Annotated in this window: 33 protein-coding genes, 1 tRNA gene and 2 pseudogenes; 25 read left to right on the forward strand and 11 right to left on the reverse strand. The window is 59.0% G+C overall.

Features of this window, described 5'->3' with window-relative positions; translation table 11 throughout:
- Positions 1-1,949: retention module-containing protein (locus tag IQK56_RS04705; RefSeq protein WP_193901567.1), on the reverse strand; the 1,949-nt coding region annotated here is incomplete at its 3' end.
- Between the two features lie 346 nt (positions 1,950-2,295).
- Between IQK56_RS04705 and IQK56_RS04710 the strand changes: the two genes are divergently transcribed.
- The 12 genes from IQK56_RS04710 (at position 2,296) to IQK56_RS04765 (ending at position 18,132) form a co-directional block, all read left to right on the forward strand.
- The gene (locus tag IQK56_RS04710; protein ID WP_122310333.1) at positions 2,296-3,648 is read left to right on the forward strand and encodes a TolC family outer membrane protein; all 1,353 of its coding nucleotides are present in this window, start codon (positions 2,296-2,298) and stop codon (positions 3,646-3,648) included.
- 45 nt (positions 3,649-3,693) lie between these two features.
- Positions 3,694-5,847: a type I secretion system permease/ATPase gene (locus IQK56_RS04715; RefSeq protein WP_150762218.1), complete on the forward strand. Its 2,154-nt coding sequence runs from the start codon at positions 3,694-3,696 to the stop codon at positions 5,845-5,847.
- Positions 5,837-7,213 (forward strand): HlyD family type I secretion periplasmic adaptor subunit, encoded by a 1,377-nt coding sequence (locus IQK56_RS04720; RefSeq protein WP_122310337.1) that lies wholly within the window; start codon positions 5,837-5,839, stop codon positions 7,211-7,213. Before IQK56_RS04715 ends, IQK56_RS04720 begins: the two co-directional genes overlap by 11 nt.
- Before the next feature lie 121 nt (positions 7,214-7,334).
- Positions 7,335-7,410 (forward strand) — tRNA-Thr (locus IQK56_RS04725).
- A 171-nt stretch (positions 7,411-7,581) separates the two neighbouring features.
- Complete coding sequence (locus tag IQK56_RS04730) at positions 7,582-8,904, forward strand: tyrosine-type recombinase/integrase (RefSeq protein ID WP_193901569.1); 1,323 nt, start codon at positions 7,582-7,584, stop codon at positions 8,902-8,904.
- 911 nt (positions 8,905-9,815) lie between these two features.
- Entirely contained in the window at positions 9,816-10,793 is a 978-nt protein-coding gene (locus IQK56_RS04735; protein WP_193901573.1) for an integrase domain-containing protein, read from the forward strand.
- On the forward strand, positions 10,790-11,116 hold the full coding sequence (locus IQK56_RS04740) for a hypothetical protein (protein ID WP_193862942.1): 327 nt from the start codon (positions 10,790-10,792) through the stop codon (positions 11,114-11,116). Before IQK56_RS04735 ends, IQK56_RS04740 begins: the two co-directional genes overlap by 4 nt.
- 160 nt (positions 11,117-11,276) lie before the next feature.
- A complete protein-coding gene (locus IQK56_RS04745) occupies positions 11,277-12,410 on the forward strand; it encodes an N-6 DNA methylase (protein WP_193862944.1) in 1,134 nt (377 codons plus the stop codon).
- Between the two features lie 9 nt (positions 12,411-12,419).
- On the forward strand, positions 12,420-14,135 hold the full coding sequence (locus tag IQK56_RS04750; RefSeq protein WP_193901571.1) for a zinc ribbon domain-containing protein: 1,716 nt from the start codon (positions 12,420-12,422) through the stop codon (positions 14,133-14,135).
- Between the two features lie 2 nt (positions 14,136-14,137).
- On the forward strand, positions 14,138-15,022 hold the full coding sequence (locus tag IQK56_RS04755; RefSeq protein WP_193862949.1) for a hypothetical protein: 885 nt from the start codon (positions 14,138-14,140) through the stop codon (positions 15,020-15,022).
- A gap of 538 nt (positions 15,023-15,560) precedes the next feature.
- A complete protein-coding gene (locus IQK56_RS04760) occupies positions 15,561-15,845 on the forward strand; it encodes a DUF3077 domain-containing protein (RefSeq protein WP_193862951.1) in 285 nt (94 codons plus the stop codon).
- A 157-nt stretch (positions 15,846-16,002) separates the two neighbouring features.
- Positions 16,003-18,132: a M48 family metallopeptidase gene (locus IQK56_RS04765; protein ID WP_193862953.1), complete on the forward strand. Its 2,130-nt coding sequence runs from the start codon at positions 16,003-16,005 to the stop codon at positions 18,130-18,132.
- A 73-nt stretch (positions 18,133-18,205) separates the two neighbouring features.
- Here IQK56_RS04765 and IQK56_RS04770 read toward each other — a convergent pair whose 3' ends face one another.
- The gene (locus IQK56_RS04770; RefSeq protein ID WP_193862955.1) at positions 18,206-19,522 is read right to left on the reverse strand and encodes an OprD family porin; all 1,317 of its coding nucleotides are present in this window, start codon (positions 19,520-19,522) and stop codon (positions 18,206-18,208) included.
- A gap of 411 nt (positions 19,523-19,933) precedes the next feature.
- On the opposite strand from IQK56_RS04770, the gene IQK56_RS04775 reads away from it, so the two are divergent.
- On the forward strand, positions 19,934-22,003 hold the full coding sequence (locus tag IQK56_RS04775) for a TonB-dependent receptor (protein ID WP_193862963.1): 2,070 nt from the start codon (positions 19,934-19,936) through the stop codon (positions 22,001-22,003).
- Positions 22,004-22,035: 32 nt separating this feature from the next.
- Here IQK56_RS04775 and IQK56_RS04780 read toward each other — a convergent pair whose 3' ends face one another.
- The 3 genes from IQK56_RS04780 to IQK56_RS04790 form a co-directional block, all read right to left on the reverse strand.
- Positions 22,036-22,251, reverse strand: coding sequence for a hypothetical protein (locus IQK56_RS04780; RefSeq protein ID WP_122310369.1), 216 nt, complete (start codon positions 22,249-22,251; stop codon positions 22,036-22,038).
- Positions 22,252-22,485: 234 nt separating this feature from the next.
- Positions 22,486-23,592: an agmatine deiminase gene (aguA, locus tag IQK56_RS04785; RefSeq protein ID WP_193862965.1), complete on the reverse strand. Its 1,107-nt coding sequence runs from the start codon at positions 23,590-23,592 to the stop codon at positions 22,486-22,488.
- 124 nt (positions 23,593-23,716) lie between these two features.
- Positions 23,717-26,617: an aminotransferase gene (locus IQK56_RS04790; RefSeq protein WP_193862967.1), complete on the reverse strand. Its 2,901-nt coding sequence runs from the start codon at positions 26,615-26,617 to the stop codon at positions 23,717-23,719.
- 147 nt (positions 26,618-26,764) lie between these two features.
- Between IQK56_RS04790 and rfbB the strand changes: the two genes are divergently transcribed.
- The 7 genes and pseudogenes from rfbB to IQK56_RS04825 all read left to right on the forward strand — a co-directional run bounded on the left by rfbB (position 26,765) and on the right by IQK56_RS04825 (position 33,826).
- Positions 26,765-27,847, forward strand: a complete 1,083-nt coding sequence (rfbB, locus tag IQK56_RS04795) for a dTDP-glucose 4,6-dehydratase (RefSeq protein ID WP_150676268.1) — start codon at positions 26,765-26,767, stop codon at positions 27,845-27,847.
- Positions 27,844-28,719 carry a glucose-1-phosphate thymidylyltransferase RfbA gene (gene rfbA / locus IQK56_RS04800; RefSeq protein ID WP_122310377.1) on the forward strand — a complete coding sequence of 292 codons (876 nt, stop codon included), beginning with the start codon at positions 27,844-27,846 and terminating at the stop codon, positions 28,717-28,719. Before rfbB ends, rfbA begins: the two co-directional genes overlap by 4 nt.
- Positions 28,716-29,261 carry a dTDP-4-dehydrorhamnose 3,5-epimerase gene (gene rfbC / locus IQK56_RS04805; protein WP_193862969.1) on the forward strand — a complete coding sequence of 182 codons (546 nt, stop codon included), beginning with the start codon at positions 28,716-28,718 and terminating at the stop codon, positions 29,259-29,261. The genes rfbA and rfbC overlap by 4 nt, the downstream gene beginning before the upstream one ends.
- Positions 29,258-30,126, forward strand: a pseudogene (gene rfbD / locus IQK56_RS04810) (dTDP-4-dehydrorhamnose reductase). Before rfbC ends, rfbD begins: the two are co-directional and overlap by 4 nt.
- A gap of 36 nt (positions 30,127-30,162) precedes the next feature.
- Positions 30,163-31,971, forward strand: coding sequence for a sensor histidine kinase (locus IQK56_RS04815; protein WP_193862973.1), 1,809 nt, complete (start codon positions 30,163-30,165; stop codon positions 31,969-31,971).
- Positions 31,968-33,344, forward strand: coding sequence for a sigma-54-dependent transcriptional regulator (locus IQK56_RS04820; protein WP_122310385.1), 1,377 nt, complete (start codon positions 31,968-31,970; stop codon positions 33,342-33,344). Before IQK56_RS04815 ends, IQK56_RS04820 begins: the two co-directional genes overlap by 4 nt.
- A gap of 26 nt (positions 33,345-33,370) precedes the next feature.
- Positions 33,371-33,826 carry a YiiD C-terminal domain-containing protein gene (locus IQK56_RS04825; protein WP_122310387.1) on the forward strand — a complete coding sequence of 152 codons (456 nt, stop codon included), beginning with the start codon at positions 33,371-33,373 and terminating at the stop codon, positions 33,824-33,826.
- Between the two features lie 128 nt (positions 33,827-33,954).
- Here the strand turns inward: IQK56_RS04825 and cysQ are convergent, their stop codons facing one another.
- Together cysQ and nudE are read right to left on the reverse strand one after the other, a co-directional pair.
- Positions 33,955-34,791 (reverse strand): 3'(2'),5'-bisphosphate nucleotidase CysQ, encoded by an 837-nt coding sequence (gene cysQ / locus IQK56_RS04830; RefSeq protein WP_122310389.1) that lies wholly within the window; start codon positions 34,789-34,791, stop codon positions 33,955-33,957.
- Entirely contained in the window at positions 34,788-35,354 is a 567-nt protein-coding gene (nudE, locus tag IQK56_RS04835) for an ADP compounds hydrolase NudE (RefSeq protein ID WP_101265489.1), read from the reverse strand. The genes cysQ and nudE overlap by 4 nt, the downstream gene beginning before the upstream one ends.
- A gap of 87 nt (positions 35,355-35,441) precedes the next feature.
- Here nudE and yrfG point away from each other — a divergent pair, with 87 nt between their 5' ends.
- Positions 35,442-36,104: a GMP/IMP nucleotidase gene (gene yrfG / locus IQK56_RS04840; protein WP_193864175.1), complete on the forward strand. Its 663-nt coding sequence runs from the start codon at positions 35,442-35,444 to the stop codon at positions 36,102-36,104.
- Positions 36,105-36,141: 37 nt separating this feature from the next.
- Here yrfG and lysM read toward each other — a convergent pair whose 3' ends face one another.
- Positions 36,142-36,582, reverse strand: a complete 441-nt coding sequence (gene lysM, locus IQK56_RS04845) for a peptidoglycan-binding protein LysM (RefSeq protein ID WP_150762205.1) — start codon at positions 36,580-36,582, stop codon at positions 36,142-36,144.
- 133 nt (positions 36,583-36,715) lie between these two features.
- On the opposite strand from lysM, the gene IQK56_RS04850 reads away from it, so the two are divergent.
- The 4 genes from IQK56_RS04850 to IQK56_RS04865 all read left to right on the forward strand — a co-directional run bounded on the left by IQK56_RS04850 (position 36,716) and on the right by IQK56_RS04865 (position 41,570).
- Positions 36,716-37,603, forward strand: a complete 888-nt coding sequence (locus IQK56_RS04850; RefSeq protein ID WP_193864174.1) for a LysR family transcriptional regulator — start codon at positions 36,716-36,718, stop codon at positions 37,601-37,603.
- A gap of 97 nt (positions 37,604-37,700) precedes the next feature.
- Positions 37,701-38,540, forward strand: a complete 840-nt coding sequence (gene fdhD / locus IQK56_RS04855) for a formate dehydrogenase accessory sulfurtransferase FdhD (protein WP_150676261.1) — start codon at positions 37,701-37,703, stop codon at positions 38,538-38,540.
- Positions 38,537-40,885 carry an FdhF/YdeP family oxidoreductase gene (locus IQK56_RS04860; protein WP_193864173.1) on the forward strand — a complete coding sequence of 783 codons (2,349 nt, stop codon included), beginning with the start codon at positions 38,537-38,539 and terminating at the stop codon, positions 40,883-40,885. The genes fdhD and IQK56_RS04860 overlap by 4 nt, the downstream gene beginning before the upstream one ends.
- Before the next feature lie 205 nt (positions 40,886-41,090).
- Complete coding sequence (locus IQK56_RS04865; RefSeq protein WP_150676259.1) at positions 41,091-41,570, forward strand: glycine zipper domain-containing protein; 480 nt, start codon at positions 41,091-41,093, stop codon at positions 41,568-41,570.
- 143 nt (positions 41,571-41,713) lie between these two features.
- Here the strand turns inward: IQK56_RS04865 and IQK56_RS04870 are convergent, their stop codons facing one another.
- From IQK56_RS04870 to mtgA, 3 genes and pseudogenes are all read right to left on the reverse strand, one after another.
- Entirely contained in the window at positions 41,714-42,151 is a 438-nt protein-coding gene (locus tag IQK56_RS04870) for an acyl-CoA thioesterase (protein WP_122310401.1), read from the reverse strand.
- 23 nt (positions 42,152-42,174) lie between these two features.
- Positions 42,175-44,112, reverse strand: coding sequence for a RecQ family ATP-dependent DNA helicase (locus tag IQK56_RS04875; protein ID WP_193864172.1), 1,938 nt, complete (start codon positions 44,110-44,112; stop codon positions 42,175-42,177).
- Between the two features lie 272 nt (positions 44,113-44,384).
- Positions 44,385-44,490: pseudogene (mtgA, locus tag IQK56_RS04880) on the reverse strand (monofunctional biosynthetic peptidoglycan transglycosylase); the annotation flags it as partial.

The following is a 44,490-nucleotide window of genomic DNA, read 5'->3' on the forward strand; positions in this document are numbered from 1 at the left end:
ATTTTCGGCAGCTGATTACCGGCATTAACAAAGTCGGCACCTTTCTGCGTCAACACCACGTTATTGTCGGACAGGCTGTAATAGCCATCCCCATTGGTCCCGGCAGTGAAGCTGATCGTCAGGCCTTCCCGTGGCGTCTCTTCGTCTTTGGCAACAAAAGTGCCCGCAACAGTACCCGCCGCCGCCGTTTCTTCAACAATGGTGTTAGCCGTGATTTCAATCACCGGCACATCGTTGACCAAGGTCACGGTCGGCTGGCCAGCTGCGTTGGAGTTGAGGCCTTCGGGGTCGGTAACAGTCAGGTCGATTTTCGGCAGTTGATTGCCGGCGTTGACGAAGTCAGCGCCTTTCTGCGTCAGTACAACGGTGTTGTCGACGATGGCGTAGTAGCCATCTTTGTTGTTGTCGCCCGTGAACGTGACCGTCAGTTGGCCAGCCGGCGTTTCTGCATCGCTGATAACAAACGTACCCGCCACGCTGCCTGCGACGGCGGTGTTTTCGACCAGGGTCGTGCCCGTCACGTCGATCACCGGTGCATCGTTGACCGGCGTGATTGTGATCGTCAGCGTGCTGCTCGATCCGGTATTGGTGGTGTAACCGATCTGCGGCACTTCGCCGCTGTAATCCTTGACCGGGGTGAACACGTACGCGCCATCAGCACCGATGGTGATGGAACCGATACCTTCGATGTCAGCCGTCTGGCCCGCGTTGTAGGTCGTGTTGCCCACTTGGAAGGTGGCGACAGCCAGCACGTTATCGATGTCGCTGTCGTTGCTCAGCACGTTGCCGGTAGCTACGTTATCTTCGGCGATGGTGTTGGTATCTGCGACCAAGACGCTTGGATCATCCACGGCAACCACAGTGGAAGTGGCTGGCGCGGGATTGATTGCGAGGTTTTCGTAGTTACCGCCGGTCGCCTCGGTGATCGTGACGCTGACGGCCAGGTCCTTGCCATCTGCCAGGTTGGCAGGTGTGTCGGCTGTGACCGTGCCGGTGGTTTTACCGGCCTCGATGGTGATGCTCAGGTCGTTGGACAGCTTGATCACAACGTCGGTCTGCGCCGCGTTGGTCACGGTCGCGGTGTAGACGATCTGGCCGCCTTCATTCACCGAAGGGGTTGCGGTCAGGGTGACGGTGGTGGTGTCGATGGTGTCCGCAATCTGCGTGACCGCTGGCGCCGGGTCGGTGGTGATGATCAGGTTGCCGCCGCCGGAGGTGCCGGCGATGGTGGCGGAGATCGATGAGGCGTCCAGGTAAGGCGTGTCATTGCCGGCGAAGGTGACGTTCAGCACGCCCGAGGTCTGGCCAGCGGCGATCACAACGGAGAGGCCGTTGGACAAGGTAACGGTCAGGTCGCTGGTCGGTGCCTGGGTGATGAATACGGTGTAAACCACGACGCCACCGGCTTCGGTGATGCTCGGCGTGGCGGTCAGGGTGATGGTGACGTTGCGCGGGTCGACGCCGTTATTGTCGGCGCCGGTTTGGGTAGTGCCTACGGCGTCACCGGCATTCAAGCCGGTCGTGGGGTAGCCGATGGTCGGGTCGACCACGCCTGCGGTGGCTTCCAGCACAACAAAGCTGTGGCCACCCCCTACGGCGCCGTCTGCGCCTGCGGCGGCCGGGCCGGCAGCGGTGGCTTCGAGGTCTTGGGTCGGGTCGGCGCCGGCAGCGATGGCTTGCTGCAGTTCGGCAACGGACGGTGCGGCTTGCGCAGTGGCGGCGCTCAGGTCGGTGACAGAATCAGGAGCGTTTGCGCTCCACTGAGTGTCGCGACCCAAATCGATGGTCCGGCCGTCGGCCAGTTCCAGCGACACAGCGCCCGATGCGCCGGTATCGACTTGCTCACCCGCGAACAGGCGATCCCCTTCTACAAGCAGGCGACGAATCCCTTCCGGGGAAACCGCGAACACTTGACCGACAATGCTTTTGACGACCGCAACGCTGCTCATAAAAGACTCTCCGTGTATTACCGTTCAGGGGGTATCCATCAAGGAGACCGGCCCTCTCGCTGGTGCCGATTCAATAGCTGGAGTACTTAATTGCTTTGATAAAACTTTGGCGTCAATATTTTGTTGTCTCGTCAGGAAAATTACTTTTCCGTCAAGGTATTGACCTATTGGGCGCCATCCTAAACAATCCGCCCGGTAATGTCACATTGATATTTATGCGGCCTCGCGACTTTCTGTTTGCGCCCTCCGGCGCCCTAGAAAAACGGGCATTTCGAGTTGCCACTCCAATGCAATATTCCAAGTTTGTTGCGGTTTTCAGGCAACCAATCCCCGGGGAAACATCAGAATGCGTTTGCACCTTCTTAAAGCTGTGCCTTTTGCTCTAGCCGCCAGTTTCGTCCAGGCTCAGACCCTGCCCGAAGCCATGCAAGATGCTGTGAAAAACCACCCGGAGATCCAGGCCGCAATCAATGCGCGCATTGCCGCTGACTATCAGGTCCGAGAGGCCCAGGGTGGTTACCTGCCTAAAGTCGACCTGCTGGGTGGCTATGGCCGCGAAAGCTCGGACAACACTTCGACCCGTGCCGCCAGCAACAGCCACGACTGGAAAACCCTGAACCGCGGCGAGTCGACCATCCGCCTGCAACAAAATTTGTTCCAGGGTTTTGGCACCATCAATGAAGTCGGCCGCCAACAAGCCACCGCCAATTCCCGCGGGTATGCGCTGCTCAATACTTCCGAGCGCACCGCGCTGACCGTGGCCCAGGTGTATCTGGATGTCTTGACCCGTCGCGAGATGGTGCAACTGGCAGAAGACAACCTGAAGAGCCACGAACGCATTTTTGACCAGATCAAGCTGCGCACCAGCCGTGGCGTCGGAAGAATGGCGGACATGGACCAGGCCGAAGCCCGACTGGCTCAGGCGCAGAACAACCTGATCACCGAGCAGACCAACCTGGCTGACGCCAACACCAACTTCCTCAGCGTTGTCGGCAAAGAGCCTGATCAGCTGGAACGGCCAATGGGCATCGTGACCGCCCTGCCCGCCAGCCTGGATGAAGCACGCCGCGCAATGATTGCCGACAGCCCGGTACTGCGCTCGGCCGAATCGGACATCGCCGCTGCCGAGAAGCAGTACGAAGCCGCCAAGTCGACCTTCTACCCGCGTTTTGATGCGGTGCTGCAACGTTCGGCCAACAACAACATCGGCGGCGAAGAAGGCCATGACAATGGCTACTCCGCGATGCTGAACATGCAGTTCAACCTGTACAACGGCGGCAGCGACAAGGCCAGCCTGCAGTCCAAGGCTTCCCAAGCCACCCAGGCGCTGGATATCCGCAACAACGCCCTGCGTCAGCTGAACGAAGAACTGGGCCTGGCGTGGAACGCTTACAACAATGCCAGCCAGCAAGTGCCCATCGCTCAGCAGTACGTCGACCGCAGCACCAAGGTGCGCACCTCGTACCAGCAGCAGTTCAGCCTCGGTGAGCGTACACTGCTCGACTTGCTCGACAGCGAGAACGAACTGTTCACCGCTCAGCAGCGTCTGGCACAGATCAAAAGCCTCTACGTTTACACCCAGTACCGTATCAAGGCTGACATGGGCCAACTGCTGAGAAGCCAGGGCGTCGTTGCTCCGATGGCATCAGTTGTGCAAAACGATATTAAACCGTCGGTAAACCTGCCAGGGATGAACTGATTCTTGACGGCGTTGGACCACACAACCGTTTAAGAGAGAGTCAGCTTGGATTCTGAAATAGGTTTGGCGCCACTTCACCATGACCCCCGCGCTCAGCATGACGACCCATTGCTAGATGGGTTGTTGGCTCTCTGCTCGCTGCATTACAAGCCTGCCAGCCGGGCCATGCTGACCACCGGCCTGCCCTTGGCGGGGCAGCGCCTGAGCCCCGACTTGCTGCCGCGCGCAGCAGCCCGGGCGGGTTTGCAGGGGCGTTTGCTGCAGCGCAAGCTGGAGCAGATCCCGTCCATCGCATTGCCGGCCTTGCTGCTATTAAAGGAAGGACGCAGTGCGGTGCTGTTGGGATGGGAAGGTGATACCGCCCGCCTGCTGCTCAGCGAAAGCGACGGCGGCGAAGTCCAGGTCACCCGCGAGGCGCTGACTCAGGATTACAGCGGTCGAGTGTTCTTCGCCCAACCCCAGCATAAATTTGACGTCACCAGCGGCACGCTGATCCCCCGCGCACGCTCGTGGTTCAAAGACACCCTCAAACGCTCCCGCTGGCTGTATGCCGATGCCATCGCCGCGAGCCTGGTGATCAACCTGATCGCCCTGGCTGCGCCGTTGTTTGTCATGAACGTGTACGACCGCGTGGTGCCGAACCAGGCCACCGCCACCCTGTGGGTGCTGGCCATCGGTATTTGTGGCGCCTACCTGTTCGATCTGCTGCTCAAGATGATGCGCAGCCTGTGCCTGGACCTTGCGGGCAAGAAAACCGACCTGATCATCTCCGCGACGCTGTTCGAGCGCATCGTGGGCATGTCGATGAAAATGCGCCCGGCACGCGTCGGCAGCTACGCCTCCAACATCCACGAGTTTCAGGGGATGCGCGACTTCCTCACCTCCCTGACCCTCACCAGCCTGATCGATCTGCCCTTTACCCTGATCATCCTCGGCGTGATCGCGTTGCTTGGGGGCCACTTGGTGTGGATTCCCATCGTCGCCTTCCCGCTCGCCCTGGGCATCGGCCACTTCCTGCAAAAACCGCTGACGACCACCCTTGAGCGCACCATGGCCCTGGGTGCCGAGCGTCAGTCGAGCCTGATCGAGACCCTCGCCGGGCTGGACGCGGTGAAGGTCAACAACGCCGAAAGCGAACGCCAGTACCAGTGGGAACAAACCATTGGCACCCTCAGCCGCCTGGAACTGCGGGTCAAAGTGCTGTCCGGCCTGGCGATGAACATCACCTTGCTGATCCAGCAAGTGGCGGGCGTGGCGATGATTATCTTCGGCGTGTACCAGATCATCGACGGCACCCTCAGCATGGGCGGCCTGGTGGCGTGCTACATGCTCAGCGGTCGCGCACTCGGCCCGCTGGCCCAGCTGTCGGGCCTGCTGACGCGCTACCAGCAAGCCAAGGTAACGATGGTCTCGGTGGACCAGATGATGGAGCTGCCGCAAGAGCGCAACTTCGACGAACGCCCGCTCAGCCGCAAAACCCTGCAAGGCGCGATGACGTTCCGCGAGGTCGACTTCACTTACCCGAACCAGCAAAACCTGGCCCTGCGCGGCATCAACCTGACTGTCCGCCCTGGGGAAAAAATCGGCATCATCGGCCGCAGCGGCTCGGGCAAAAGCTCGCTGGCCAAGCTGCTGGTGGGCCTGTATCAACCGGACTCCGGCTCGTTGCTGGTGGACGGTGTCGACATCCGCCAGATCGACGTCAGCGAATTGCGCCACAACATCGGCTACGTCGCCCAGGACATCCAACTGCTGGCCGGCACCTTGCGAGACAACCTGGTCTCGGGCGCCCGCTACGTGGACGACGAGATGGTGCTGCAAGCCGCAGAACTCGCCGGCGTGCATGAATTCGCCAGGCTGCACCCACAAGGATACGAGCTGCAAGTGGGCGAGCGCGGGCAGAACCTCTCCGGCGGTCAACGCCAGAACGTCGCCCTGGCCCGTGCGCTGCTGCTGAACCCGCCAATCCTGTTGCTGGACGAACCGACCAGCGCCATGGACAACACCGGTGAAGAGCGCCTCAAGCAGCGCTTGCAGTCGGTGATCGAAAACAAGACGGTGATTCTCGTCACCCACCGTGCTTCGCTGTTGAGCCTGGTCGATCGCCTGCTGGTGATCGACCGTGGCCAGATCCTCGCAGACGGTCCAAAAGCGGCCGTTATGGAAGCGCTGAAAAAGGGGCAGATCAGTGTTGCTTAAGTCCGGCCCAGGCCGTTGGAAAGACGTCATCTTCCGCTACTTCAAGGGCAGCGCCTCGCTCGACGGTCAGCCACTGCCCGAAGTCGAAAAGGCACTGATCGACGACGCACCCCGCATCGTGCGCCTGACCATTTGGGCCGTGATCGGCTTCTTCGTATTCCTGGTCCTGTGGGCGCACTTCGCGATCATCGACGAAGTGACCAAGGGCGAAGGCAAGGCAATCCCCTCGTCGCGCATCCAGAAGATCCAGAACCTGGAGGGCGGCATCGTCGCCCAGATCTACGTGCACGAAGGCCAGATCGTCGAAGCCGGCGCGCCGCTGATCCGGCTGGATGACACCCGATTTGCCTCCAACGTCGGCGAAACCGAAGCCGACCGCGTGGCCATGGAACTGCGCGTGGAGCGTCTCAGCGCGGAAGTCGACAACCGCCCACTGAACATCACCGATGCCGCACGCAAAGCCGTGCCCAACCAGGCCTCGAACGAAGAATCGCTGTACCTCAGCCGCCGCCAGCAACTGGCAGACGAGATTGGCGGGCTGCAACAACAACTGCTGCAACGCCAGCAAGAGTTGCGCGAGTTCAGCTCCAAGCAGGAGCAGTACCGCAACAGCCTGAACCTGCTGCGCCAGGAGATCGGCATGTCCGAACCCCTGGTACAACAAGGCGCCATCTCACCGGTCGAAGTGTTGCGCCTCAAACGCTCGGAAGTTGAAACCCGCGGCATGCTCGACGGCACCACCCTGGCCATCCCCCGCGCCCAGGCCGCCATCAACGAAGTGCAGCGCAAAGTCGACGAAACCCGCGGCAAATTCCGCAGCGAAGCCCTGGCCCAGCTGAACGAAGCCCGCACCAACCTGAGCAAGGCCCAAGCCACGTCCAAAGGCCTGGAAGACCGCGTCAGCCGCACCATGGTCACCTCCCCCGTGCGCGGCATCGTCAAGCAGATGCTGGTCAACACCGTCGGCGGCGTGATCCAGCCCGGCAGCGACATGGCCGAAGTCGTCCCACTGGACGACACCCTGCTGGTCGAAGCAAAAATCCGCCCACAAGACATCGCCTTCCTGCACCCCGGCCAGGAAGCCATGATCAAATTCACCGCCTACGACTACACCATCTACGGCGGCCTCAAAGGCAAACTCGAAACCATCGGCGCCGACACCGTGATGGATGAAGAGAAGAAAAACACCTTCTACATCATCAAACTGCGCACCGACCGCAGCCACCTGGGCACCGATGAGAAGCCGCTGCTGATCATCCCCGGCATGGTGGCCTCGGTGGACATCATCACCGGCAAGAAGAGCATCCTGAGCTACCTGCTCAAACCCATCATCAAATCCCGTGCAGAAGCGATGCACGAGCGTTGATTCTGGACGGGTGAGGCGGATAAATGAGGGGAGATTTGCGAAAACTTGGGTTTTCGCAAAAATAGTCAGATTTCAGGGGTTTACAGAACCTTTTCAGTCGCTATAATCGTCGCCCTAACACGCCGGTATAGCTCAGTTGGTAGAGCAACTGACTTGTAATCAGTAGGTCCCGGGTTCGACTCCTGGTGCCGGCACCACACAAGGTTCCAGAGAAGGCTTTCAAAATCTCTGGAACCCCCGAAAACCCGCCTTCTGGCGGGTTTTTTCGTTTTGGCGTTCCATCGGTTTCCGTCAGAAACTGGTGGATTCCAACCGTTTTAAGGGTAGAGTTTGGGATACAGGTCACTTCGATAAAAGGGAGTACCCTTATGTCGCGCACCACAGCTCCGCTCTCCGACGCAGCTTGCCGCTTGGCAAAACCTACAGACCGCGCCTACAAGCTTTTCGACGGCGATGGCCTCTACCTCCTAGTCCAACCCAATGGCCGCAAAGGCTGGCGGCTCCGTTACGTCAAACCTGACGGACGGGAAGGACTGACCTCGTTCGGCAACTATCCCGTCATTGGCCTCGCCGATGCGCGCCGCAAGCGCTTGGAGGTAAAGCGAATGCTGGCGGATGGCATTGATCCCATAGAGACCAAGCACCAAGCCAAGGCGGAAGCCGTGATCAAAGGCAGAACCTTTGAAAGCGTTGCGCTGGACTGGCACACGGAAATGTCGGCCAAGTGGGCACCAGGCCACTCCAAGACTGTGATGAGCCGCCTCAAAACCCACGTGTTCCCGCTGATCGGCGCCCGCGCCATTGTTGATCTCGACACCCATGACCTCACGCAGCCCTTGGAAGCGATCAAGAAGCGCGGAACGATCGACGTTGCTTTAAGGGTACAAAACTACCTGCAGAGCATCATGCGCGAGGCAAAGCGCCTCCGGCTTATCACCATAAACCCTGCTTACGACCTCGAAGGCTCGATCAAGGCCCCGCGGGTGGTGCATCGCCCCGCTCTACCCTTATCGCGACTGCCGGAACTGCAGGAGCGGATCGACACCTATAAAGGCCGGGCACTTACCCGTCTGACGGTGATGCTGTCGCTGCATGTGTTTGTACGATCCAGCGAGCTGCGTTTCGCACGCTGGAGCGAGTTCGACCTCAAGCGCGGCACCTGGGAGATACCGGACACTCGACCCGCGCTGGAAGGAGTACCCTTTTCCACAAGGGGTACGAAGATGGCAGGGGATATCCATTTAGTACCCTTATCGCCGCAAGCAGTGGCGCTACTCGAAAAAATCCATGCACTCACAGGCAAATTCGCATTGGTCTTCGCAGGGGATGCCAAACCCTGGAAGCCCATGTCCGAAAATACCGTGAACAACGCGCTTCGGACGATGGGATACGACACCAAAACCGATATCTGCGGGCATGGATTTCGTTCGATGGCCTGTAGCGCACTGATCGAGTCAGGATTGTGGTCGGAGACAGCTATTGAACGGCAGATGAGCCACAAGGAGCGCAACAACGTCCGCGCCGCTTACATCCACAAGGCCGAGTTCATCGAGGAGCGCAGGCTGATCATGAACTGGTGGAGCCGGTACCTGGAGGCCAACCTGCAGGAGCATGTCACTCCACACGAATTCGCGAACCAGACCGGACCGAACGTCACTCGCTTAAAAGCAAAACGTGGCGCAACTGAGTAAGCGCTCGGTCTTTATATCTCAGTGATCCGCTTGTCCACGCGGGTCCATCCAAACAGGGCTGCAAAGCCGCCCTGCTTGGATGGACCTCACTTAAAAAATCTAAAGCCCATACAGCTGTCTGTGGAAAACCACTGATTTCCACCGGTGGATAATTTCATCCACAGCCGCAGAACTCCCGAAAATTGGAGTCTTGACCCGAATTATCCACAGGCGTAGAAAAGATCGGGCAAAGCGCTGTCGCCGACAGCAACCCAGGTAGCCAGAACCTTTAAGGCTACGCCACACGGTGGTGGTTCTCCCAAAGTGCGATTAGCGTCCGGCGGCTCGCACGGTCACAGCGATGTGATGGATGCCTACTTTTACCAGTGTGCCCACTGCGGCAACTCATACCCTTTGATAGCTGCCCTGCAGCAACCTATCCGCTTGGCCATTTCCTTGCGCCAACCTGCGCCCGTCTCTTTCTTCCGGAAAGAGACGGGCGCTCCTACCGCTGCTGCAGCCCAACTCGTACGAGGCTTTGCGGCATTCCCCCTCGTGACAATCGGCGTGACAAACACCGAAGTCACCAGCAACAGCGATGCAGATGATGGTGCCGCAGCCCACGGAATGGACTGCACCTGACTGACAGTCAGGCATGCCCCGGTCATCGCATCCCTGCCTTCACCTGACTCAGGATCTCGCGGCACCGGTTTCGTCAGCCACTGCAGCCTCCACCCGCCCACCTCTTCGGAGGTGCTCAGGAGGCCAGATCATGAGATGCCCAAGCTCCCGGTCGTAAGGAGCCGTCAGTCCCGCGTTAGTGGATAACCCTCACAGGTCGCAGGGGCCTTGATCCCTGATAACACTCAACATTCTTGGCGGGATGACGTGGGGGAAGGTTTCAACGGTTTGGCTTCGAGAGGAGTTTGATGATGGCACTGGTGGGCAAGCGAGATGGCCGCAATTTTGGTTATGGCCGGCAACTGAGCTATGCCGGACCGCAGGCATTGCGGGACATGTTTGGCGGCGGGCATTACGGCACGGCCAAAGCGCACAGTGATCGCTGGCAGGCATTTGTACACTGGTGTCGATCGGAGACTGGACCAGGGTTTAACGATGCGCGGCAGATTGATCGGCAGACCTTGCTGGACTACGCCGGGTATCTCCGGCAGCAAGTTGAACATGGTGAGATTGCCATCGCGACTGCGCAAAACCGGTTGTCCAGCGTCAACCGAACCCTCGCAGCTCTTCGCGGTGATCAGTATGTGAAAGTGCCGAGCCCGAGTAAGGCTTTGAGGATGCAGCGCACCGCCGTTCGCACGACAATTCCCCAAGGCCAAAATCGCAAGCAAGTAATGCGCATTGTCGATGCGCTCCACGAACAGCATCCCCGCGCCGCGGCCATCGCACAGCTGGCACGCGCCACCGGCATGCGCTTACGCGAGGCGATTTTGGCCGACCTTCCTCGGCTGCAACGGGAAGCCGAACAACTCGGGAGGATCAACATCCAGGACGGCACCAAAGGTGGCCGCAGCGGTGCGTCAGCACCTCGTTGGATTTCCGTGGATGACCAGGTTCGCGAAGCACTCAGCTATGCAGAACTGGTCTCCCCAGAGGGTAGCCACAATCTACTTGCACCGAACGAGAGCTACCTGGATTTCCAACAGCGAATCGTCCGCCCTGCTCGGGATTTCCTCCATGCACACAACGTCAAAGGCTTCCATGAGTTAAGGGCGGCCTATGCGTGCGAGCGATATGAACAGATCACCCAACATCTAGCCCCGATCAATGACGGCGGGGCCGGCCGCTTCGATCCACGACTAGACCGAAAGGCACGCACACAAATCAGCTATGAACTCGGACACAGTCGTATAGACGTTGTATCAGCGTACATCGGGGGTCAAAAATGAGCAGGCAGTTCGACTTTGAGGTGTTTCTGATAGCGGTGCTTAAGGGGTCGCATGCCACACGTCAACGCCATCTTCGCCAATCAAAACGTATCCAGAAGGCGATAGAGGATCGCTGGAAGCGAGACAATCCTTGGAGTTGGCGGCAGAAACACCTCGCTTGGTTTATGAACTCTTATCTGCTGAATCATGGTGCACAAACGCGATACTACTATCTGCTGACAATACGCTTGATTGCTCTGCGGCTGGGCAAGGAGTGGCATTTTCCACAAGCGCCAAACGCGGTTCGAACCATCGCAAGCGATTCTCCGCCATCAATCGCATGAAGAGTCAAAAGCTATCTAGAATACGTTCTCAGACACGGTCAAACCCTGTAAAGTCGCTCTCCGAGCGCCCAACGAAGCAGTACCAATGGAATCTAGAACCTCTGACCATCTCGGTCGATACTACACCCGAGAGACAGTCGCCTCGCTTCTGATCAGCTCCATGAAGCTGGCTACACCTGGGACTGTCATTGACTTAGGTGCAGGTGATGGTGCGCTGGTAACTGAAGCCGCGAATCAGTGGGCAGCAGAACGCTATCTCACCGTAGATATTGACGAGCAAGCCGATAGCGGCCGCCTTCCGACGCTTCGCGGACCGTCTTTTGTTCATTTTACAGGTGATGCACTCGACCTGAGATTGGGCGATCGAATAGGGCTCGGCTGGTCGCAAGCCTGTGCTGCCGTGTGTAATCCACCCTATATTCGCCCTATCTGGCAGGAACATTTCGGCAATATTCTTGAAGAAGTCGGCCTTAGCCATGTCCTTCCAGAAGCAAAAAATGCACCCGCTGGAATACTATTTGTGGCACAAAACCTGCGCCTTCTTAAGAGCGGGGGCAAGCTCGGACTAATACTTCCAGACGGTTTAATTACTGGTGAAAGGTTTGAACGGTTTCGGCGCGCGCTAATTGAAAACCATTCACTAGAACAAATTATTGAGCTGCCACGAAATATTTTTCGTAAGACGGAAGCTCAAACACACATTGTTATACTTTCAAAAAACGGGACGCAAAAATCGACTGTAACAAGTAGGAAGCTCGAACTGAGTGGCGTTCTCTCTGAGGCGTTAAATATACCATCTGACGAGGCCATCTCGCGGATCGACTATAGCCATCACGTCCAAAACAAAGCTAAAAAAACAAGAAAGAAGATTAGACGAAAGTTAAGTGAATTAATTTCTTCAGTTTCTAGGGGTAGCCATAGCTCTAGCTCGAGAAAATCAGTAAACCTACCGATCTTTCACATTACAGACTTGGCAGATTACGAGTCCGATATTTCACCTAGGTTTTTAGTATCACAGTCTGATGCGGAAGCTTTGGGCGGTAGCTATGCACGTGAGGGCGATATACTTGTCGCGCGTGTGGGGCGGAATTTAAGCCGAAAGGTAGTTCTTGTAAAAAAAGGCCCAATACTTATCACTGATTGTTTCTTTGCTCTAACTCCCAATGCAGCTTCCGATGAAGTATTACGGCTACTAACGAGCGACTCAGGCCGCGCTCAGCTTGATAAAATCTCTCAGGGAGTAGGCGCCCGATTTATAACTGCTGCCCGACTTCTAGATTTAGAACTGGATTAAGAATTACGGATGACTACTAATAATCTCGAAAGCGTATTACAGCAGCGGGCAGACTACATCCCGATCGAAGACTTGCTCAAAGAGACCTCCCAAACAGGCGATCTTTTCCAGTCCGTGCACAAGGAGCTTACCAATCGCGCGCTGCGTACGATTGTTGGTCCAAGAGGATGCGGAAAAACGCACATGATGCGCTATGCCTGGCTCAGCTGCCGAGATAACATTAAAAATCCTTTTGCCGTTTATGTTACCTTCAACAGGTACTTTAGACTAGAGCCATTACTTTCTACACACTCCAATGCCCTACATCAGTTCCATTCTTGGGTTTTGGCTAGAATTGTTCTAGCTTTATTCGACAGCTTAACTGAGTGGGAAGAGTCTCAAAAAGTTTATTCTACACTATCAAGCGAAGCTCCGATTGACGCAATCAAAACATACGTCAACCGAGTAGAGAGAAATCTACCTCTGGACGAAAAAAACTCTGAGATCGCCGCAAGCCTGACAATAGAAACAGTGCAATCTTTGATTTCTAACGCTCGACGACTTCTCGGAAGAAAGTACACGATCCTTCTTATGGATGACGCGGCGCTTACCTTAGCTCCGGATTTCTTGATTGAGTTCCTTGACATTGTTAGGTCGCTGAAATCTATTGATCTGGCCCCGAAAGCATCCGTATACCCCGGAACTACTGAGGTCAGTTATAAATTCCATGAAGGCCAAGACTCAATATCTATACCAGTGTGGCTCTGTGTCGAAGATCCAAATTACAATGAGATAATGGACGACATTGCACGGGCTCGCGTACCTGATTTCCAAACCATCAATGTGTCACACACAGAAATGCTTCGCTTTGCGGCGTTTGGCATCCCTCGTGCTTACCTAACAATGCTAGAGGAGTATCGACGGGGAGGGTTTCGTTCTAGCCAGCAAGCGGTCAATCAGATTATCCAAGAGCATCTTGACGCGCGAAACGCTGAATTCAGATCTTTGGGCAAAAAAGTGCCAAAAATCGAATCACTCGTAATCGCTGGCGAGCAAGTTTTAAACGGCATCGTGGCGGAGCTTAAATCCTTTAATGCGACCATCGCGCCCAAAAAATTTAAACAGCTTACATACGGTGTCGCCGAGTCAGAAATGACCGCCATTGTAGAGCGCATGTTCAACCTCTTAGTTGAGGCAGGACTGATTTATGACAATGGTACAGTTAAACATGGCACACCCACTAGAATTTATCATCGATTCATTCCTCATACCGCTCACCTATTAACGGTACGGGCATTAGGTGGCAGTGGCGCGGGGGGCACGATTAATCAGACAGTCGAGGCTATCGCGTTTAAATCGGCCAAACACCCCGTACGAAAAAGCTTAAAGAGAGTTGTAAACACTGTCGACCTTGATGGGCTCACGCTATCCCTGCCGAAATGCAGCTCGTGCGGTACTCGTCGCCTAACCGATAACCAGCGCTTCTGCCACAGTTGCGGACAGCAACTGGTTGATGCGTCCACATTCTCATTGTGCCTTGAAACTTTTATCTCCGATGTTCCAGGACTTACAACTTGGCAGCGAGACCAAATCTCCCAGCATTTACCTTTATTGAAAACACTTCGCGACTTTCTGGCAAAGCAAGACCCAGCAGCAGATTTGCTAACGGTAAGGGGCTTCGGTCGTCGTAGAACGGCAAAGATCGTAGACGTTCTTAATGGCTTCGCAGACGACTTTCTATCCTAATTATGACAATTAAAGTTACGGAAAACGATTTTGCAAACTTGGTGGCCGTAAGGCCTCTGATAGGTGCAATCCAAACTGGTACACTTTTTGACGTCTCTCACGACGACTCTGACGTATCACCCATTGATCAGTTCATCGAAAACACCCTAAGACTGAATCGAATGTGGGTGGCCCGGCAAGCAGACGAAGTGATTGAAACAGAGCTAGGTATTCTTTTAATACTTGGATACGTATCTGCCGTCGAAAGTTTTATGCGCGCGCTCCTGCGCAGAGTTGTCTTCATAGACCCTTATTGCCAAAAAGCTTGCGAGAAAGCTGTATTATCTTACGGCGCTGCAAAACATCAAAGGCAAGAAATGCTTCCAGAAGCGCTGCTTGAAGAGTCAGTATTTTCTGGAAAAAAAGGCATAATAGATGGCCTCAAGAAATTTTTGACTTTTGACTTGAAAGACAAAGCTCTAGTTGAACTACTCAACAATTACAATTCCGTCTGTGAAATACGTCATTGCTGCGTACATCGATTTGGAAAGCTGGGAACGAAAAACGCAATCGAACTCGGCCTTTCAAACCATAAGCAATTTATTGAAAAGCCTTTGAAGCTAAAAGTAAGTGACGCCGCCAGCATCGCGGACTTACTGACTACTCTAGCAAAATCATTAAACAATGAAATATTTAGATTTATACTAGAACGCACCGCTACAGGAACTGAGTTGAATATAGGCAACGGGAAAGGTATTGGCTGGACCTGGAACAAAGCAAAAGATCGAAAGATGTACGGCTCCTACTATAAAATATTTGCTTCCCGACTAGATGCTGCACCGACAGTTGAAGCTGGCGAACTGTATGATCGATTTCGGAGTATTTTTTCAAAGGTTAAAATAAAGTAAAAACTAGATAGCCTGCCTGCCCTGCGAGGAAGTTGCGCGCAAGGATAAGGATAGCAATAGAGGTAGGCTTATTTTTTTAGATAAAAAAACCACTCAAAAACAATAAGTTAATAGATTTTTCGACTCTTGTGCCGCACCATATAAGACCAAGCCCCTGCAAAAATGCAGAGGCTTCGTTGTTTCTGGGATATTCATCCTCGATCAGCCCCTTCCGCTTCACCTCCCGACCTGTTGAATCAAACCTTTTCGCGCCAAAACTCCAGATTCCATCCTTTATGCCGAATTATGTATTGCCAATAATTATGGCCTACCCATAAAACAAATAACGGCATCCCGCCATGTCGTAACCCTTCAGGAAACTGAAAAATCACCAATCTATTTTCCCGATTGCTCCTCACCGCTCACCACGCTAACCTCCACCATCGCTGCCAATTCAGCGACCGGGCCTGAGAACCCGACTTGATGCAGGCGCTAACCACGCCGCCCGTTCGCCCTGATAACGAACGTGGTAGCTCTCACTCGATACGGGAGTTCACCAATGACCGCTACACCTCCATCCGCGTTAACCACCCTCGGCGTCACCCCCTTCTCCTTTCACTCCGACCAACCTCTGTTCCGCGTCAACAGCGGTGTTTCCCTGCATGAAGCCTTGCACCATGTTTCCGATTTGCTCCACGTTGCCAAGCTGCTCGCCGAAGATGCGGCGATGACGAAGGAGACGGACCGCTATGCCTGGGCGTCGTATTATTTGCAGGAGATGAGCAAGGCGGTGATTGATGATGTGGTGACGGTGTTGGAGTCGCCTGGCAATACCGGGCTGTAAGTAGGACTGTGGTGAGCGGGCTTGCCTCGCTCACCACAGAGTTGTGGGCCAGTCTTCGAGCGTTGTGTAGCGACACAATCCCACAGAAGCGCGCCTCGGCTTGGGGCGCTTTTTTCGGTATAAACCTGAGCACCCTCTGCGTCGTGAACGGACTCCCATGAACGCCCTGAAACTGATCTGCCTCTTGGTCGTTTTCCCGCTGTTGCTGGCCGCCCTCGGTGGCTGGGAGCGTCAGCGTGCTGACGAAACCACCACAGCAATGATCGATTACAACATCACGGTGGAGATCGCCAAACAGCAACTCCAAGCGCTGGCGGCCACGGACCCGACGGCTAGCGTGGATCTGGTCGATGAAACAATCAGCGTGCAATTGGCCCTGTCCCGCCTGGAAAAAATCGAAACCGAACTGCCCACGGCCCATAAGATCAACCGCGTGCTACGTGCCCTGGCGCCGTGGGTCATCGGCCTGGGCCTGCTGGCGGCATTGATCGGTGTGGCCGCGCTGGCCAGCACTTACTGGGCCGGACGCCGTGCGCTGCAGTCGCGGGAAAGGTTGCTGCACGCGTTCGCCCTGGGCAGCCGTTTGTTGCCTTACGTATTGGTGAGCCATGTGGTGGCAATGGCGGCAGCGGTCGCGTTGGCGTTGAGCTACGAAGGGTTGGCGATGTGGCATATCGGCCGGCTGGGCAGTGGCGAGGTCAAGCTGATGGCGGTGCTGGGGGTGGTTGCGGCGTTTTGCTTGTACTCGATCTGGCAGTTGCTTAAACGGTTGCGTCACATGTTGGGGATGTTCATGCCCGAACCGCTTGAAATGTTTGGGCTGGCGGTGACATCGGAGCAGGCGCCGGGGTTGTGGCATCATGTGAACGAGCTGGCGGGCAAGCTCGGCGCGCTGCCGCCGGATCATATTGTGGCGAGCCTGGCTCAGGGCTTTTATGTGACGTCCAGCGCTGCCACTGTGCAACCGGCGAACACGGCGCTGCACGGGCGCACTTTGCATGTGCCACTGTTGTACCTGGGCCTGTTGAGCCACGAGGAAGTCGGCGCGGTGATCGGCCATGAGTTGGCGCACTTTGCTGGGCAAGACACGGATTACAGCCTGCGCTTTTTGCCGATCTACGATGGGGTCAATCGCAGCCTGGAAGCGCTGTTGAACACGATGCTGGCCAGCGATTTTATCCAGGGACGGCTGATGCGGCCGTCGTTTATGTTCGGTGTGTTTTTCATGCAGCGCTTTGATGACGCGGTGAACCACTGGAGCCGTGAGCGCGAATTGCTGGCGGATGCGGCCGGTGCGCGGCTGGTCGGCAATGCCGCGGCGGCGTCGGCGCTGTTGCGGGTGTCGGTGTTGCAGCCGCACGTTGAAGAGTCATTGCTGGCGTTGTGTGAAGCCGGGTCGGCAAAAGATCTGCCCGACGCCGTGCTCGCGTCCTTGCAAGAGTGCCCATTGCAACTGCCGCCCGAAGCCCTGGCGATTCATCAACCTCATCCAACCGACTCTCACCCGTCCAACGGCGAACGCCTGCAAGCGCTGAACGTGTCGCTGGACGATGCCCTGCGCAGCGCAACCCGCACGGTGGACAGCGACGCGGCGAATGCGCAGATCGATGCCTGCTTCAGCGCACCACGGGCACTGCGCGAGCAGTTGTCTGGCGATGTGATGGAAGTGGCAGTGTCGGAGAACGCCGAGCATACCCACCTGCTGGAAACCTTGGCAGCGTCGGCCGAAGGCGAGCGTGCATTGCATGAGGGCAGCGCATGGCGCGGCGCGTTGATGGCACTGTCGGGGCTGCCTTTTGTGCTGGGTGGGGTGTTTATCCTGAGCCGGGTCTGGCTCGCACCGGAGCGTTTGAAAGGCACGCCGTTGTCGGCGGTCGGCGCAGGTGCGTGCCTGGGTGTTATCGGGCTGGGCCTTTTGTGGCTGGGCATCCGTCGATTCAAACGTGCGCCGCAGACCGCGTTGCGCCTGACGCCTGAGCATTTTGTGTTCAATAACCTGGCGCAGCCGCTGCCCATCGAACATATCGAAGAAATCACGCTGCAATTCGTCCAGGGTATTTGGATTACGCTGCAATTGACGCCTGAGGCGCCCTTGCCTGCGACGCGCAAAGCAGCGTTCGGCGTCCCCGGTGTGCGCATCAACAAGAAGAAACGCCAGGTGCTGTTGCTGATGGCACAGCTTTGTATCGACAATAAAAAGATCGAGCCCTACGAGGGGCTGTCCTTGATGCTCGATTACAAAAACGCGGCGCTGGCCCGCAGGATTTTACAGAGCCGCGAGGACTGATCCGCGCCCATAAAAAAACCCCGAACCAGTCGGGGTTTTTTATCGCCTTGAATCAGGCGCGACGTGCGATCACTTAGAAAACGTTGATCGGGTAGTCGGCGAACAGACGCAGTTCGTTACCGCCAACGTTGTAGTTGCTGGCGTTGTTGGAAACGCGCAGCCACGAGGCACGAGCACGCAGGCTCAGGTCTTTGGCTGGGCCGCTCTGAACGACGTATTTGAACTGGTTGAAGATTTCGCGCTCGGTGCCATTGCCGCGGTTGGACCCGTCGTCAATGTTGGTACCGCGTACGTAGGCCACGTTGTAGGTCAGACCCGGCACGCCGAAGGTGCTGAAGTCCAGACCATAGCCGGCTTGCCAGGAGCGTTCGTCCTTGCCGTTGAAGTCGGACCAGTAGGAGTTGGCCAGCAGGATGGTGTTGCCGCCGTCGCCGATGCCGCCTACGTTGCGGTAGCCGCCGTACAGGTAGCCGGTGTCGCCGGTGCTGCGCTGGTGAGCGACGGTGAAGCTGTGCGGGCCTACAGCCCATGTGGCGCCCAGGCTCCAGATTTTGTTGTCGCGAGCGTCTTCGCTGCCTTGGTTTTCCAGGGCGAAGCTCTTGTCCAGCTTGGTTTTGTAGCCGTTGAAGTCAAAGGTCAGCGACTGTTTTTCTGGCAGGGCCAGTACGTAGTTGACGTTGACGTATTGCTTCTTCAGCACGTCTTGCATGTCGGAGGCGTACAGCGCGGCCGACAGGCTTTCGGTGAATTTGTAGCTGCCACCGATGTAGTCGATGCTTTTCAGACGGCCGCTGTCGGTACCTTCGGCGCTCTTGCGAGCTTCCTTGGTGAAGTGACCGGCGTCGAGTTGCAGACCGGCGATCTCTTTGGAGACGATCGACGTACCCGTGAACGTTTCGGACAGCAGACGGGAGTTGTCGTAGGCCAGGACCGGAACGTTAGGGAACTGATCACCGTACTTGAGCACAGTGTTGGAAACGCGGAACTTGACGGCAGCACCGCCTTTGGCGAGGTCGTGCGGTGCCGAGCCAGGGTTTGCCGTGCCATCAGGGTTGGTGGTGCCATTACCCTGTTTGAAGAAGTCGATACCGCCCGCGCCGGCGCGGCCTTGGCCACCGTCCAGACGAATCGCGTATTGACCGATCACATCCACACCCACACCGACGGTGCCTTGGGTGAAGCCGGACTCGAACTTGCCGATGAAGCCCTGGCCCCATTCGGCTTTGTCTTGCTTGCCGTTCTTGTAGTCACGGCTGATGTAAGCGTTACGTGCTGCGATGTTCAGGTGGCTGTCTTCAACGAAACCCTTGGATTGCTCCTGGTCGTTTGCCATTGCTGCCGATGCGCTCAAAATCCCCAGAGCGATCAGACTCATCCGTTGCTTCAACATTTTCTTGTATTCCTTATTTCTGGTTGAGTACGCGCAGTGACACCAGGCTCCATGTCGCATTTTCTGGTGTCGACTTTCTCCGGAAAAAAGAAGGCCCGCGGACGACTTAACATGCCGCGGGCCTTTTCTTATTGGATGAGTCATGGCGGTTAGCCACAGGCGTTGGACGCAATCCTAGTCGTGCGTTGAACTATGTGTCAATTTCGCGAATCGTCTGTATTTAGGCGAAATAATTCTAAGCAACGGCCTACGGCCTTTCTGAAAACGACAAAAAACCTGTCGCGCATCGCCAAAAAACACATCTCGCAACATATTTCAAAGTCGATACGTTTGGTAATAGATAACGCGCGCAAATGCAAAGCATTACCATTAGCACGCTTTTCCTCCCAAACACTTTGGATACATTTCCCCATGCCTGCCCCTCGCCTGACGCCCATCACCCTTGGGCTCTCTGTTCTGTTGTCTGCCGGTTTTGCCTGTGCGGCTACCACCTTGCCTGAAACCTCGATCAGCGCCGAAGCTGACGAAGACGACCCGCGTGTCAAGGAAACCAGCACCGCGACCCGCACCGCCACGCCCGTGCGTTATGTGCCCCAGGCCATCGATTCGGTGAAGACCGAGAACCTGCGGTCCTACGGCACCAACGACCTGGGCCAGGCATTGAGCGGCATCCCCAACGTGAGCAGTGGCGCCGATACGCGCTTCGACAGTTTGCGCATCCGTGGTTTTGACGCGAGCAATGATTTCTACCTGGACGGCATTCGCGACGACAGCCAGTATGTGCGCGACCTGCATAACATCGAGCGTATCGAAGTGCTCAAAGGGCCTGCGGCCGTGCTTTACGGGCGAGGCGGTCAGGGAGGGATCGTCAACCGCGTGAGCAAGCTGCCAACGGCCGGGCACAAGTCGAGCATCGAGGCTCAGGGCGGCAGCAATGATATGCGCAGCCTGTATGCCGACCTGAGCACTGACCCCACCGATAACATCAGCCTGCGCCTGAACATGGGCAACCAGGACAACAACAGCTTTCGCGACGACGTCAGCGGCAGTCGCCAACTGTTTGCGCCGTCCATGAGCTGGCAGCTCACGCCTGAGCTGAACTGGCTGGTGCAATACGAATACAGCCGCTACAACCGCACGCCGGATCGCGGTGTGCCCGGCGTCAATGGGCGCCCGGCGGATGTGAGCCGCAGCACCACCTACGGCGACGGTCGCGACTACATCGACGACAAGACCCAGTCCCTGCGCTCCAAGCTGGCCTACGAACTCAACGACAACTGGCAACTGCGCCAGACCCTCGGCGTATTCAAGCTCGACAGCGATTTCGACAACACCTACCAAACCGCCTACAACCGTCTGAACAACAGCGTGACGCGCCAACGCTGGCAGCAGGACCTGAACACCCTCAACATTTTCAACAACGTCGAGCTCGAAGGCAGCTTCAGTACCTACGGCCTGGAGCATCGCCTGCTCACCGGCCTTGAGCTGGGCAGTCAACGTCGCGATCCGAAGCTATACAGTGCAGGCCTGACCGTACCGGCGCTTGACCTCAACCAGCCGAATCGTCATCTGAGCCACACCGGGCGCATGAACGTGTCGAGCAACAACCACACCGAAGTCGAAAGCCGCGCCATTTACGTCCAGGACCAACTGCGCCTGAATGATCAGTGGCAAGTGCTGGCCGGCGTGCGTTACGACATGTTTGAAGTGAGCACCAAAAACAAGCTGACCAATATTCAGCAGGAGGTCGACAGCCGCAAGGCCAGCCCACGTTTCGGCCTGGTGTGGACGCCTCTGGAACACCACTCGTTTTATGCGTCATGGAGCAAGACCTTCTCCCCGGCCGGTGGCGGTTTGATCGGCATCACCCCGAACGCCGCCGGCAGCGTCAACGACCTGAGCCCCGAACTGACCAAGCAGAAAGAAATCGGCGTAAAAAGCGACTGGCTCGACGACCGCCTGAGCACCACCCTGGCGGTGTACGAACTGGAACTCTACAACCGCCGCACCAGCGACCCGCTGGACCGTACCATCACCCTGCTCAGCGGCCTGCAACGCTCGCGTGGCGTGGAGCTGACCGCCACCGGCAAGATCGTCGGCAACTGGTCTGTACGCGGCGGTATCGGGGTGCAGGATGCCAAGGTCGAGAAGGACAACAACGGCTTTGAGGGCAAACGCGTCAGCGATGTGGCCAAGCGCAATGCGAGTCTGTTTATCACCTGGAAACCGGAAATGGGCTGGTACGCGGAAACCGGTTTGACGCTGGTGGGCGACCGTTACGCCGACAACCTCAACACTGTAGTCCTACCCGGTTATGGCACTTGGGACGGGTTGGTGGGGTTCCGCCATAAGGAATGGGATGTGCGGGCGGCGCTGAACAACATTGCCGACAAGACTTACTACGAATCGGCGACCAGCGTGGCGCAGATTCAGCCGGGCGAGCCGCGTAACCTGGTGGTAACGGGCACTTACAGTTTCTAAAGCCCGCTCCCACATTTGGCTCTGAGTGTCCTTCAGTTACACATCAACTCACACAACGCGTGCACTTCATCCTCGCTGAACAGCCCCACCGGGTAGCGTTCACTCATCACACTGCGCAGATCCGGCTGCTGCCGGGCCTGCCGCGTGCCGTGTTCCTTCAACCAGTGCCCCAGCGCATGGATCGTGTCGTTGTTAACCCGTGAAGGGTGGAAGGTGCGCGTGTACATCGGGTTGATATCGGCGTTCATTTCAGCGCTCTCTCCTACTGCTTGAGCGGCTAACTTACTCAAGGTTTATGACAGAACTGTGCAGTCATCACCTTGGGCCACTGTGGCAACACCGATACAAGAGCTATGCCAATGTGGCGTGTTTACAGGCAGACAGACACAAAAAAGCCCCCGGCCTTACGGGGCCGGGGGCTTGCTGTGAGCGCGGTAACCGAGTAGCGCCGCACTTGCGCAAAGGCGCTGTTACAACTGCACTCAGTTTTTGTGCGGGGCCGGCTGCTGTTGGGTCAGGCAGTGGATATTGCCGCCGCCCAGTAACAGTTCACGGCCGGGCACCATCACCACTTCGTGTTGCGGGAACAGGTTCTGCAGGATGGCCTTGGCTTCGCTGTCCAGCGGGTCGTCGAAACTTGGCGCGATGATGCCGCCGTTGACGATCAGGAAGTTGACGTAGGAACCGGCCAACCGCACGGTCGGATTGCGTTCCTGGGTGCCATCCACCGGATCGACACCTGCGCATTCTTCCTCAGTGGCGTACAGCGGCCCCGGGATCGGCATTTTATGCACTGTAAACGGGCGTCCCTGGGCGTCGGTGTTGCTTTGCAGCACGTCCATGGCCGCGTGGCAGCGCGCGTAGTTCGGGTCTTGCACATCGTCGGTCCAGGCCAGTAACACTTCGCCAGGGCGCACGTAGCAGCAGAAGTTATCCACATGGCCGTCAGTTTCGTCGTTGAACAGGCCATCCGGCAGCCAGATGATCTTATCCACAGCCAGGTTGGCACTCAGCACCGCTTCAATCTCGGCACGGTCGAGGTGCGGGTTGCGATTGCGGTTGAGCAGGCATTCTTCGGTGGTGATCAGGGTGCCTTCACCATCGACATGGATGGAACCGCCTTCCAGCACAAATCCTTCGGTGCGGTAACGCGGCGCACGTTCGATCTCGAGGATCTTGCCGCCCACCTGCGAGTCGCGATTCCACGGCGAGTACAGCCCGCCATCAAAACCGCCCCAGGCGTTGAAATCCCAGTTCACGCCGCGCACTTCGCCGCTGCTGTTGATCACGAACGTCGGGCCGGTGTCGCGTACCCAGGCGTCATCGCTGGACATTTCCACCACACGAATATTCGGCACATCCAAACGGGCGCGGGCGTTTTCGTACTGGCCGGCGGACACCGCCACGGTCACCGGTTCAAACCGTGCAATGGCCTTGGCCACCGCCACATGCGCCGCCTGCGCCGGCTTGCCACCCAGACGCCAGTTGTCCGGGCGCTCGGGCCAGACCATCCAGGTCTGGGTCTGTGGCGCCCATTCGGCAGGCATATGGAAGCCATCGGCGCGGGGTGTGCTGTGCAGGGTGGTCATGGCGATCAGGGCTCCGAATGGCGGGGTAGATGCCGACTTTATAACGGATAAAAATCGGCTTTAAAAGCGATCAAACAGCATGATCGATAAATATGACAGGGAATAACCGATAACAATCGATTAATTACAAGTGTTCATCGAGCACCTTCGACAGCATGTCGACAAAAAAGTCCACGCTCTGTTTAGACGTCACCATCGGCGGTTTGATTTTGAGGATGTTCAGATAGTCACCGGTCGGTTGCATGAAAATCCCCAACTCGCGCAGACGGTCGCACAGCAGCGTGGTCTCTTCGGTCGCTGGCTCCAGGGTTTGCCGATCGCGCACCAACTCCAGGCCCAGATAAAAACCGGAACCGTGAACCGCGCCCACCAAGGGGTGGCGATCGATCAGTGCTTCCAAGCGCGCCTTGAAATGCCCTCCTACCACTTGGGCGTTTTCCCACAGTTTTTCTTCTTCCATTACGTCCAGCACCGCCATGCCGATACGGCAACTTACCGGGCTGCCCCCAGACGACGAGAAGAAATACCCTTCCGCCTCCAGCGCCTCGGCGATGTCCCGGCGGGTAATCACTGCACCGAGTGGCTGGCCGTTGCCCATGCCCTTGGCCATGGTAATGATGTCGGGCATCACGCCCTGCTCTTCAAAGCCCCAGAAGAAATGCCCCATGCGGCCGTAGCCCACCTGCACTTCATCGGCGATGCACACGCCGCCGTGGGCGCGAACCAACCCGTACACCTGCTGCAAATAACCCGGCGGCAGAGAGATGCCACCGGCATTGCCGTACACCGGCTCACAGATAAACCCGGCCAACTGACGTTTGCTTGCGGCGATTTTCGCCAGGTTGTGTTCCACGCTTCGTACGTAGTCTGGCGCACTGTCCTGCCCACGGAATTCACCGCGATAGGTGTTCGGCGCGGTCACCGGGTGCACCCAGTCCGGGCGGCTGCTCAGCGCCTGGGGGTTGTCGGCAATCGAGGTGGACACCGCGTCCGCCGCCACCGACCAGCCGTGATACGCCTCCAGCACGCTGAGCATGTCGCGCCCGCCGCTGTAAGCCCAGGCCAGGCGGATGGCCAGGTCGTTGGCCTCGGTGCCGCTGTTGACCAGGAACACCCGGTCCATGCCCGCCGGCGCCAACGCCAGCAAGCGCTCGGAAAACTCGGCAATTGCGGCATAGTGAAACCGCGAGTTGGTATTGAGCAGCGACCATTGCCGCGCCGCAACCGCCGCCATGCGTGGGTGGCCATGACCCAACACCGCGACGTTGTTGAGCATGTCCAGGTAGGAACGGCCCTGCATGTCGATCAGATGGTTGCGCCAGCCGCGTTCGATGCGTGGCGGATCAACGTAATAGTGTTTTTGCGAACGGGCAAAACTGGCGTCACGGCGGGCCAGCAGCGCGTGAGGGTCCAGCTCCGGTTCGGCATCGCACGCCAGCCCCAGCAAGGCGGCGGGCGATGGGCACAAGGCTTGCCAGGCCAATGCGCGAGACGGTGTGCAAAACAGCGGCGGTTCGAGTTCGGCACGGCACAGTTGCACGGTCAGCGGCGCATGAACCTCGCCCAGGACCTGCCCTTTTACCAGCAACGAGCCCGGCTTCAATGAAGTGTTCACTCCCCATAGCCGTACGCTCAGCTCGACGCCTCGCACACTCACAAGGCCATCGCCGCCCTGGTGCAGCGTCCCGGCAAAAGGCACTTCCAGCAACGTGCCGTGGGGCAAATGCAGCTCTACATGGAGCGCGAAAGTGTCCGGCTCGGCGGCGCTGTCCGGGCAGGTACGCGACAGCCGATATTGCCCATACCGACTGGCTGCCAACCCATGCACGGTTGCGGCTTCATCCAATAACCGACGGTCGATCCCAGGTGTTTCCCAATTGCCCGCCTCGAAATGCGGACTGAGCACGCCCAGGTCGATCAGCGCAAACTCCCGCCCTACCAGACCGGGGAGCAAGGGGGCGAAGTCCTCGCTGGCAATCGGCGCCAGTGTCTCGCCGACACTGCTGAGAATCGCAGCCGCCATCAGTTCAAACGGCACCGAGGTGGCCACATGGAAAATCTCCCACTCGTGCTCGGCGTTTTTCAACAGGTAAGCGTTATCCGGATCCAGGCACTGCTGCTGTTCGCTGCTCAGCACCAGCACTGCCGCACGGGCGACGATCAACGGCCACAGCGCCTGCAATTCTTCACGTTGCAGCGGCGTAACCGCATGACACGCCTGGACCGCCGGCAGGATGGCAAACGGGTCGCCCTCGGCATGGTGCAACAGGGCGGCGCAGGTCACCGACAGGTCGGCAATGCGCCAGGTGTGCACCAGGTCGCCGAAATCGATGACACCCTGAAGTTGCCAATGCCGCTGGGCATCGCGTTGCCACACCACGTTGTCGTCAGTGATGTCCATGTGCACGGCCTGCCACGGCAGGCGCTCGGCCAAGGGGCGCAGGCGCGCTTCAACCTGTTCGGCGATCTGTTCCAACGCGGCCCGGTGGGGCAGGTTTTCCAGGGTGGCCAACAGGTGGCTGATCAGTTCACCGGCATGGCGCGGGTCCCACTGCAGGGTGCGCTCCAGGCCAGGGTGGGTGAAGTCAGCCAGCGCGAGGCTCATGCGACCGCACAGGTCACCGAAGCCTGCAATCACATCGCGTCCCAGATGCGGCAGATGGGTCAACGGCTGGCCGTCGATGTAGTCCAGCAGCCGCAGGTGCAGGGTTTGGCCGTCGACCGTCACGGTCAGCAGTTCTTCACCGTTCAGTGCCTTGATGACCTTGGGCACGCGTACGCCCCGCAATGTATTGAGGGCCGCGTGCTGGGCGTGCAACTCCACTGCCGCGTAGTCGCCCCGGCAGATCTTGAGAACAAACCGGCCACGGGAGCTGTCGACTTTGTAATTGAGGTCTTGCTGGCTGCCCAGTGACTGCAACGTGCCACTAAGGCCGTAATGCTGCGCGAGGAGTTGAGCCGCCTGATCGGGGCCTACTTGCGGGCAGGGTAGACTGGCACGGTGGATCAACGTGGCGAGCAGCATAGGGGTGGCCTCAATTTTTTAGAGGTGTATATCGCCATTGTTCAGGGGACTTGCGCAACCCCCACATACAGACCGCCCTGACCAGCGCCATAACACCAGCTATGCTCCACTCGCTAAACGTCCGTCTAAGGAAAAAGGGCCCCCGTCATGCGCATTCTCATTACCGGTGGCGCCGGTTTTATCGGTTCTGCTTTGATACGTCACCTGATTCAGCACACCGAGCATGAAGTGCTCAACCTCGACAAACTCACCTACGCCGGCAACCTGGAATCGCTGACCAGCATCGCGTCCGACAGCCGCTATGAGTTTGTCCAGGCCGACATCATCGACCAAGCCACCGTCAGCGCCGTGCTCGCGCGCTTCGAGCCTCACGCGATCATGCACCTGGCCGCTGAATCCCACGTCGACCGTTCGATTGACGGCCCGTCGGATTTTATCCAGACCAATATCGTCGGCACCTACAGCCTGCTGGAAGCCGCTCGTGGCTACTGGCAAACACTGTCCGGGCCGGACAAGAGCGCGTTTCGCTTCCACCATATTTCTACCGATGAGGTCTACGGCGACCTCCACGGCGTGGACGATCTGTTCACCGAAACCACGCCCTACGCGCCCAGCTCGCCCTACTCGGCCAGCAAAGCCGCGTCCGACCACTTGGTCCGCGCCTGGCAACGCACCTACGGTCTGCCCGTGCTGCTGACCAACTGCTCGAACAACTACGGCCCCTTCCACTTTCCTGAAAAGTTGATTCCGCTGGTGATCCTCAACGCCCTCGCGGGCAAGCCGTTGCCGGTCTATGGTGATGGCTTGCAAGTGCGCGACTGGCTGTTTGTAGAGGACCATGCGCGTGCGCTGCTCACCGTCGTGACGCACGGCGCGGTCGGCGAGACCTACAACATCGGCGGCCACAACGAGCAAAAGAACATCGACGTCGTGCGCAGCATCTGCCATTTGCTGGAAGAATTGGCACCCCAACATCCACACGGCGTCGAGCAATACACCGACCTGATCACGTTCGTGAAAGACCGTCCAGGCCACGACCAACGCTACGCGATCGACGCCAGCAAAATCGAGCGCGAACTGGGCTGGGTCCCCGAAGAAACCTTTGAAACCGGGCTGCGCAAAACCGTGCAGTGGTACCTCGATAACCTGGAATGGTGCCGCAGGGTCCAGGACGGCAGTTATCAGGGTGAACGACTGGGCAACACCGACATGAGGGATCTGATCGCATGATGAAAGGAATCGTATTGGCCGGTGGCTCCGGCACGCGCCTGCACCCCATCACCCTGGGTGTTTCCAAACAACTGCTGCCGGTCTACGACAAGCCGATGATCTACTACCCGATCTCGGTACTGATGCTGGCCGGCATCAAGGAGATCCTGGTGATCTCCACCCCGGCGGACTTACCGCAATACCGCAACCTGCTGGGTGACGGCAGCCAGTTTGGCGTGACCTTCAGCTACGCCGAGCAACCGACGCCGGACGGGCTGGCGCAAGCCTTCCTGATTGGCGAGCAGTTCATCGGCAACAACCCTGTGTGCCTGATCCTGGGCGACAATATTTTCCACGGCCAGCGTTTCAGCGAGCAGTTGCATGCGGCGGTGAATCGCGGCAAAGGCGCCACGGTATTTGGCTATTGGGTCAAAGATCCGGAGCGCTTCGGCGTGATCGACTTCGACAGCGAAGGCCGCGCCCTGTCCATCGAAGAAAAACCCGCCGTACCCAAATCCAGCTATGCCGTCACCGGCCTGTATTTCTACGACAACGACGTGATCAGCATCGCCAAGGCGGTCAAACCCTCCGCCCGAGGTGAACTGGAAATCACCGACGTCAACAACGCTTACCTCAAGCGCGGTGACTTGCAAGTGGAGCGCTTCGGTCGAGGCTTCGCCTGGCTGGATACTGGCACCCACGACAGTTTGCTCGACGCCTCGCAGTACGTGCAGACCATCGAGCGCCGCCAGGGCCTCAAAGTGGCGTGCCTTGAAGAAATCGCCTACAGCAACGGCTGGATCGACCGCGACCACTTGCTGGAGCGCGCCAACTATTTCGGCAAGACCGGTTATGGCCAGTACCTGTATTCCCTGGCGGGAGACAACCAGTGAATGTCGTCGACACCTCGCTTCCCGGCGTCTTGATCCTCGAACCAAAAGTGTTCGGTGACGAGCGCGGTTTTTTCTACGAAAGCTTCAATGCCCGCGCCTTTGCCGAGGCCACCGGGCTCAAGCGCGAGTTTGTGCAGGACAACCACTCGCGCTCGCAAAAAAACGTGCTGCGGGGCCTGCATTACCAACTGGAGCACACCCAGGGCAAACTGGTGCGTGTCACCGCGGGCGAAGTGCTCGATGTCGCCGTGGACATTCGCCGCAGCTCGCCGAACTTCGGCCAGTGGGTGGGTGTACGCCTGTCGGCGCAAAACCATCGCCAGTTGTGGGTTCCGGAAGGGTTTGCCCATGGGTTTGTGGTGCTGAGCGACTACGCCGAGTTCCTCTACAAGACCACCGACTACTACCAGCCGAGCGCCGAGCGCAGCATCCTGTGGAATGACCCGACGCTGGCCATCGACTGGGAGCTGACCGAGCCGCCGCAACTGTCCGCCAAGGACCAGGCGGGCAAACTGCTGATGGACGCCGACCTGTTCCCATGAAGATTCTGATTACCGGCCAACATGGCCAAGTCTCCCAGGCACTGCAACAGCACCTTCAGGGGCTGGGCGAGCTGATTGTGCTCGGCAGCCACCAACTCGACCTGGCCAAACCGGAGCAGATCCGCGAGCAGACCCGCGCCCATCGCCCCGACCTGATCATCAACGCCGCCGCCCACACGGCAGTCGATCAGGCCGAAAGCGAACCGGACGCCGCCTTCGCCATCAACGCTATCGCCCCCGGCATCCTCGCGGAGGAAGCCAAGGCCCTGGGCGTTCCGCTGATTCACTACTCCACCGACTACGTGTTCGACGGCAGCAAGCCTGCGCCCTACACCGAGGTCGACGCGCCGAACCCGTTGGGTGTCTACGGCCAGAGCAAGCTGGCGGGCGAGCAGGCGATTGCCGCGGTGGGCGGCGAATACCTGATTCTGCGCACCAGTTGGGTCTACTCCAACACGGGCAAGAATTTCCTGCTGACCATGCAACGTCTGCTGCAAGAGAAACCGCAGATGCGCATCGTGGCCGACCAGATTGGCGCGCAACATGGGCCGGCACCATTGCCGGCAGCACCCGCGCATTGATCGAGCGTTGGCAGGCCGGCGAGACCGGGGAATGGGGCGTCTATCACCTGACGGCCCAGGGTGAGACGTCGTGGTTCGGCTTCGCCCAGGCGATTGGCGAGCACCTGCGCGCCGAAGGGAAACACTGTGCTGAACTTGAGCCGATCCCCTCCAGCGCCTACCCGACGCCCGCCAAGCGCCCACTGAACTCGCGCCTCGATTGCCGCCGCTTGCAGCAACAGTGGCACGTCAGCCAGCCAGATTGGCAAGACGCATTGCGCGAGTGTCTTGCACAGCAGCACTAGGCATAATGCGCCTGTACCCACAGGCGCACGACTCCCATGACTCCATCCCTTCCGCGAAGACCCCGCTGGCGCAGCCTCGCCCTGCTGGCGTTGTGCCTGGCACCGCTGCTGTGGCCATTGGAGCACTTGGCCGAGCGCTATTACCGCAGCGAACTGGCCGGGCAGAACCGCCAGACCCTCGACCTGTACGTCGCCAACCTGCTGGGCACCCTGCACCGCTATGAAGTGCTGCCACAGATCCTCGGCGACTTGCCCGCCCTGCGTACCGTGCTGGACGCGCCGAACATCAGCACCCACCAGATCAACGCCAACCTGCTGCTCAAGGACGTCGCCGCCCAGGCCGGCGTGGAAGTGATGTACCTGATGGACACCACCGGCAAGACCCTCGCCGCCTCGAACTGGGACAAACAGGACAGTTTTGTCGGGCGCAACTTCTCGTTCCGCCCCTACTTCAGCGAAGCCATGGCCGGGCGCCTGGGACGGTTTTTCGGCCTGGGTACAACGTCGGCCAAACGCGGTTACTTCTTCGCCGCCGCCGTGCGCGAGGGTGACAAGATCATCGGCGTGCTGGTGGTCAAGGTCGACCTGGACCACACCGAAAGCCTGTGGGGCAACACGCCTGAACAACTGCTGGTCACCGACCACAACGGCGTGGTGATCCTCACCTCGCGCCCGCAATGGCGGTTCCGCGCCACTCGGCCACTGACCGCCGAAGAGCGCCAGGCGATCATTGCGATCCAGCCCTACCCGACCCGCGACCCACAACCGCTGAGCCTGAGCAGCACCGCGTGGCTGCGCCAATCCACGGCCATCGCCGAGACCGGCTGGAACGTGGAAATCCTCGCGCCGCAATCCTTGATCAGCCGCCCGGTGCGCACGGTGGTCGCCGTGGGCGGTGCCACGCTGCTGGTGCTGATGTTGCTGCTCGGTTTGATGATGCAACGACGCCGCCATTACCTGGATCGCATTGCGTTTGAAGCCAAGGCACGTCGCGAGCTGGAAGCCCGAGTGGTCGAACGGACCAGCGATCTGGAAGGCCTGAACCGGCGGCTCAAACAAGAAGTGCTGGAGCGCGAACACGCCCAGCAGGAACTGGTGCGCGCCCAGGATGATCTGGTGCAAGCGGGCAAGCTGTCGGCGTTGGGCACCATGTCGGCGAGTATCAGCCACGAACTCAATCAGCCCCTGGCCGCGATTCGCAGCTATGCGGAAAACGCCGAGATCCTGCTGGACCATGAACGCACCGCCGATGCGCGGGGCAACCTCAAGTTGATCAGCGAACTGACCGGGCGTATGGCCTCGATCATCGCCCACCTGCGCGCCTTCGCCCGACGCGACCGACATGCGCCGGAGAGCGTGGCCCTGCAACCGGCGCTGGACGACGCGCTCGCGCTGTTGGCCAAGCGGCGGCGGTCGATGGAAGTGGAGCTGATCCGTGATCTGCCGGAGGCAACGCTGTGGGTGCAGGCCGGCGAAACCCGTCTGCGCCAAGTGCTGGGCAACCTGTTGGCCAACGCCCTCGACGCCCTCACCGAAAAAGGCCCACCGCGCAAACTCTGGCTGAGTGCCGAAACCACCGCGCAGGGCGTCAACCTGTACATCCGCGACAATGGCCCAGGGTTTTGCATGGAAGCGCTGGGCCGCGCCAGCGAGCCGTTTTACACCACCAAGACCCGCACCCAGGGCCTGGGGTTGGGCCTGGCGATCTGTGAGACCCTGATGCGTGCCTTTGGCGGCGAACTGTCGTTCGCTAACCATAAGGAAGGTGGCGCGCTGTTAACCCTGAAATTGCGTGCCGGCTCGCCGGGCGTCAGTCTGCAACCGTCCGAGGACCGCAGTGTATGAGTATCGATAACCAGATTCAGGTGGTGTTGATCGACGACGATCCACACCTGCGTCAGGCCCTGTGCCAGACCCTGGACCTGGCCGGGCTGAAAGTCCTGACCCTGGGCGAAGCCACCGGCCTCACCGCGCGCCTGTCGCGGGACTGGCCGGGCGTCGTGGTCAGCGACATCCGCATGCCCGGCATGGACGGCCTGGAGCTGCTGGCCGAACTGCACGGCCAGGACCCCGACCTGCCGGTGCTGCTGATTACCGGCCACGGCGACGTGCCGCTGGCGGTACAGGCCATGCGCGCCGGCGCCTATGACTTCCTTGAAAAACCCTTTGCCAGCGATTCGCTGCTCGACAGCGTACGTCGCGCCCTGGCCCTGCGCCGCCTGGTACTGGACAACCGCAGCCTGCGTCTGGCCCTCAGCGACCGCCAGCAACTGAGCACACGCCTGGTAGGCCACTCGCCACAGATGCTGCGGCTGCGCGAGCAGATCGGTGCACTGGCGGCGACCAAGGCCGACGTGCTGATCCTGGGTGAAACCGGCGCCGGCAAAGAAGTCGTGGCCCGCGCACTGCACGACCTGTCGAGCCGCCGCAGCGGCCCGTTTGTGGCGATCAACGCCGGTGCCCTGGCGGAATCGGTGGTGGAGAGCGAGCTGTTCGGCCATGAACCCGGCGCCTTTACCGGGGCGCAGAAACGCCGTATCGGCAAGTTCGAATTTGCCAACGGCGGCACCTTGTTCCTCGATGAAATTGAAAGCATGAGCCTGGATGTACAGGTCAAACTGCTGCGCCTGTTGCAGGAGCGCGTGGTGGAGCGCCTGGGCGGCAATCAACTGATCCCGCTGGATATCCGCATCATCGCCGCCACCAAGGAAGACCTGCGCCAGTCCGCCGACCAGGGCCGTTTCCGCGCCGACTTGTATTACCGTCTCAACGTTGCGCCGCTGCGCATTCCGCCGCTGCGCGAGCGCGGTGAAGATGCGTTGATGCTGTTCCAGCACTTCGCCGACGAAGCCAGCAGCCGCCACGGCCTGACGTTGCACGAGCTGCAGCCGGGCCAGCGCGCACTGTTGTTGCGTCACAACTGGCCGGGCAATGTGCGGGAATTGCAGAACGCCGCCGAGCGCTTTGCGCTGGGCCTGGAACTGGCACTCGACAGCACGCCGGACAATCCCGCCAGCAGTGTGCTGACCTCCACGCCGGGCGGCTTGAGCGAGCAGGTCGAGCAGTTCGAGAAAAGCCTGATCGCCGCCGAACTGACCCGTCCCCACAGCTCCATGCGCAGCCTCGCAGAAGCCCTCGGCGTGCCGCGCAAGACCTTGCACGACAAACTGCGCAAGCACGGCCTGAACTTCGCCAACCAAAGCGCTGACGACGAATGACCCAGCCCACCCACCCAGAGGCCCCCATGAGCCGCGACAGCCGTTACTTGGAATCCATCCTGCACCACGACATCCCCCTGACCCGGGAAATGGGCCTCAAGGTGCTCGACTGGCAAGGCGGGCAACTGCAGCTGCACCTACCCCTGCAAGCCAACATCAACCACAAGAGCACCATGTTCGGCGGCAGCCTCTACTGCGGCGCGGTGCTGGCCGGTTGGGGCTGGCTGCACCTGCAACTGCGCGAGGAAGGGGTTGAAGACGGGCATATCGTGATTCAGGAAGGGCAGATCAGTTATCCACTGCCGGTGACGCGGGATGCGACCGCTGTGTGCGCGGCGCCGGAAGAGAAAGTGTGGAAGCGCTTTTTGGCAACCTACAAGCGCTATGGCCGGGCGCGCTTGGCGCTGGAGACGTGGATTGTGAATGAGGGCAGCGAGGAACACGCGGTGGCCTTCACCGGCCAGTACGTCCTGCACCGCTAGAAGCCAATACACAAAACAAATGTGGGAGGGGGCTTGCCCCCCGATGGCGGTGGTTCAGTCACTGGTGTATTTGACTGACACGCCGCTATCGGGGGCAAGCCCCCTCCAACATTTTGATCTGCGGTGGTTTAAGATCTTGCGAGGGTCAACAATCGCTCGCGCCACGCAGCCTTCGCCGGCAGTGCCAGGAAAAACGGGTTCAGCAAAGACTCCCGCGCCGGATAGCTGAACGGCTCGCCACTCAACTCCAGCACCTCACCTCCCGCGCCTTCCAATACCCCCTGAGCCGCAGCCGTATCCCACTGCGAAGTCGGCGCCAGGCGCGGGTAGCAGTCGGCGCTGCCCTCGGCCAACAGGCAGAACTTCAACGAGCTGCCGATATTCGCCAACTTCAACTCACCCAGGCCAGCGCTCAACCCATCCAGCAAACGTTCCTGCTCGGGGCTGGTATGTCGACGGCTGGCAACCACGGTAAACGCCTCACCCACCGCCGGCGCTGCACGCACCTGGATCTGCCTGGGCGCTTCATTCACATCCGAGCGCCACGCGCCTAAACCTGCGCCGCCAAAGTAGCAACGGCCGCTGGTGGGCATCGACACCACACCGAACACCACCCGCCCATGCTCGATCAGGGCGATATTCACGGTGAACTCTTCACTGCCGGCGATAAATTCCTTGGTGCCGTCCAGCGGATCCACCAGCCACCAACGCGTCCAGCCGGCGCGCACGCTCTGGTCGATATCGGCGTCTTCTTCGGACAGCACGGGGATGCTCGGGTCCAGTGCGGTAAGGCCAGCGAGAATCAGATGGTGAGCAGCGAGGTCCGCTGCCGTCACCGGCGAATCGTCGGCCTTGGAGGTCACCGCAACATCGGCGCGCCAGTATGGCAGGATGACTTCACCCGCTTGGCGAGCCAGTTCGATCACAGGGGCGATAAACGGATGGCCTAAAAACAGTTCGCTCATGCGGTAAACGCTCCACGCTGGATCAACAGGTCTCGTACCAGGTACAACGCCGCCAAGGCGCGACCTTCACTGAATTGCTCGTTTTGCGCCAACTGCGACAGCTCACGCAGGTTGACCCGATCCACGCGCATCGGCTCGGGCTCATCGCCTTCCAGGCGCTCTTCATAAAGATCGGTGGCCAGCACCACCTGGATTTTCTGGCTCATGTAACCGGGCGACAGCGACAGCTCGGTAATGTGTTCCAACTGCCGCGCGCCGTAGCCGGCTTCTTCCTTGAGCTCACGGTCTGCCGCCGCCAGCACGTCTTCGCCCGGTTCGATCAGGCCCTTGGGCAAGGACAACTCATATTCGTCGGTACCGCCGCAGTACTCTTCCACCAGCAATGCATGATCTTCGTCGATCATTGCCACGATCATCACCGCGCCGTAGCCGGCACCGCGGCCCACCAGGCGCTCGTAGGTCCGCTCAACGCCATTGGAAAAGCGCAATTGCACTTCCTCCACGCGGAACAAACGGCTACTGGCGACTATTTCGCGGGCGAGGACGGTGGGTTTCTGGCGCATAAGCGGCTCCTTGGCGTGATCGGGTTACTATACCGTGGCTTTTCCGATTGTCTGTGTCGGATATCTTTACTTACATGAGAACGCCCCATGCCCTGTTTGCCCTGGCACGCCATCGACACCGTCCTGCTGGACATGGACGGCACCCTGCTCGACCTGCATTACGACAACCACTTCTGGATGGAACACCTGCCCCAGCGTTACGCCGAGTTGCACGGGGTGAGCCGGGCCATGGCCGAGATGGAATTGCTGCCCCTGTTCGAGCGTAACGCCGGACAGTTGCAATGGTATTGCCTGGATTTCTGGAGCGCGGAACTGAAGATCCCGGTGCGCGACCTCAAGCTGGAAACCGCCCACTTGATCGCCCTGCGCCCGGATGCCGACACCTTTCTGGCGGCGATCAAACAGGCCGGCAAGCGTGTGATCCTGATCACCAACGCCCATCGTGATTCGCTGTCATTGAAGCTGGAACGCATTGAACTGGCGCCGTATTTCGAGCGGTTGATCAGCTCCCACGACTACGGTTTCGCCAAGGAAAACCCACAGTTCTGGGATGCCCTGCAAGCCGACATCGAGTTTGATCCTTCGCGCAGCCTGTTTATTGACGACACCTTGCCAATTCTGCGCAGCGCCAGGGATTTTGGTGTGGGGCATCTGCTGGCGGTAAAAGAGCCGGACAGCAAAAAAGCACCCAAGGATACTGCTGAGTTTGCAGCCGTCGGTGATTACCGCGACCTCATTGTCGGACTCTGATCAAATGTGGGAGGGGGCCAAGCCCCCTCTCACACTTTTACTCAGGGATACGCAGTGACTGGCCTGGATAGATCTTGTCCGGGTGCGACAACAACGGCTTGTTGGCCTCGAAAATCTTGTTGTACTTATTGGCGTCGCCGTATTCGACCTTGGCAATCGCGCTCAGGGTGTCGCCTTTTTTCACTACGACGAAACGGGCAGCCGCAACAACTGGCCCGAGAACAGTGATCTGGTCATCCACTTTCGCAACACCGGAAATATTGCCCAGCGCCAGCAGGATTTTCTCTTTCTCTTCCTGGGTGGCGACCTCACCCGTCACGGTCACCGTGTCGCCGTCCACCGTGGTCTGCACATTCGGATTCCCCAGACCCACCTTCGACACGTGATCCTTCAACTGCTCACTCGCGTTCGCATTACCCGGCGTCAACAGGTCGACAATCTTTTCGCCGGCTTCTTTGATAAAGCTGAAAATGCTCATTAGTGCGCTCTCCTTGGTAGTTGTATTCCAGATGCCCAAGACTAGACCAGTCCTACAGATTTGGGTTCCAGTCCGGCCAAAGACCCAAACGCGCTAGAATCCCCCCGCCATTGGAATAAGCCCTGGAGCGAAGATGGACATCAAACAGCTGAAATTCCTCATCGCCCTCGATGAAACCCGTCACTTCGGCCAGGCAGCGGCGCGTTGCCACATCACCCAGCCCACCCTGTCGATGCGCCTGCGCAGCCTCGAAGAAGAGTTGGACTTGCCTTTGGTCAATCGCGGCCAGCGTTTCGAAGGTTTCACCGCGCCCGGCGAACGGGTGCTGGCGTGGGCCCGCACCGTGCTGGCGGCGTATGACGGCTTACAGGCTGAGGCTGCTGCCTGTCGCGGCAACCTGGTGGGCACATTGCGCTTGGGCGTGGTGCCACTGTCGAGCTTTGATCCGTTGGCGTTGATGCAGCAACTGCACAAAGAGCACCCGAGCCTGCGCTTTGAGCTTTCGGCCTTAAGCTCCGAACAGATCCTTGAACAACTGGCGAGCAACCGCCTGGACCTGGGCGTCTCTTATCTGGAACGCTTGGATAATGAACGCTTTGACTCGCTGGCCCTGGGAGAAACCCGCATGGGCTTGCTCTACGACCAGCGGTTCTTCAGTTTTGGTGATAAGCCGTTGAGCTGGGAAGCATTGATCGAGCTGCCTTTGGGCATGCTCACCAGCGGCATGCACTTTCGCCAGTCCATCGACCACAACTTCCACAGCCGCGGGCTCAACCCCCAACCGCTGTTGCAGACCGATGCCGTACATCAGTTGCTGCAAGCGGTGCACGGCGGACTGTGCTGCGCGGTAATGCCGCTGGACGGCGGCCTGGATGCGCTCACCGAGCACTTGCGCCTGCAACCTATCGAGGATGCCCACACCCTCGCACGCCTTGGGCTGATCATGCGCCGCAGCGCACCGCGTTCCGCGTTGGCGGAGGCGTGTTTCGCGCTGTTTCAGAAATCGCAAAACGCGTCTTGATCGACGTCATCTATCGGTAGATCAGTACTGGCAATTAGACGCGACGCTTTGTCGCGCCTAGTCTAAACACTGATCAATCCGCCGGTGGTACTGCCCCATGAACGCCAAGCGCCCAGTCTGCGCGGCGCCCGCCTCTGAAACGCCCGCGCCCGCCGCCAGCCAGAGCTACCAATACTGCAATCTCGAACACACAGAGGTCGCCAGCACTGCGTTGGCGGAAGAAGTGGCGTTGGCGATCGCCTATAACGACATCAGCCAGGCAGTGATGCTGGTCACGCCGACGGACCTGGAAGACTTCATCGTCGGTTTCAGCATAGGCAGCGGGATTATCGCTGACGTTAGCGACATTTATGATCTGAAACTCAGCGGTTCTGGTTCGACACAGTATGCCCAGGTGCAGATTTCCAGCCGTGCGTTCTGGAATCTCAAGCAGCAACGGCGTCAATTGGCGGGTACCAGCGGCTGCGGATTGTGCGGTGTAGAGGCGGTGGAACAAGCCTTGCCGGACCTTAAGGTCTTGCCCGGCGCACCGTTGCCTCCAGCGGAATGGCTTGATGGCCTGCGCCAGCGCATCAGCGCCTTCCAACCTTTGGGCCAATACAGCGGCGCGGTGCATGCAGCGGTGTTCATGAACGGCCAAGGCGAATTGCTGATGGGCCGCGAAGACATCGGTCGCCATAACGCCCTCGATAAGTTGATCGGTGCGCTGATCCGCCAAAAGATCCCGACCGACGGCGGACTGGCGATTGTCACCAGCCGTTGCAGCCTCGAATTGATCCAGAAAGTGTTGCGCGCAGGCATCCAGACCCTGGTCAGCCTGTCGTCGCCCACCGGCCTGGCCCTGCAATGGGCACGCCGGCATAACCTCAATCTCATCCACCTGCCGCAAAAAAATGCGCCGCGGGTCTACAGCCCTGCGATGGAGAACCAGCCGTGAGCAATCATCATCAAGCCGACCAAACCCCAACCCCGCGCTATAAGCCTTATAAAGGCGCGGCGGGTGGCTGGGGCGCGCTGATCAGCGTGGCGCAGGCCTGGCTGACCAGTGACAACGCGCTGAAGAACCTGCGCATGATGCTCAAGACCAACCAGAACGGAGGCTTCGATTGCCCGGGCTGCGCCTGGGGGGACTCGCCGGAAAGCGGCATGGTCAAGTTCTGCGAAAACGGCGCCAAGGCAGTCAACTGGGAAGCCACCAAACGTCGTGTGGATGCGGCCTTCTTCGCCAAACACAGCGTCACTGCACTGCTGGAACAGAGCGATTACTGGCTTGAATACCAGGGCCGCCTGACCGAGCCGATGCGCTACGACGCCGAAAGCGACCGCTACACACCGGTCAGCTGGGAAGCGGCCTTCGACCTGATCGGCAAACATCTCAATGCACTGCCAAGCCCAGACATGGCCGAGTTCTACACCTCGGGCCGGGCCAGCAACGAAGCGGCGTATCTGTATCAGTTGTTCGTGCGCGCCTACGGCACCAACAACTTCCCGGACTGCTCGAACATGTGCCATGAGGCCAGCGGCGTGGCCCTGGCGCAAAGCGTGGGCGTCGGCAAAGGCACCGTGACCTTTGATGATTTCGAACATGCCGACGCGATTTTCGTCTGGGGCCAAAACCCCGGCACCAACCACCCGCGTATGCTCGAACCCTTGCGTGAAGCGGTCAAACGCGGCGCCCAGGTGGTGTGTATCAATCCGCTGAAAGAGCGCGGCCTGGAACGCTTCCAGCACCCGCAACACCCGCTGGAAATGCTCACCAACGGCGACAAGCCGACCAACACCGCCTACTTCCGCCCCGCATTGGGTGGCGACATGGCCATCCTGCGCGGCATGGCCAAGTTCCTGCTGCTGTGGGAACGCCAGGCTCAGGCAGAAGGCAAGGAAGCCGTGTTCGACCACGACTTCCTCAACGAACACACCACCAACGTGCTTGATTACCTGGGCCAGATCGACGACACCTCCTGGGATGAAATCGTCGCGCAGTCCGGACTGCCGCTGGTGGAGATCGAGCAAGCGGCGCGCATGTATGCCAAAGGCAAGAATGTGATCATGTGCTGGGCGATGGGCATCACCCAGCATCGCCACTCGGTGCCGACGATCCAGGAAATCGCCAACCTGATGCTGCTGCGGGGCAACATCGGTCGCCCAGGCGCCGGCCTGTGCCCGGTGCGAGGCCACAGCAACGTGCAGGGCGACCGCACCATGGGCATCAACGAGCGCCCACCGGTAGCGTTCCTCGACGCGCTGGAGCGTCGCTTCAAGTTCCAGGTGCCACGCACCAATGGTCACAACGTGGTGGAAGCGATTCACGCCATGCTGGAAGGCCGCTCCAAAGTGTTTATCGGCCTGGGCGGCAACTTCGCCCAAGCCACCCCGGACAGCCCGCGCACCTTCGAAGCGCTGCGCAATTGCGACCTGACCGTGCAGATCAGCACCAAGCTCAACCGCAGCCACCTGATGCATGGCAAGGACGCGCTGATCCTGCCGTGCCTGGGCCGTACCGACATCGACATCCAGGCCGACGGCCCGCAAGCGGTCACGGTGGAAGACTCGTTCAGCATGGTTCACGGCTCCAATGGCCAACTGCAACCGCTGTCGAAGCTGATGAAATCCGAGCCGGCAATCCTGGCCGGCATTGCCGCCGCGACGCTGGGCAGCAAGCCGGTGGATTGGAACTGGCTGGTGGCTGACTACAGACGCATCCGCGACCTGATTGCCGACACCATCCCGGGCTTCAAGGACTTCAACGAGAAAATCAAAAACCCAGGTGGCTTCTACTTGGGTAACTCCGCCGGCGCACGTCGCTGGAACACCCCGTCGGGCCGCGCCAACTTCCGCCCGAACATCCTGCCCAAAGACCTGATCCACGAACGCACCCACGCCACGGGCCGGGTACCGGATCTGATCATGCAGTCGATGCGCTCCCACGATCAGTACAACACCACCATTTATGGGCTCGACGACCGCTATCGCGGGGTGAAGGGCCAGCGCGACGTCTTGTTCGTCAACGAAGCCGACATCATCCGCCTGGGCTTCAAGCCAGGGCAGAAGGCTGACATCGTGTCGCTGTGGGAAGATGGCCGTGAGCGTCGTGTGAAAGGCTTCACCTTGCTGGCATTTGATATTCCGGCAGGCCAGGCTGCCGCTTACTACCCGGAAGTGAACCCGCTGGTGCCGCTGGAAAGCACCGGGGATGGCAGCCATACGCCGACATCAAAGTTCGTGGCGATCCGATTGGAGGCCGCAAGTGACAATGGGCTGATCATGGCGCGTACGGCCTGACTGATCATTTCGGACACAAAAAAGGCCGCTTTTGCATAAAAGCGGCGTTCCGAAGTAGCTAATGACCCGCAAAAATCACTTAAGTTCCATAGCTAAAACAGTAACTTAGCGAATTGTGTACAACTCGTGTTACTGGTCGGATTTCTATTGTCACCATGTCAATACAGCCTCAGGATCGCGCCGTCATCCTCTTGAGGTTTCCCGAATGAAGTTCTCCTCGATTCTCTTGTTGTCCCTTGGCCTGGTCAGTGGCGCAGCCATGGCCGGTGGCACCACCGAAGCCGGTGTAGGCGGCGCATTGGGCGGGGTTCTAGGTTCTGTCGTCGGCCAGCAATTAGGCGGCAATACCGGTTCGACCATCGGCGCGGCCCTGGGCGGCGCAGGTGGTAGTGCAGTTGGCGCCGACAAGCGCAGCCGTGGCGAAGCCGCTATTGGCGGCGCGCTGGGCGCAGCCGGCGGCAACGTCGTAGGCCGCAGTGTCGGCGGCAGCACCGGTGCACTGATCGGCTCGGCCGCCGGCGGTGGCGCGGGCGGTGCACTGGGCAACTACATGGGTAACAAGAGCGATGACGATGATCGTCGTGATCGCGGGCGCGATTCCCGTCGTTATGACCGTGATGACCATCCCGGCCGCGGCCATGCCTACGGGCATCGCAAGAACAAGCACCACTACCGTCACCGGTAAACTCGCGGTTTAACGCACACTGCATACCCATGTGGGAGCGGGCTTGCTCGCGAAGGCGGTCTTTCAGCTAGAGATGTGCTGATTGACTCACCGCTTTCGCGAACAAGCCCGCTCCCACATTTGCTTCAGTGCAGCTTGAAAAATCAGGTTTGGATGACCAACCGCTGCAACGCCTCGCGCAACATCCCCGCAATGGTCACTGGCTGGTTCGACCCCCGATCCACAAACACATGCACAAAGCGCCCCGCCGCGCAGGCTTCCTCTTCGCCTGCCTTGAACACTGCCAACTCATACTGCACTGAGCTATTGCCCAACTTGCCCACGCGCAGGCCGATGTCGATACGCTCGGGGAAGGCGATCGACGCAAAGTAATCGCACGCCGAACTCACCACAAACCCCACCACGTCGCCGCCATGAATATCCAACCCACCCTGCTCGATCAGGTAGGTGTTCACCGCCGTATCGAAGAAGCTGTAGTAGGTGACGTTGTTCACGTGGCCGTACACGTCATTGTCGTGCCAACGCGTGATGATCGGTTGGAAGTGAGGGTAATCGGCACGCTGTGGCACTGAATCAGGCATGGGCACCTCGGGTGAACGTGGGTTTACAGGTCATTCAAATGGACTTCGGACCAGCTGCGGACGTCGGCATAGGGATAGTCCTCCAGCGCTGCAAAACCGGGAATGCCCCGCGCCTTCAGCTTGGTAAACAACGGCACGCTGATGCCACCGAGAAAGCGCGTCAGCCGTTCCGCACCCGGTAGCTCGCCCGTGTGCTCATGATGCCTGTGGATAAAATCACCGCACAGCCCCATGAAATTTTTATCCACAAGCGGCGGTAACGCTGGCGGTGACGGCAGATGGGCCACATGGCCGTGGCAGACCGAGCAATGTCCGCAGCGCTCGGGGGCTTTTTCATCACCAAAATACTGGGCCAGACGCTGACCCAGGCACTGTTCGGTGGCGAACAGATCAAGCATGGCGTGAATCCGCGCCACTTCCGTCACCTCGTGCTGCTTGAAGCCTGTGTATAACTCGGCGCTCAGCACCTGTGGATCAAAGTCGGTGTTCAGCAGGCTGTAGACCTCCGTCATCTGCTTGCTTTCCAACTCGATCAGGCCCTGTTCCTGGAAGTAATCCAGCGCCTTCACCACGCGATTGCGCTCGGCATTGTGCTGTTGATACAGCGCATCGAAATCCACCGTCGCCCAGGTTTTCGCACGCTTGCACACCTGGATAATCGCCGCGACAAACTGCTGCCGCTCACCAGAAAACCGCGCCAGCAACGCTTCAGGTTCGATCAGGTACTTGAACCGGTACTCGGCATAAAACGCGTAGCGCGGCGCGATCACGCCCTTGAGTTCCAACTGCACCAGCAGCGTCTTGAGTGGCAGCTCGCGGATATTGCTGTGGTCCGACAGTGACCTCAGCAAAAACTCCCACTGCCCTTCACTGCGCGCCGCCTGCAAGTCCTCCAGCACCCGGCGGATACCCTGCTGCTCAGGCGTGTCACCGTACACAAAGTTTTCCAGCACATTGAGGCTGTCACGATTGGCCAACACCAGACAGTCCGAGGGCTGCCCATCACGCCCGGCACGGCCGATTTCCTGGCTGTAGTTCTCGATGGATTTGGGCAGGTCGAAGTGCACCACATTGCGGATGTCACTCTTGTCGATGCCCATGCCGAACGCGATGGTGGCAACGATGCAATTGGAACGCCCGCCCATGAAGCGCTGCTGGATGCCCTCACGTTTATCGTGGGGCAACCCGGCGTGATACGCCTCGGCCTGGATGCCATTGCGATTCAGGTGCTCGGCGATCTGCTCAGCGGTTTTCTGCAGGGTGACGTAGACGATGCTCGGCTGGTTGGCGCGCTCGTTCATCCACTGCACCAGGCGACGACGCTTGTCGGCACCGCTGACCGGTTCGACCAGCAGGTTCAGGTTCGGCCTGTAGAACCCCGTGGTCACCACATCACCCGGAGCAATGGCGAACTTCGCCTGCATATCGGCAATCACCTTGGGCGTGGCTGTAGCCGTCAACAGCAGAGCTTGTGGGATCTTGAACTGGCGCTGGTAGTCCGGCAGCTTCAGGTAGTCCGGACGGAAGTTGTGGCCCCACTCGGAAATACAGTGCGCCTCGTCCACCACCAGCAGCGAGATCTGCACACTTTGCAGAAAGTTGCGAAAACGCTCGTTCTTCAAGCGCTCTACGGAAATCATCAGGATTTTCAGTTCACCGGAACGGGCGCGGGCCATTACGTCATTGGCGTCATCGCGGCTCTGGGCCGAATCGATACTGCCTGCCGAAATACCATGGCGCTGCAAAAAGCCCAACTGGTCTTGCATCAACGCCAGCAGTGGCGAGACCACCAGCGTCAGGTGCGGCAACAACACCGCCGACAGCTGATAACACAGGGATTTACCCGAACCCGTCGGGAAAATCGCGGCCGCAGAACGACCAGCCAGCACGGCGCTGACCGTTTCTTCCTGGCCCAAACGAAACTGGGGATAACCAAAGACCTGCTGGAGGGTGTCGTGCATAGGCTGTCACTCCATTGACCGCTGAAGGTGGCTTAAAAAAGTAGCCCAGTAAGCTCAGCGGATCGAGAAAGGTCGCATGGAAAAAAGAGACAGGATGATACACAGGGTGCAGCAATGGCCTTGGGCCAAATTCGAACGCGATTGTAGGAACAACGCTACACAAATGTGGGAGGGGGCTTGCCCCCGATTGCAGTGGGTCGAGCTACAAATAAGACTGACTGATCCACCGCTATCGGGGGCAAGCCCCCTCCCACATTTGTTTCTGTGTTGGGTCAGTCGGACCAGGGCGCTTTGCGGGAGTTGTTCAACTCAAGCAGGTAGCCATCGCCACCGAGTTGACTCATCTGCTGCCGAATCCACGCCGCCCGCCGCGCCAGC

It is taken from the genome of Pseudomonas cyclaminis (assembly GCF_015163715.1).
Classification (GTDB): domain Bacteria; phylum Pseudomonadota; class Gammaproteobacteria; order Pseudomonadales; family Pseudomonadaceae; genus Aquipseudomonas; species Aquipseudomonas cyclaminis.

Coding starts and splice junctions, on each gene's coding strand:
- IQK56_RS04870 (WP_122310401.1), bottom strand. CDS start 42,151: ATGCCTGATTCAGTGCCACAGCGTGCCGATTACCCTCACTTCCAACCG.
- IQK56_RS04765 (WP_193862953.1), top strand. CDS start 16,003: ATGAACGCCCTGAAACTGATCTGCCTCTTGGTCGTTTTCCCGCTGTTG.
- IQK56_RS04790 (WP_193862967.1), bottom strand. CDS start 26,617: ATGCTGCTCGCCACGTTGATCCACCGTGCCAGTCTACCCTGCCCGCAA.
- IQK56_RS04780 (WP_122310369.1), bottom strand. CDS start 22,251: ATGAACGCCGATATCAACCCGATGTACACGCGCACCTTCCACCCTTCA.
- IQK56_RS04740 (WP_193862942.1), top strand. CDS start 10,790: ATGAGCAGGCAGTTCGACTTTGAGGTGTTTCTGATAGCGGTGCTTAAG.
- IQK56_RS04755 (WP_193862949.1), top strand. CDS start 14,138: ATGACAATTAAAGTTACGGAAAACGATTTTGCAAACTTGGTGGCCGTA.
- IQK56_RS04745 (WP_193862944.1), top strand. CDS start 11,277: ATGAAGCTGGCTACACCTGGGACTGTCATTGACTTAGGTGCAGGTGAT.
- IQK56_RS04820 (WP_122310385.1), top strand. CDS start 31,968: ATGAGTATCGATAACCAGATTCAGGTGGTGTTGATCGACGACGATCCA.
- IQK56_RS04735 (WP_193901573.1), top strand. CDS start 9,816: ATGGCACTGGTGGGCAAGCGAGATGGCCGCAATTTTGGTTATGGCCGG.
- rfbA (WP_122310377.1), top strand. CDS start 27,844: ATGATGAAAGGAATCGTATTGGCCGGTGGCTCCGGCACGCGCCTGCAC.
- IQK56_RS04875 (WP_193864172.1), bottom strand. CDS start 44,112: ATGCACGACACCCTCCAGCAGGTCTTTGGTTATCCCCAGTTTCGTTTG.
- rfbB (WP_150676268.1), top strand. CDS start 26,765: ATGCGCATTCTCATTACCGGTGGCGCCGGTTTTATCGGTTCTGCTTTG.
- IQK56_RS04760 (WP_193862951.1), top strand. CDS start 15,561: ATGACCGCTACACCTCCATCCGCGTTAACCACCCTCGGCGTCACCCCC.
- IQK56_RS04850 (WP_193864174.1), top strand. CDS start 36,716: ATGGACATCAAACAGCTGAAATTCCTCATCGCCCTCGATGAAACCCGT.
- fdhD (WP_150676261.1), top strand. CDS start 37,701: ATGAACGCCAAGCGCCCAGTCTGCGCGGCGCCCGCCTCTGAAACGCCC.
- lysM (WP_150762205.1), bottom strand. CDS start 36,582: ATGAGCATTTTCAGCTTTATCAAAGAAGCCGGCGAAAAGATTGTCGAC.
- cysQ (WP_122310389.1), bottom strand. CDS start 34,791: ATGAGCGAACTGTTTTTAGGCCATCCGTTTATCGCCCCTGTGATCGAA.
- IQK56_RS04815 (WP_193862973.1), top strand. CDS start 30,163: ATGACTCCATCCCTTCCGCGAAGACCCCGCTGGCGCAGCCTCGCCCTG.
- IQK56_RS04770 (WP_193862955.1), bottom strand. CDS start 19,522: ATGTTGAAGCAACGGATGAGTCTGATCGCTCTGGGGATTTTGAGCGCA.
- aguA (WP_193862965.1), bottom strand. CDS start 23,592: ATGACCACCCTGCACAGCACACCCCGCGCCGATGGCTTCCATATGCCT.
- IQK56_RS04730 (WP_193901569.1), top strand. CDS start 7,582: ATGTCGCGCACCACAGCTCCGCTCTCCGACGCAGCTTGCCGCTTGGCA.
- IQK56_RS04710 (WP_122310333.1), top strand. CDS start 2,296: ATGCGTTTGCACCTTCTTAAAGCTGTGCCTTTTGCTCTAGCCGCCAGT.
- yrfG (WP_193864175.1), top strand. CDS start 35,442: ATGCCCTGTTTGCCCTGGCACGCCATCGACACCGTCCTGCTGGACATG.
- IQK56_RS04865 (WP_150676259.1), top strand. CDS start 41,091: ATGAAGTTCTCCTCGATTCTCTTGTTGTCCCTTGGCCTGGTCAGTGGC.
- IQK56_RS04775 (WP_193862963.1), top strand. CDS start 19,934: ATGCCTGCCCCTCGCCTGACGCCCATCACCCTTGGGCTCTCTGTTCTG.
- IQK56_RS04825 (WP_122310387.1), top strand. CDS start 33,371: ATGAGCCGCGACAGCCGTTACTTGGAATCCATCCTGCACCACGACATC.
- IQK56_RS04750 (WP_193901571.1), top strand. CDS start 12,420: ATGACTACTAATAATCTCGAAAGCGTATTACAGCAGCGGGCAGACTAC.
- nudE (WP_101265489.1), bottom strand. CDS start 35,354: ATGCGCCAGAAACCCACCGTCCTCGCCCGCGAAATAGTCGCCAGTAGC.